The following is a 56,567-nucleotide window of genomic DNA, read 5'->3' on the forward strand; positions in this document are numbered from 1 at the left end:
CCGCATCGTGGCCGTGGTCGGCGTCAAGGACCTGGTGGTGGTGGAGACCAACGACGCCGTGCTGGTGGCCCACAAGGACCAGGTGCAGCGCGTCAAGCAGATCGTCGAGCACCTGAAGACCAAGGACCGCACCGAGCACCTGCACCACACCAAGGTGTACCGTCCATGGGGCTGCTACGAGGGCATCGACGTCGGCGAGCGCTTCCAGGTCAAGCGCATCACCGTCAACCCGGGCGGCAAGCTGTCGCTGCAGATGCACCACCACCGCGCCGAGCACTGGATCGTGGTCAGCGGCACCGCGCGCGTGACCTGCGGCGAGAAGGTGACCTTGCTGACGGAGAACGAATCGACCTACATCCCCATCGGCATGACCCACCGCCTGGAGAACCCGGGCAAACTGCCGCTGCACCTGATCGAGGTCCAGTCCGGCGGCTACCTGGGCGAGGACGACATCGTCCGTTTCGAGGATGTCTATCAGCGCACTTGACGCGCGCCTGCGCGTTCCCTTGCGCGCGCTGACGTCCGCCTGCCGCTTCGCCGCGCTGCTGGCGGCGGCGCCGGCGCCGGCCCAGGGGCCGCCGGCGGCGGCGCTGGGGCCGGCCCAGCTGGCCGTGATCGTCAACGACGACGACCCCAACAGCGTGGCCGTCGCCGCGCACTACCGCGAGGCGCGCGGCATCCCGTCCGCCAACATGGTCCACGTGCGCATACCGGGCCGGCCGCGCAAGCTCAGCGCCGCCCAGTTCGCCACGCTGAAGGCCGACATCGACCGCCAGCTGGGCCCGGATATCCAGGCCGTCGCCATGTTGTGGACCGCGCCCTACGCGGTCGAATGCAACGCCATCACCGCCGCCTACACGCTGGGCTTCGACGCCTCCCTGTGCGCCAAGACCTGCGGCCCCGGCAAGATCAGTTCCTATTTCAACGCCGCCGGCGCCAAGCCCTACACCGAGCGCGGCATGCGCCTGGCCATGCTGTTGCCCACCGATTCGGTGGAACAGGCCCGCGACCTGATCGCGCGCGGCGTGGCCAGCGGTTTCCGCGCGCCGGCCGCCGGCGCCTATTACCTCGCCACCGGCGAAACCGCCCGCAACAGCCGGGCCCCGTATTTCCCCCGCGCCGGCGCCGTGCCGCAACGCCGCCTGACCATCCACGTGCGCCGCGCCGAGACCCTGGAGGACGCGCGCGACATCATGGTCTACCAGACCGGCAAGGCGTCCGTCGACAAGCTGGAGACGCTGGGCTTCCTGCCCGGCGCGCTGGCCGACCACCTGACCTCCTTTGGCGGCGACCTGTACGGCACCGCGCAGATGAGCAGCCTGCGCTGGCTGGAGGCGGGCGCCACCGCCAGCTACGGCACCGTCAGCGAGCCGTGCAACTACTGGCAGAAATTCCCCCATCCCACCGTCCTGCTGAGCCAGTACCTGCGCGGCGCGACCGCCATCGAGGCCTACTGGAAAAGCGTCGCCTGGCCCGGCCAGGGCCTGTTCATCGGCGAGCCGCTGGCCGCGCCCTACCGCGCCGCGCCCTACCGCGCCGCGCGCTGAGAAAACCGAGGAGGGCCTCTAAAGCGGGGCGGCCTTGTGGCGTGTCAAGCGCGCTTAGTCCGTTCGGATCAATGCCGTGTCATTAATTCGTCATGTCCTTCTATTAATATGCAATGAACAATAAAGAGTTCATTTTGTTAACGCCGGCCACCCCGGCAAGACAAGTCCCAGACCCTCCACATCAGGAACGCACATGAAGAACACCCGCTCCCCAAGCAGCTCCGACCGCGCCGCGGCCTCGCCCGGACGCCTGACCGTCCTGGCCGCCTTGCTGGCCAGCCTGTCCGCGCCGGCGCTGGCCGCCTCCGACATCGTCATCAGCCAGGTCTACGGCGCGGGCGGCAACGGCAGCGGCGCCACCGCCGCCACGCTCAAGCACGACTTCATCGAGCTGTTCAACCGCGGCGCGGCGCCGGTCTCGCTGAACGGCTGGAGCGTGCAGTACGCGTCGTCCGCCGGCACCACCTGGCAGGTGACGCCGCTGACCAACGTCACCCTGCAGCCTGGCCAGTACTACCTGGTGCAGGAGGCCGCCGGCGCCGGCGGCACCGCCACCACCGTCACGGCGGACAAGGTCGGCACCATCCCGATGGCGGCCGGGGCGGCCAAGGTCGCGCTGAGCAACAGCACCACCGCGCTGACCGGCGGCACGCCCACCGGCGGCGCGGTGATGGATTTCGTCGGCTACGGCAACGCCAATTTCTACGAGGGCACGGGCGCCGCGCCCACGCTGGGCAACCTGCTGTCGGCCTACCGCAACAATGACGGCTGCGACGACAGCGACAACAACGCGAACGACTTCGGCGCCGCCGTGCCGGCGCCGCGCAACACCGCGACCGCCCTGCGCGTCTGCGGCCAGACGCAGAACAAGCCCATCGTGCCGACCTGTCCCGCCACGCTGGCGCTGGCGCAGGGCTACGCCGGCGCCGCGGCGCTGAGCGCCACCGACGCCGACGGCGGCGTCAACGCCGCCACCATCCTGGGCGGCGCCGTGGCCGGCATCGCCCTGGTGGACTTCACCGCCGCCACCGAGGCGGGCGGCGTGGCCACCGCCAGCCTGGCCGCCACGTCCAGCCTCGCCGTCGGCGACTATCCGCTGACCATCCAGTTCAGCAACGACCAGCAGCAAACCGCGACCTGCCCGCTGACCGTGAAGGTGTCCGGCCTGGCGGCGGTGACGCGCACCATCCCGCAAATCCAGGGCGCGGGCCCGGCCAGCCCGGACAACGGCACCGTGCAGACCGCCGAGGGCGTGGTCACGCTCAAGGTCGGCAACGGTTTCTTCATGCAGGACGCCGCCGGCGACGGCGACCCGGCCACCTCGGACGGCATCTTCGTCTTCACCTCCAGCGCGCCGGCCAACGTGCAGTTGGGCGACAAGGCCCGCGTGACCGGCACCGTGTTCGAATACACGCCCACCAACGCCACCCGTTCCTACACCGAGTTCAAGGATGTCACCGCCGTCGTGCCCATGAGCGCCGGCCACGCCGTGACGCCGGCCAATGTCGCGCCCGGCGCCGCCCTGGCGCCGCTGGAGGGCATGCTGGTGCGCTTCACCCAGCCGCTGACGGTGAACCAGGCCGAATACCTGGGCGACCGCGGCGAACTGACGCTGGCCAGTGGCCGCCTGGAAATCCCGACCAACCGCCATCCGGCCCGCACGCCCGAGGCCTACGCGCTGGCGGCCGCCAACGCGGCCGGCGTGATCGTGCTGGACGACGGCGTCTTCACCACGCCGGCCGTCGTGCCCTACATCGGCCAGGACGGCACCGTGCGCGTGGGCGACACCGTCACCGACCTGACCGGCGTGATCGACTACGGCGCCATCGGCGGCGGCGGCGCGGCCTTCAAGCTGCAGCCCGTGTCGGCGCCGGTGTTCTCGCGCAGCAATCCGCGCGAGGCCGCGCCCGTGCTGGCGGCCGGCAACGTCAAGGTGGCCAGCGCCAACGTGCTGAACTTCTTCACCACCTTCACCAACGGCAGGAACGTCGAGGGCCAGACGGGGCAGGGCTGCAAGATCGGCGCCACCACCTCGGCCTCCAACTGCCGCGGCGCGGACAACCTGGACGAGTTCGTGAAGCAGCGCGACAAGATCGTCGCCGGCCTGAAGGCGCTGGACGCCGACGTGGTCGGCCTGATGGAGATCCAGAACAACGGCGACTACGCGCTGAGCTACCTGACCAACGCGCTCAACGCGGCCATCGGCGCCAACGTCTACGCCATCGTGCCGGCCCCGGCCGCCACCGGCACCGACGCCATCCGCGTCGCCATGATGTACAAGCCGGCCAGGGTGACCCTGGTGGGCGGCGCGCTGTCGGACGGCGACGGCGTCAACAACCGGCCGCCGATGGCGCAGACCTTCCAGGCCGCCAACGGCGAGAAGTTCTCGCTGATCGTCAACCACCTGAAGTCCAAGGGCAGCTGCCCGTCCGGCACCGGCGCGGACGCCGACCAGGGCGACAGCCAGGGTTGCTGGAACGCCACCCGCATTCAGCAGGCCAACCGCCTGGTCAACAGCTTCGTGCCGCAGGTCGTGGCCGCCGCCGGCGACCCGGACGTGCTGCTGATCGGCGACATGAACTCCTACGGCATGGAAGACCCGATCGCCGCCATCACCGGCGCCGGCTACGTCAACCAGCTGGAGCGCCACATCCGCCCGCAGGGCACGCCGTATTCCTATGTGTTCGGCGGCACCAGCGGCTACCTGGACCACGCGCTGGCCAGCGCCTCGCTGAGCCCGCAGGTGGCGGGCGCGGCCGAATGGCACGTCAACGCCGACGAGCCCACCGTGCTGGACTACAACACCGACGGCAAGAACGACAACGCCAAGAGCCTGTACAACGCCTCGGCCTATCGCAACTCGGACCACGACCCGGTCGTCGTCAGCCTGAACCTGCAGCCCAAGTACGTCGAGCTGACCGCCAGCGTCAAGCTGGCCGCGCAGGGCCTGGCCTTCAACCGCGCCACCCAGAAGTTCACCGGCAATCTGTACGTGACCAACACCAGCGGCGCGGCGCTGAGCGGGCCGTTCCAGCTCAAGCTCGACGGCCTGACTTCCGGCGTGACGCTGGACAACGCCAGCGGCAGCTTCGGCGGCGCGCCCTACATCACCGCGGCCGGCGCGACGCTGGCGCCGGGCGCCACGCTGACCGTGCCGCTGGTCTTCACCAACCCGTCCAAGGGCGCCATCAACTACACCGCCAGGTTCTACCGTGGCGCTTTCTAAGGAAACCAATATGTTCAACTCCGCACTGACCGCCACCACCCGCCGCCTCGTCCGCGGCGCGTTCCTGGCGCTGGCGCTGGCCGCCTCGTCCGGCCTGGCCGCCGCCGCGAACATCGTCCACTTCGACATCGACACCGCCGGCTTCGGCGCCTCGGGCTACATCGACATGCAATTCGGCGCCGGCAGCGGCGGCGCGCTGCCCGCCACCGCCACGGTCTTCAACTTGTCGGGCTTCGACCCGGCGGTGACGCCCGACCTGTTCGGCGACGTCTCGGCCGTGGCCGGCGGCTACCGCTTCGGCAACACGGCCGGATGGAACGACCTGTTCCACGCGGTGACGTTCGGCGGCGTGCTGAGCTTCGACGTCAGCTTCGACGGCGGCTACGACCCGGCCGCCTTCGGCAACTACTCGCGTTTCGGCGTGGGCGCCTACGCCGCCGACGGCATGACCGTGCTGGGCAACGCCGATCCGCTGAGCGGCTTCCTGGCGTCGGTGGACTTCCAGCCCGCCGCCACGCCGGGCGGCTCGCCCGTGGTGGGTGTGGACATCGCCGATCCGGACGCCGTGACGGCCGTGCCGGAACCGGCCGGCTGGCTGCTGTCGGGCACGGGCCTGGCAGCGATGGCGCTACTGGCGCGCCGCCGCCGCGCGACCGCGCCGGCCGCTTGATCCCGGGACAACGTGCGCGCTGATGCGCGCGCGCCACAGCACGCACCGCCTCCCCGGGACGCGGTGCGTCTTTTTTTGCGCGGGCGGCCGCGCCGCCGTGGGCGAAAGTGAAATTTAGACGAAAAAACTATGAATCGCGCAGCTAAATTGTATTAGTGCTGGATGGACGGGGTGATGCATAGTTGTTTCTGCCTCTTCCGAAACCCGGTGCATCCATGCCTGTCCAGATACTTGTCATCGACAGCGACCCGGCTGTGCAACAGCTGCTCGCGCTCAATTGCCGCCAGGCCGGCCACCAGCCCGCCTGCGTCGCCGACGCCGAGAGCGCGCTGCTGATGCTGGACGAGGCCGCGCCCGAGGCGTTGCCGGACGTGCTGCTGCTCGAATGGGACTTGCCCGGCCAGTCCGGCCTGTCGCTGATACGGCGCCTGCGGGCGCGGGCGGGCACGCGCGAGCTGCCCATCATCATGCTCAGCGAGCGCGCCGCCGAGGCCGACAAGGTGCTGGCGCTGGAAAGCGGCGCCGACGACTACATGACCAAGCCGCTGGCCCCGCGCGAGATGCTGGCGCGCCTGCACGCCGTGCTGCGCCGCCGCCAGCCGCAAGCCGCGCCCGGCACGGTGCAGATGGCCGGCCTGCGCCTGGACCCCGGCACCCTGCGCGTGACGGCCGGCGCGCGCCAGCTGTCGCTGGGCCGGGTCGAGTTCCGCCTGCTGAACTTCCTGATGCACCATCCGGAGCGCGTGCACAGTCGCGCCCAACTGCTGGACCAGGTGTGGGGCCGCCACGTCTACCTGGACGAGCGCACGGTGGACGCCCACGTCGGCCGCCTGCGCAGCGCGCTGCAGCCCAGCGGCCACCACGACCACATCGAAACCGTGCGCGGCAGCGGCTACCGCTTCGTCGCCTGGGACGCCGGCCTCAAGGACGGCTGGGCCGCCTCGGCCGCCGCCGTGGCGGCCTGATCCCTCCCGCGCGCCTCATGGAGCAACTCGTCATCCTCAGCAAGCTGGAGCAGGAATACCTGCTGGGCGCCATCGAGGCCGCGCTGCAGGTGCGCGAGCCGCGCCGCTTCTTCCTGTGGACGCAGGGGCAGCTGCAGGCCCTGCTGCCGCACCGCATCCTGGTCTGCCTGCACTTCGGTCCCGCCGGCGAGGTGCTGCACGTCGAATGCGTGCACGGCACGGTGCTGGGGGAGGCGGCGCTGGCGCGCCTGGCCGATCCCGTCGACGGCCTGGCCGTGCGGCTGGCGCGTCACTGCCTGGGCGCGGCGCCCGGCTGCGCGCCCGCCGCGCTGGAGGCCGAACCGGCCGCGCCGCGCCATCCGCTGGCCGCGTTCCAGCCCGAACTGCGCGCGGCCCGGCTGGACAACGTGCTGCTGCACGGCACCGAGCGCCTGCCCGGCGGCGCCTCCTGCTTCGCGCTGTTCGGCATGCCGCACCGGCCCGGCCCGCGCCAGGGCTACTTCCTGGAATTGCTGCTGCCCCATCTGCACCTGGCGTTGATGCGCCTGCGGGCCGACGCGGAGGGCGAAGCGTACGCCGGCGTCGCCGCCGCCGGACAGCCGGCGCGGCCGCGGCGCCAGGTCAGCCAGCGCGAGCTGGAAATCCTGCACTGGGTGCGCGAGGGCAAGAGCAACGACGAGGTCGGCCAGATCCTCGGCATCAGCGGCTACACCGTGAAAAACCATTTGCAGCGCATCTACAAGACGCTGGGTGTCAGCAACCGCGCGCAGGCGGTGGCGCACGGCATCTCGCTGCGCCTGCTGGCCAGCGCCTCGGCCCCGCCCATGCGGCGTCAGTGAGCCGCGTCGCGCCGGCGTGCGCCGCTTGACGGTTGCGCGGGCCCGGACCATGATGGCCGCCATCCCCACCGTTCGCCCGCGCGGGCTCCCGCCATGAAAAAATCCGTTTTCAACGCCGCGTGCCTGATGCTGGCGCTCAGCGGCTGCGCGTCCGCGCAAGCCCCGTCGCCCGCGCCGGCGTCCGCGATCGGGTCCGCCGCCGGGGCCGCGCCCGGGGCTGCCGGCAGGGCTGCCAACGAGGCCGCCGACAAGGCCGCGTCCGCGCCGCTGGAGCGCTTGCGCGCCATGAGCGCGGCAGCCACCTGTTCCTCCGCCGAACAGTGCCGCACGGTGCCGGTCGGCGTCAAGGCCTGCGGCGGGCCGGAGGGCTACCTGCCCGTGTCGGCCAGCCAGGCCGGCGAGGCGTCCGCGCTGGCGCGGCGCCACCGCGAGCAGCGCATCGCCGCCGACGCCGCCAGGGCGGCCGCCGGCGTCGAAGTGCCGCGATCGAACTGCATGATGGTCATGGACCCGGGCGCCACCTGCCAGGCCGGCCTGTGCCGGCTGCAGCCGGGCGGGCAGGGCGGCCGCGCCGACTAGATCGGGCAACCGAAAAAGCGGAACCGGAAAAAAAAGGGGTCAGGTTCGGTATAAAAAAAATACCGGAAAAAAAGGGGTCAGGTTCGGTATTAAAAAAAAACCGAACCTGACCCCTTTTAAGCCCGGGCGCCACCTGCCAGGCCGGCCTGTGCCGGCTGCAGCCGGGCGGGCAGGGCGGCCGCGCCGACTAGAACGAGAAAACGCGGGACGAAAAAAAGCCGCGGCGAACGCCGCGGCTTTCCGCGGGGCCGGCCTTGTGGGCCCGCCCGTCTTCACGCGATCACAAGCCCGTGTCGCGCTTCTTCTCGCGGGCCACGGCCGCCGGTTCCGGGATCAGCACCGAGGTTTCCACATTGAACAGCGTGGTCGCGGACAGGGTGTTGTTCTGATCCAGGAACTGCACGCCGCCCAGGTAGCGCTTGCCCAGGGCCAGGCCGGACCAGCTGGCGCCCACCGTCGCCGAGCTGCCGGCGATGACCTTGCTGGGCAACATCACCTTGAAGTTGCCGCCCACGTCGGCCGTCGTCACGATGGCCGACGACAGCGTGTAGTCGGTCGACACGCCGTTGGCGGCCGCGTAGCCGATGACGCACACGCGGTAGCTGCCGGCCGGCGGGCTGGCCAGCGTGATCGCCTCGGTCGAACCGGCGCGGCCGGAATAGGCCAGGGCCGTGCCCGCGCCGCCGATCAGGACCATGTCCAGGTCGTTGGCCGCGCCGCCCACGGTGTCGCGGTTGAAGGTCTCGAAGCGCGCCGCCACGGTGCCGGCCGGGAAGGTGAAGTCGGTGCCGCGGGCGCCCTGCGCGCCGTCCTTGCACGCCTTGGCCGCCATCGCGGCGTCATCCACCGAGCCCTCGATGGCCTGCGCCACGTTCTGCACCGAGCGGGTCACTTCCTTCAGGCCGCCCTTCAGCGCGCCCAGCTTGCCGGTGAAACCGACGCTCAGGCCCAGCGCCCGGTTGCCGGTGGTGCGGTCGGAACTGACGATGGCCGGCGCCGTGACGGCCTTGCCGGACTGCGCCTGCACCGGGCTGCGCACGCTGTGCACGCCGTCGCTCCACACCAGTTCACCGAACTGCCAGGTGTTGTTGGGGGCGTTGGTGCGGGTCAGCTTGACGGAATAGGACTTGGTTTCGCCCGGGTTCAAGGTCAGCGTGCTCGGCGTCACCTCCATGGTGTAGCCGGTGATCGAAGGCGTCGCCGTGTAGGTCGACGCGGCGCCGCTCACGTTGGTCACGCGGCGCGTCACGGTCTGCGAGACCTGCACATTGGACAGCGTGATCGACGGCAGGTTCAGCTCGTAGCCGGGGATCGCGCCCTCGGCGCACTGGCTGGCCACGCCGCCGCCGCACATGTATTTCTTGTAGTCGGAGGCGCTCAGGTCGTACACCAGGCCGGGGTCCATGGCCTTGTTCGGATTGACGTGGCCGGCGCCCTGCGACCATGGCAGCCTGCCATTCTGGGCGCCGGTCAGGCCGTCGTCCTTGGTCATGGTGCCGGTGGTCATCAGGGCCGACTTGATCGCCGCCGGCGACCAGGTCGGGTGCAACTGGCGCAGCAGCGCGGCCAGGCCGGCCACGTGCGGGCTGGACATCGACGTGCCCTGCATGAAGGTGTAGGCCTGCGACGGCTGCAGCGTGCCGTTCGACACCGCGTCGCGCTCGGACTGGCTCAGCGCCGCCGAGCCGCCCGCCAGGATGGCCACGCCGGGCGCGGTGACGTCCGGCTTCAGCAGGTTGGGGTCGTAGCGGTTCGGGCCGCGCGAGGAGAAGTCCGCCATCATCGGCGCCGGCGCCGAGTTCAGGTCCGCGAAGAAGCGGCTCAGCGACGCGGTGGCGCCGGCGCCGCCCGCGTAGGCCAGGATGGGCGCGCCGGTGCCGGCCGTCACGTGCACGGCCGGCAGCACGTGGAAGTCGGAGTACAGGTCGCTGCCCGCGCCGCTGGCGGCCGCGTTCACCAGCACCATGCCGGCGCCGCCGGCGGCCAGCACGGCGCTGCCCTTGTCGACGCGGCCGGTGGTGCCGCGGGTGCAGACCACGATCTTGCCGGCGGTCTTGCTGGTGTCAAACACCGGGCCGACCGGGATGGTGGTATTCGGCTTGACGTCGTTGTCGCGGTAGCACAGCCTGGCGTAGTTCTTGTACTCGGCGCTGGCGCCCGGCAGCGCGGCGTCCTCGGCGCGGATGAGGCCGGCCGGCGGCAGCGCGTTGTTGCTGACGGACAGGCCGCTGTACTGGCCGCCGTTGCCCAGGGTCAGCGTGGCCTTCAGTTCGCGGCCGTGGGTCGACGCGCCCACCGTGGTCAGCCACGGGCTGACGTGGGCCACCATGTTGGCCGGGCCGGAGTTGCCGGCCGAGGCGGACACGAAGATGCCGGCGTTGGCGGCGTTCAGGAAGGCCTGCTCGACGGAGTCGGTGTAGCTTTCGCCGCCGCTGATCGAGTAGTTCAGCACGTGCACGCCGTCGGCGATGGCGCGCTCGATGGCGGCCACGCTGTCCGAGCCGAAGCAGCTGTTCTTGACGCCGTTCGGCTCCTCGGCGGTGACCGGCACGGTGTAGGACCAGCACACCTTGTACACGGCCACGCGGGCGCGCGGCGCCATGCCGGAGATGAGGCCGGGCATGGGGATGCCGTTGACGGAGGTGGCCACGCCGCCGTTGCCGGCCGCGGTGGACGAGGTGTGGGTGCCGTGGCTGCCTTCGCCGGCCGCGCCGGCGGCCGAGTCGCGCGGCGAGCGGAATTCGGTCCAGTGCGTGTTGCCGGGGTTCTGCGCCTCGAAGGTGGCGTTGAAGAAGCGCGCGCCGATCAGCTTGTTGTTGCAGTGGCTGGCGGTGAAGCCCTCGCCGCTTTCGCAGGCGCCGTTCCAGCCGGCCGGCGCGTTGTAGGCCAGGGTGCCGCCGACATCGAAGGTGGGCTTGCCGTCGCCGTCCACGCGGTCCGCGTAGGACAGGTTTTCCGGCCACACGCCGCTGTCGATGATGCCGACCACCACGTCCTCGCCCTTGGCGGTGCCGTTCAGCTGGCTCCACACGCCGCCCGGCTGGTCCAGGCCCAGGAAGGAGGTGGTGTAGCTCGTTTGCAGGGAGCGCGGCATGTCGGCCTCGATCTGGGCCACGTCCGGGTTGGCCTGCAGCTGGCGCACCTCGTCGTCGGTCAGCATGGCCGAGAAGCCGTTCAGCACCACCTTGTACTCGTGCTGGATGGGCGCGTTGGCCACCACCGCCTGCACGCTGCCGCGTTTCTGGTCCAGGTATTGGGTGTATTGCTGCACGGCCGGGCTCAACATCAGCAAGCGGCTGCCCGGCGAGGGCTGGGTGGCGGGCAGGCCGGCGACGCCGCCGTTGTACGAGGCGATGGGCTGGGCGGCCAGTTGCACGATGTAGGGGCGGCGGGTGTCGTCGGCCTGGGCGGTGTGCGCCATGGACGCGAGCAGGGCCAGGACGGCGATCGATACGGGACGGAGTTTCATGGTTGGATGTTCCTCGAATGGGTTTTCAGGCTTGAGCGGCGCGGCGACGGGTGGCGGCGAGGCCGGCGAGGCCCAGCAGCATCAACGCGGCGGTGGCCGGTTCGGGAACATCGGTGACGTCGACGTTGTCCAGCGCGAACTGGGCTTTCAGGGTGTTCGTGTCGTGGCAGTTCTGGGACGCGTCGCACATGTAGCCGTAGAAGTACACCTCGGTCAGCTCCAGCGCGGAGAAGGCGGCGCCGGTGTTGCGGTGGTTCATCAGGAAGCCGCCGGCGCCCGGGCCGCCGAGCGCGTACTCCAGCAGGTGCACGGTGTTCTGCGCGGTGATGCCGTACACCTGCAGCAGGCCGGCCATGGCCGGGTAGGCGCCGCCGCCGCCGATGAAGCTGGCGTCGAAGCCGGACAGCTTGAAGTGGCTGCTGGTGGCGCTCTTCATGATGGCCGAGCCGTCGTCCAGGCCGGCGAAGTAGCGGCTGGCGTTGTTGACCGGGCAGGCCAGCGGGGTGGTGCAGAAACCGGTGTCGGTGCCGTCGAAGATCGCACCGCTCAGCGCTCCGAGGTCGGCCGCGGAGTCGTTGGAGAAGCTGGTGAAGCTGAAGCCGCGCGACTGCACCGTGTCACCATTGCCGAGGAAGCCGGGGTCGGCGTCCTCGAAGTCGATGATGGTGGCGTGGGCGGTTGGCGCCCACAGGGCGACGCTCGCGAGGGCGGCGGCCACGGTTTTTTTCAGAGTTGAGGGGGTGCGATTCATGTGTCTTCCCTTGAGTGTTGTATAGGCAGGTGGTCCCGCCGATCGTATTTTTTCACAGTCCGGCTTCTGGCCGGGCTGTCGGGCAATATAGCAATCGAGATAACTTTTGTGAGAATTATTTCAACGTTAATAATTTGAAAGTTACATGTATTTAACAAATTAAGTTCGCTTTCTCCTATTGAAAAAGTAACCGGGTTTTACATTGGAGCGACGCATAAAATCCGCGCGACATGTTGCAAAAATTCACGACCACGCGGCATGTGTGACACACGACAATAAAATGTTGTCGATATCTAAGAGCGCGTGGTAGGCTAGAAAGTCACATTGACGTAGCCCGGTAGCGGAATGAAGGAGTGGTTCGGATGCATGCAGCACAGGTTCAAGGCAACAAGGCGCCAGGCCGCGAGGCGGCGCGCCGCGCGACGGGTTTCACGCTGCTCGAATTGCTGGTGGTGATCGTGATCATCGGCTTGCTGGCGGCTTACGTGGGACCCAAGTATTTCGCCCAGCTGGGCAAGTCCGAAGTCACCATCGCCAAGGCGCAGATCGAGGCGTTCGAGAAGTCGCTGGACACCTACCGGCTCGACGTGGGCCGCTATCCGAGCGCCGAGGAGGGCCTGGCCGCGCTGCTGGCCGCGCCGGCGTCGGCCGGTGCCAAGTGGAACGGCCCCTACCTGAAAAAAGGCGTGCCGCCCGATCCGTGGGGCCGCGCCTACCAGTACCGTTCGCCCGGCAGCAAGGGCGAGTTCGAGATCCTCTCGCTGGGCAAGGACGGCCAGCCCGGCGGCAGCGGCGAGGACGCCGACATCTCGTCCCAGTGACGTCCGAATAACCCCCCGACACAGCGCCGGTTCCCCAGCATGCAGTTCGATGTCCGTACCTTGTCGCCGGAGATGGTGATCGGCCAGGTGGTGGTCGACGGCCGCGACGAGGCCGACGCGCGCCGCCAGGTGGAGGCGCGCGGCCTGTTCGTCAGCGCCATCCATCCGGTGCGCGGCGCGCGCCGCGGCAAGGGCAAGACGCTGTCGCTGGTGCTGTTCTCCCAGGAGCTGCTGGCGCTGTTGACGGCCGGCCTGGGCGTGGTCGAGGCGCTCGAGGCGCTGCTGGAGAAGGAGGCCGCGCCGGCCACCCGCACCGTGCTGGGCCGCATGCTGGCCGGCCTGCGCGAGGGCCAGCGCTTCTCCACCGTGCTGGCCGACCAGCCCGACCTGTTCCCGCCGCTGTACGTGGGCATCGTCAAGGCCGCCGAGGGCACCAGCGACCTGCCGCGCTCCCTGTCCCGCTTCATCGACTACCAGCAGCGCATCGACACCGTGCGCGCCAAGATCGTCAGCGCCGCCATCTACCCGTCCATCCTGTTGCTGGTGGGCGGCGGCGTCAGCCTGTTCCTGATCGCCTACGTGGTGCCGCGCTTCGCCGAGGTCTACCAGGGCGCCGGGCGCGACCTGCCGTGGATGTCCAAGCTCATGCTGGGCTGGGGCCAGTTCGCCGCCGAGCACACGGCCGGCCTGCTGGGCGGCCTGGCCGTGGCGCTGGCCGCGCTGGTGCTGGGCATCCGGCGGCTGATGGGCAACGGCGGCCTGGCCCGGCTGATGGCGCGCCTGCCCGGCATCGGCGAGCGGGTGCGCATCTACGAGCTGTCGCGCCTGTACCTGACGCTGGGCATGCTCAGCGAGGGCGGCATCACCATCGTGCACGCGATCGAGACCGTGCAGGGCATGGTCTCGCCGACGGTGCGCGCCGGCCTGCAGGCGGCGCGGCTGGAGATCGAGGCCGGCCTGCCGCTGTCGACCGCCTTCGAGGCCAACGGCCTGACCACGCCGATCTCGCTGCGCATGCTGCGGGTGGGCGAGCGCACCGGCGACATGGGGCCGATGCTGACCCAGTCCGCCGCCTTCTACGACGGCGAAATCACGCGCTGGATAGACCGTTTCACGCGCACCTTCGAGCCGCTGCTGATGGCCTGTATCGGCCTGGTGGTGGGCGCCATCGTGGTGCTGCTGTACATGCCGATATTCGACCTCGCTGGAGACATGTCATGACCCCCCAACAGGCCGCCCCCGAGCAGCCGGCCGCCGCCGCGATCCCGGACATCGACCAGGCCATGCTGGCGCGCGCCCGCGCGCGCTGCGGCCAGACCCGGCGCAGCCTGGTCGAGGAACTGCAGGCGCTGACCGGCATCGAGCCGCGCCTCGCGGTGCAGGCGCTGGCCCGGCCCTTCGGCCTGGCCGTGCTGGAAACCGTGGACATGCTGGAATTCATTCCGGCCTTCGACCTGCTGCCGCTGTCGCAGGCCATGGCGCGCCACTGCGTGCTGCTGCGCGGGCGCGACGGCGTGCTGGTGGGCGTGATCGCCGACCCCTTCGACCTGGACCTGCAGACCTGGCTGGGCACGCAGGCGCGCGCCAGCGCGCGCGCGCCGCTGCAAACCCGCCTGGCGCTGCAGGCCGACATCCAGGCCTACCTGTCCAAGCAGGAGGAATCGGCGCGCGCGGTGGACAACCTGCTGCCCGGCGCAAGCGAGGGCCGGCGCGACGGCAAGACCGCCGCCGTGCTGTCCTTCGCCTCGGTCTCCGAGGCGGCCAGCCCCGCCGTACGCCTGGTGAACTCCACCCTGTACGACGCGCTCAAGGCCGGCGCCTCCGACATCCACCTGGAGAGCACCGCCGGCGGCCTGGCCGTCAAGTACCGGGTCGACGGCGTGCTCGACCACGCCACCGCCGTCAACGGCATCGAGGTGGCCGAGCAGATCATCTCGCGCCTGAAGGTGCTGGCCGAGCTGGACATCGCCGAGCGCCGCGTGCCGCAGGACGGCAGCTTCCGCGTCGAGTCGGGCGGGCGCGAGATCGACCTGCGCGTCTCCATCATGCCCAGCATCCACGGCGAGGACGCGGTGATCCGTATCCTCGACAAGCGCGCCATGATCGAGGCCTACGGCTCGCTGACGCTGGAGGCGCTGGGCTTCGACGCGCCCTCGCTGGCCACGCTGCGCGTGCTGGCGCAGGAGGCCTACGGCATGCTGCTGGTGACCGGGCCCACCGGCTCGGGCAAGACCACCACGCTGTACGCGGCGCTCACCGAGATCCACAACGGCCGCGAGAAGATCATCACCATCGAGGACCCGGTCGAGTACCAGCTGCCCGGCATCCTGCAGATCCCGGTCAACGAGAAGAAGGGCCTGAGCTTCGCCAAGGGCCTGCGCTCCATCCTGCGGCACGACCCGGACAAGATCATGGTGGGCGAGATCCGCGACCGCGAGACCGCCGAAATCGCCGTGCAGTCCGCGCTGACGGGCCACCTGGTGTTGACCACGGTGCACGCCAACAACGTGTTCGACGTGTTCGGCCGCTTCACCCACATGGGCATCGACCCCTACGCCTTCGTGTCGGCGCTGAACGGCATCTGGGCGCAGCGCCTGGTGCGCATCAACTGCCCGCACTGCGCGGCCGAATACACGCCCACCGAGCAGGAACTGGCCAGCGTCAACCTCACGCGCGCCGAGGCCTACGAATACCGCTTCATGGAAGGCAAGGGCTGCGGCGACTGCCGCGGCACCGGCTACAAGGGCCGCCGCTCGATCGCCGAGATCCTCACCTTGAACGACGAGATCCGCGAACTGATCGTCGACAAGCGGCCGATCCGCCAGATCAAGCAGGCCGCCCACGCCAACGGCACGCGCAGCCTGCGCCAGGCCGCGCTGGAACTGGTGAAACGGGGCGGCACCACGCTGTCCGAAATCAAGCGGGTGACTCTGCATGCCTAGATTATTCAAGCGCATTCCCGGGCAATCACTGCGCATCGGCGTGAGCGCGCACGCGGTCAGCCTGCTGCGCGTCAGCCGCTGGGGCGGCGACAAGGTGGCGGTGCTGGCCGAGCGGGCTTATTCGACCGAGGACGCGGCCGCCCACCAGGAGCACCACGCCATCGGCGTCGCGCTGCGCGAACTGCTGGCGGGACAGGACGTCGCCCACTGGCCGGTTTGCGTGGTGCTGGCCGACGAACTGGCGCGCGTCTGGCAGGTGGTCCCGCCGCAACAGGCCGCGCGCCTGGCCGACCTGGAGGCGGCGGCCGCGCTGCGTTTCTTCGGCCTGTACGGCGAGGCGCCGGCCGCGTGGACCATCTCGGCGGACTGGGACACCCGCGCGCCGTTCTTCGCCGCCGCCATCCCGCGCGCGCTGCTGGCGACGCTGGAAAAGGTGGCCGAGGAAAGCCATCTCGCGCTGGTCGAGGTGCGTCCGCATTTCGTCACCGCGTGGAACCGCTGGCGCGACGCCGTCAAGCCGGGCGCCTGGTTCGGCCAGCTGCACGACGGCATGCTGACCCTGGCCATCGTCGACGGCAAGCGCCTGCACTCGGTGCGCGCGCTGGCGGCGCCGGAAGGCGCGGGCCGCGCGGCGGACCACGCCTGGCTGGCGCAAACCTTGCGGCGCGAGGCGCTGCTGGCCGGCTTGCCCATGCCCGAACTGCTGCAGCTGTGCGGCCAGGTGCCGGCCACCCTCACCGCGGCCACGGCCGCCGCCGGCGCGGGCCGGGCCGCTCCCGAGGTGGCGGTGCAGGCGCTGGGCGCGCCGCCGCCCGGCGAGGAAAAATGGTCGCTGGCCAGCGTGCTGGCATGGGGGGGATGCGCGGCATGAGGAAGATGCGTATCGATTTCGCGCCGCGCGGCTGGCGCCGCACGCTGTACCGCGTGCATCCGGCCGCGCTGGCGGGATGCGCCCTGGGCCTGGCGCTGTGCGTGGGCGCCGCGCTGTCGGCCTACGGCATGCTGGAGCAGCGCCGCGCGCACGAGCTGCGCCTGCGCCAGTTGAACCGGCAGCAGGCCAGCCAGCAGGCGCAGGCGCCCGCGGCGGCCAAGGTGGCCATCCCCGAATCGCAGGCGCGGGCGGTGAACGCGGCCGTTTTGCAACTGAACCTGCCGTGGCGCGAATTGCAGGAAGCCGTGGGGGAGGGCACGCCCGCCAACATCGCCTTGCTGGCGCTGGAGCCGGACCCGCGCAAGCAGGTGCTCAAGATCAGCGCCGAGGCCAAGAACGCGGATGACATGATCGCCTACATAGAACAGCTCAAGGAGCAGGAATTCTTCAGCGGGGCCGCGCTGGTGCGGCACGAGATTTACGAGGCCGACGCGAACCGCCCGTTGCGCTTCCAGGTGGAGGCGCAATGGGTGGCGCGATGAAACAGATCCATCTCGCGCCGCTGCTGCTGCGCGCGCGGCTGGCCGCCGTGCGCGTCGGCCCGGCCGCCTGCCTGGCCGCCGTCCTGTGCCTGGTGGGCGCGGCCGGCCTGGCGTGGCTGGCGCCGCAACGGGCCAAGCTGCAGGCGGAGCGGCAGCGGCTGGAGCAGCAGCGCCAACGGCCGGCGGCGCCGGGCACGCTGGTGAGCGCGCCGCCGCCGTCCGCCAACGAGAACATGGCCGGCTTCTACGCCGCGCTGGGCGAGAGGCGCCACGCCGAGCAGCATGTGAAAGTGCTGTTCGGGCTGGCCGCGAAGGCGGGCCTCAGCCTGCGCCAGGGCGAGTACAAGTTCGGCTACGACAAGGCCAGCCGCGTGAGCACCTACCAGATCGTGCTGCCGGTGAAGGGTGGCTACAACGCGATCTGGCAATTCTCGCTGGAGGCGCTGCGCGCCTTGCCGTTCGCGTCGCTGGACGACATCGCCTTCCGCCGCGAGAACATCAACGACGCGCAAGTGGAGGCGCGGGTGCGCCTGACCTTGTACCTGCAAGACGCCGCGGCTGTGTCGTCTTCGTCGGCGGCGGTGCAGCCATGACGCCGCGCCACATGCTGATGGGCGCGGCGCTGGTCGGCGCCGCCGCGCTGGTTCTGTTCGGCGACAAGACGCCGCCGGGCGACGTGGCCGAGGCGGTGGACCGCCGCGCGCCGGCGCCAGCCGCTCCGGCACTTGCTGGCGCCGCGGGGGCGCCCGCCGCCGCGACCGGTGGCGCCACCGCCGCCGGCCCGTCCGCCGCCGCCCAGCCCGCGGCCGCCGCGCCCGCCGAACCGGCCCCCGCGCCGGCCCCGGTCCGCGCGGGCAAGGGCGCCGCCGCCGCCGATGTCGCCATCCTGCGCCTGATCCCGCGCGCCACGCTGGTGGGCGAGTCCGGCGAGGGCGCGTTCGCCGCGAACGAGGGCGTGTTCCGCAACCACAACTGGACGCCGCCCCCGCCGCCGCCCCCTCCGGCCCCGCCGCCGCCACCACCGCCGCCGCCGCAGGCGCCGCCGCTGCCGTTCACCTATCTCGGCAAGGCCGCCACGTCCGAGGGCTGGGAAGTGTTCCTGGCCCGCGGCGCCGACCGTACCTACGTGGTGCGCAACCAGATGGTGATCGAGGGCGTGTACCGCGTCGACGCCATCTCGCCGCCCACGCTGAAAATCACCTACCTGCCGCTGAGCCAGGTCCAGCAGCTAAATATTGGAGCTTCCGACTGATGTCCCGCACACCACACCGCATGTTGAAACTGGCCCGCTCGCTGGCTGTGCCGCTGGTGGCGCTGACCCTGTCCGGCTGCGCCGCCCAGCTGGCCTACCGCGAAGGCAATTCCCTGGTCGAGCAGGACAAGGTCGAGGCCGGCCTGCTCAAGTTCCAGGAAGCCATCGCCAACGATCCCGCCAACGCGCAGTACCGCGCGGCCTACCTGCGCGCGCGCGACCGCGCCACGGTGCGCTACCTGGCGCAGGCCGAACGCGACCTGGCCGAGGGCGGCCGCGACGCCGCGCTGCAGGGCTACCTGCGTGTGCTGGCGCTGGACCCGCTCAACGAGCGCGGCCGCGCCGGCCTGCGTTTGGTGGAGAGCGCCGAGCGCCTCGACAAGATGGTGGCCGCCGCCCAGGAGCTGGCGGCGAAGAAGGACTACGACGGCGCCAAGGCCAAGCTGGGCGCCGTGCTGGCCGAGCGGCCCGGCCACGAGCAGGCCCGCCTGGCGCTGCGCGACGTCACGGACAAGTCGGCGCAGCCGTCGGCCGAGTCGGGCCTGTCCAAGGCCTTCAAGCAGCCCATCACCATCGAGTTCCGCGACGCGCCGCTGAAGCAGGTGTTCGAGGTGATCGCGCGCCGCTCCGGCCTGAACTTCGTGTTCGACAAGGACGTCAAGACCGACACCAAGGCCTCGATCTACCTGAAGAACAGCACGGTGGAATCGGCCGTCTATTATCTGCTGATGACCAACCAGCTGGAGCAGCAGGTCCTGGACGGCAACACCATCCTGATCTACCCCAACGTGGCGGCCAAGCTGAAGGAATACCAGGAGATGGTGGTCAAGACCTTCTTCCTGGCCAACGCCGAGGCCAAGGCCGTGGCCAACACGCTCAAGACCATCCTCAAGTCGCGCGACGTGGTGGTCGACGAGAAGCTCAACCTGCTGATCGTGCGTGACAACCCGGAGGCGATCCGCCTGGCCGAGCGCCTGGTGAACCTGCAGGACGTGGCCGAGCCGGAAGTGATGCTGGACGTGGAGATCCTGGAGGTCAAGCGCACCCGCCTGATGGAGCTGGGCGTGGCCTGGCCGTCGCAGCTGACGCTCAGCCCGCTGATCTCCTCCGGCGGCAACGTCCTGACGATCAACGACCTGAACCACCTGAACCAGCGCACCATCGGCCTGTCCAGCCTGTCCGCCACCATCAACGCCAACAAGACCGACGGCGACACCAACCTTTTGGCCAACCCGCGCATCCGCGTGCGCAACAAGGAAAAGGCCAAGGTGCTGATCGGCGACAAGGTGCCCGTCATCACCACCACCATCTCGCCCGGCACTGGCGGTTTCGCCAGCGAATCGGTCAGCTACGTGGACGTGGGCCTGACCCTGAACGCCGAGCCCACCATTTACCTGAACAACGAGGTGGCGATCCGCATCTCGCTGGAGGTGAGCAACCTGGTCAGCCAGATCGAGACCAAGTCCGGCACCAAGGCCTACCAGATCGGCACGCGCCAGGCCTCCACCATGCTGCAGCTGAAGGACGGCGAGAACCAGGTGCTGGCCGGCCTGATCAACAACGAAGACCGCAGCACCGGCAGCAAAGTGCCGCTGGTGGGCGACCTGCCCATCCTGGGCCGCCTGTTCGGCAGCACCGTGGACGACAAGCAGAAGACCGAGATCGTGCTGTCGATCACGCCGCACCTGGTGCGCAACGTGCAGCGCCCCGAGGCGGCCAACGCAGAATTCTCGGCCGGCACCGAGGGCAATTTCCGCCGCCGGCCCGATCCCGCCGTGCGCGCCCCGGTGGCGTTGCCGGCCGCGCCCGGCGCGCCAGTGCGGCCGCTGTCGCCGAACGCGGACGGCGGCCAGGCCCCTGGCGCCGCCGCGCCGGGCACGGCGCCCGCCGCCATCCCCGGCGCCGTGCCGGTGTCGGTGCCGGCGCCGGTCACCGGCGTGCCGGTGGCGCCGCCCGCGCCGGAGGGCGTGCCGCTGTCGACCATGCAGCCCGGGCCGGCGTCCACCCCGGCGCAGCCCGAAGCCCAAGAACAACCCCCGCAGCCGCCGGCGAAATGAGGCAGCGCGGTTTCACGCTGATCGAGCTGCTGGTCACGCTGGCCATCCTGGGCATGCTCAGCACGCTCGTGATCCCGGTCGGCCAGGTGACGGTGCAGCGCCGCAACGAACAGGAGCTGCGCGTCGCGCTGCGTGAAATCCGCCAGGCCATCGACGCCTACAAGCTGGCCTACGACGAGGGCCGCATCGCCAAGTCGCCGGCCAGCACCGGCTATCCGAAGAACCTGGAAACGCTGGTGGAGGGCGTGATCGACCAGCGCAGCCCCAAGCGCGCCAAGATCTATTTCCTGCGCCGCGTGCCGCGCGACCCCTTCAATCCCGATCCCGATCCGGACGCGTCCGAGGCGCAGTCCTGGGGCAAGCGCAGCTACGCCAGCGAGGCCGACGAGCCGCGCGAAGGGGAGGACGTGTACGATGTCTATTCGCAATCCGACAAGACCGGCTTGAACGGCGTGCCGTACCGGAAGTGGTGACCATGAAGAACAAAGCGCTATCCCCCCGCGGATTCACCCTGATCGAGCTGCTGGTGGTGCTGGGCATCATCGCGCTGCTGCTGACGCTGGCCGTGCCGCGCTACTTCCCCAGCGTGGACAGCGCCCGGGAAACCATCCTGGCCGACAACCTGCGCAACGCGCGCGCCACCATCGACCAGTACTACGGCGACACCGGCCGCTACCCCGACACGCTGGAGCAGCTGGTGGAGAAAAAATACCTGCGCGGCGTGCCGGTGGACCCGGTGACCGAAAGCACCACCAGCTGGATCGTGGTGCCGCCCGAGGACGGCAGCAAGGGCGGCGTGGCGGACATCAAGAGCGGAGCGCCCGGCAATGACCGCCACGGCAAGCCCTATTCGGAGTGGTAGGCGCGGGCCGCCCGGCCCGCGCGCGGGCGGCTTCACCTATCTCAGCCTGATCATCCTGCTCGCCATCATGGCCCTGGCGGGCGCCGCCACGCTCAAGATGGGTTCGGTCATGCGGCGCGGCGCGGCCGAGCGCGAGCTTTTGTATATAGGCGCCGAGTTCAGCGACGCGCTGCAAAGCTACGCCAAGGCCACGCCGCAGGGCCAGCCGCCGTTCCCGCCGTCGCTGAAGGAACTGCTGCGCGACACGCGCTTCCCCAATCCCCGCCGCCACCTGCGCAAAATCTATGTGGACCCGATGACCGGCAAGGCCGAGTGGGGGATTCAATACGTGTCCGGCACCACCGGCGTGGTGGCGGTGTACAGCTTGTCGACCGCGAAGCCGGTCAAGATCGGCAACTTCCCCGCGCGCTTCCAGGGTTTCGAGGGCAAGCGCCGCCTGTCGGACTGGAGGTTCACACGTGGCGGCGATGTCGATCCCGCGACCGGGTTGGCGCCGCAGCAGGGGCAGCCCGGACAGCCGGGGCAGCCGGGACAGCCCCCGCGGCCGGGACAGACGCTCAACCCGGGCGCGCCGCAGCCGGGGCAGCCCGGCGCGCCGGACCAGGGCGGCGCATCGCCGGCGGGCGCGCCCGCCGGCCAGCCGCAGCCGGAGCCCCAGTCCCAGCCGGAGCCGGCCGCCGAGCCGCCGTCGGAGGAGGCGAAACCGGAGGAGCCGCCGGCCGACAGCGGCCGCGCCGACCCGCCTCAGGAGACGCCGTCCGAGGCGCCGCCGGAAGCGGCGCCCGAAGCCCCGAAACGGTAAACCACCCCCCGACTTTCCAGCCAACCCGGCCCCTCGAAAAGGCCGGGTTTTTTTACATCTCGGCAATGTGAAATATTGCTGTGCAACACGCGAAACATTGTTGTAATTAAAGCTTTATTGCAAGAAACTAAAACTATCCAAAAAGACAAGAGAATCCATCCTTTTATGCTATTCTGTTTTCGCAGTCCCCATCATAGTTTGGTTAGCCCATCAACCCGTATTTCACTTAATTAAGGATAACCTCATGAAATTGAAACTTTTCGTTGCGAGCCTGATGGCCGCAGCATCCTTCAGCGCCATGGCTGCCGATCAGCTTGTCATTCTGGACGACAACCCTCTGGCGAATAACTTCTTCGTCTCCAACCAGTCCCCACTGGATGGCGTGCTGTCGGGCGGTTCGGACGTGATCACCTTCGGCGGCCTGGCTCCCGGCCTGTACGAGATCGTGGTGACGATCAGCGGCCAGAACCTGTCCTTCGACGGCGTGACCTCCAACCTGAATGGCACCGCGGGCAGCACCTACGGCGCTGGCAAGTTCCACTTCTTCGGCGTTGAGCACAGCGGCACGTCGCCCTTCGTGCTGAACCTGTTCGGCACCGCCCTGGACGGCGCCAAGTATAGTGGTGAAGTCACCGTGACCGCGGTCCCGGAGCCAGCGACCTACGGCATGCTGCTGGGTGGTCTGGGCGTACTGGGCTTCCTGGCCCGCCGCAAGAAAAACAACCAAGCCTAAGCGCAGTACAGGCGAAAAAAAAACCCGCGCGAGCGGGTTTTTTGTTGCGTGGCAGCATTTCGTGGCAGCGCCGCGATGCGCTAGTTCGCCCGCCGCTTGAAATCGCGCGGACGGAAGCCCAGCGCCATCAGCACGCTGAAATAGACCACGACGCAAGCCCCGATCAATCCCAGCAGCAGGCCCACGCGCAACCAGGGATGGGCGCGCATGCCCAGCCAGTCGAATTGCTGCGCGCCAAACCAGGCCGCCGCGCCCATCACGGCCACGGCCACCAACAGTTTCAAATAGAACGCGCCCCAGCCCGGCAGCGGCTGGTACACGCCGCGTTTGCGCAAGCCCATATACAGGAAAGCGGCGTTGATGCAGGCCCCCAGTCCGATTGAAAGCGCGAGTCCGGCCACCTGGATGTAGGGTACGAACAACAGGTTCATGATTTGCGTGGCGATCAACACGCCGATCGCGATCCGCACCGGCGTGCGGATATCCTGCTTGGCGTAAAAGGCGGGCGCCAGCGTCTTGACCAGGATGATGCCGATCAGGCCGGCGCTGTAGGCGATCAGCGGGCGCGCCGAACCGGCCGCCGCCGCGTCGGTGAATTTACCGTAGTGGAATAGGGCGGTGATCAGCGGCTCGGCCAGGATGGCCATGCCCACCGCCGCCGGCAGCGCCAGCAGGAAGGTCAGGCGCAGGCCCCAGTCCAGCAGCGCCGAGTATTCGGCGTGGTCGGCGTCCGAGTTCGCCTTGGCCAGGCTGGGCAGCAGGATCGTGCCCAGCGCCACGCCCAGCATGGCGGTCGGGAATTCCATCAGCCGGTCCGCGTACGACAGCCAGGAGATGCTGCCCTCGGCCAGGCGCGAGGCGATGCTGGTGTTGATCATCAGGCTGATCTGCGCCGCCGACACGGCGAACACGGCCGGCCCCATCTTCCGCAGCACGCGCAGCACGCCCGGGTCGCGCAGGCCGGCGGCGGGGTTCAGGCGCAGGCGCGGCAGCATGCCGATCTTGATCAGCGCCGGGATCTGGATCCCCACCTGCAGCAGGCCGCCGACGAACACGGCGATGGCCATCGCGTAGATCGGCTGCGCCAGGCGCGGCGCCAGGAACAGCGAGGCGGCGATGAAGCTCAGGTTCAGCAGCACCGGCGTGAACGCGGGGATCTTGAACTGGCGCCAGGTGTTGAGGATGCCGCCGGCCAGCGCCACGAAGGACATGAACGCTATATAGGGGAACATCAGCCGCGTCATCCACACCGAGGCGTCGAACGCCTCCGGCGTGGCGCGCAGGCCGGTCGCGATCACATACACGAACAAGGGCGCGCCGACGATGCCGAGCGCGCTCACCAGCACGGTGGCCCACACCAGCGTGGTGGCCACGTGGTCGGCCAGCTCCTTGCTGGCCTCCTGGCCGTGCTGGTTCTTGTATTCGGCCAGGATGGGCACGAAGGCCTGCGAGAACGCGCCCTCGGCGAACAGGCGGCGCAGCAGGTTGGGGATGCGGAAGGCGACGATGAAGGCGTCCGTGTAGGCGCCGGCGCCGAAGGCGCGCGCGAACAGGCTTTCGCGCAGCAGGCCGGTTACGCGGGACAGCATGGTCATGCTGGAGATGGCGGCGAGGGTCTTGAGCAGGTTCATGGGCGCCGATTATAGCGGGCGTGGCGGTGTATTTGCTGCGACAATGGCAAGTTCCCGCCGGCCGGCAGTGATTGCCAATTGATCTGGCGCGAAAATCTCGCTATAATTTAAGGCTGTACAGAATTCAGTAACGCAGACACTAATGTTTTGCCAGCGTCCCTTGGCTTACATGGTTAGGCAGACAGACTGAACAAACACCTGTTTGGCAAACGCTATTGTTTGCAAACGAACTTTGACAACGATTAGGACATTCCATGGCAAATACCGCACAAGCACGTAAACGTGCTCGTCAAGCAGTCAAGCAAAACGCACACAACTCGGCCCAGCGTTCGACCCTGCGCACCGCGATCAAAGCGGCCCGCAAAGCGATCCAGGCTGGCGACAAAGCGGCCGCGACCGCAATCTTCCAGGCTTCCGTGTCGACCATCGACAGCATCGCCGACAAGAAAATCATCCACAAAAACAAGGCCGCTCGCCACAAGAGCCGTCTGGCAGCCGCTCTGAAGGCGCTGTCCGCTTAATTCCGCACGGCGGCTCCGCGCCGCCCGCAATGCAAGCGAAAACCCCGCATGGCGCAAGCCATCGCGGGGTTTTTTCGTCCTGGAAGCGGACCGAGCCCCATTTGGGGCCAGGCCCCAAATGGGGCTCGGTTCGCTTACTTCGCCGGGGCCGAGGCGGCCGACGCGGCGGAGGCAGCGGCCGATGCCGAGGCTTTCTCTTTCTTGGCCTTCTTCTCCTTCGGTGCGGAGGCGGCGGCCGAAGCGGACGCGGGCGCGGACGCCATGGCCGACGCGGAGGCGGATGCCGGGGCGGCCGGGGCGGCGGCGAAGGCGGAGGCGGCAAACAGGGAGGCGACCAGGGCGGCGACTATCTTGGACATGGCGATTTCCTTTAGCGTTATTGGAAAACTCGGCGATTCGGATGAATCTGCCTCAATAACGCGGGGATTTCATTGCCAGTTGACAGGATTTTCATCAATTCAGGAAACTATTTTTGATGCGCCGCGTCAACACGGCCTGACCGTCGCCTGGGCTTGGCCTAGCCGCGCCGGCTGCAGATGCATGACCAGCCCGTCGATGGGGATCTGCGGCAGGCCCGCCATTTCCGGCCCGCGGCGCTCGATTTCATGGGCCAGGTCCAGCAGCAGCCACTCCATCTCGTCGAGCAGCGCGCGCAGCTCGAGCAGCAGGCCGGGGTCTTCGCGGGCGATGCCGAGCATGCTGTCGGCGTGGTCGGGATCGAAGCCGCACTGCAGCACCAGGCCCCGTATCGAGGCCATGCGTTCGAACAGGAAGGCCAGGGGCGAGTCCCCCGCGTCGCGCGGCGCCACCGCCGCCTCGAAGCTGGCGCGCAGCGCGCTCCAGGCGCGCAGCACCTCGGCCAGGTGGGTCAGCTGCCGCATCGCGCCGTGCTCGTTCGGCGTGTAGGCGGCGTCCCGCGGGGTGGCGTGGATCAGGTCGCGCAGGGTGTCCACCGCCTTGTGGTCGAAGCGGGCCTGGTTCAGCCGTATCAGCACGTCCAGGCGGGGCAGGTCGAAGCGGCGTATCACCGTTTCGGCCACGTCGGCCACCGCCAGCAGCCTGGCCAGCGGCGGGATGCGCTCCCCGCGCAGGCCGTGCGGGTAGCCGCTGCCGTCCACCCGTTCGTGGTGGTGCAGCACCGCCGCCGCGGCCGCGGCCGGGTAGCCGGCAATCTCGTGCAGCAGCACATAGCCGGTGATGGGGTGGACGTGGATGAAGCAGCGCTCGTCCGGCGCGATGTCGTGGCCGGCGGCCAGCATGGCGGGATCGGTGTGCATCTCGCCGAAATCATGGCTGATGGCGGCCATCAGCAGGTTGCCGCGTTCGGCCGCGGGCAGGCCCATGCGCTGCGCCATGGCGTGGGCGATGATGCCGCAGCGGATCGAGTGCTCGAACATCTCGGTGCGGCGCTCGCGCATCACGGTCAGCCGCAGCTGGACCGGTTTGGGGAGTTTCAAGCCGGCCAGCGCGTGCTTGACGGCCAGCGGGTCGCCGCTGCGGGCGGCCAGCCGCGCGTACACGGGTTCATGGTCCAGCACGCGGGCCGCCATGGTGGCCAGGAAATCCGCGTCCACCGGGTGCTCGCTCGCCAGCATGTGGTCCAGCGGCGCCGTCAGCTTGTGCTGGGTCAGCCGCTCGAACTGCAGGGGCGTCAGGCGCACGCCCTTGGCGACCAGCTTGACGCCGCTGGCGGAATAGATGTCGTCGTTGGCGATGACGGCGCGTTCAGTGCCGAGTTCGGCGACGGCCTGTATATAGTGGGGATTCTCGCCCGCGGGGGCGTGCTCCTTGTTGCATGGTTCGGTGGCAAACATTGCGCTGGCCTTCCTTGCAAAGCGGGGACTCCATGCCTATAAATATACGGTAAAACGTTTTGCGTTGCATCAAGCGGATTTCATTTTTACAACTTGTTCGCAGGATTTTTTTCAAACCTGGCGCAGTTCCCGGGGCGACACCTCCATCCATTCGCCCGGCATCAGCGGATGGCTGGCCAGCGAGATCGCGCCGATCGCGCTGCGCACCAGGCGCAGCGTGGGGTGGCCGATGGCGGCGGTCATGCGCCGGACCTGGCGGTTCTTGCCTTCCCGCAGCGTGATCGCCAGCCAGGAGGTGGGGTGGCCGGCGCGCTGGCGGATCGGCGGATCGCGCGGCCACAGCCAGTCCGGTTCGGCGATGCGCACCGCCTCGCAGGGCCGGGTGGTGAAGTCGCCCAAATCGAGGGGCGCCCGCAGGCGGGCCAGCGCGGCCGCGTCGGGCACGCCCTCGACCTGCGCCAGGTAGATCTTCGCCTCCTTGCGGTCGGGATGGGCGATCTCGTGCTGCAGCTTGCCGTCGTCGGTCAGCAGCAGCAGGCCCTCGCTGTCGGCGTCGAGCCGGCCGGCGGGATACACGCCGGGCACCCGGACATAGTCGGCCAGCGTTTCACGTCCGTCCTGGGACGAGAACTGGCACAGCACCTCGAAGGGCTTGTTAAGGAGGATCAGCGGCATGGCGCGGGCAAAAGACCGATTGTACCGTCCCGGCGAAATCCGGTGTCGCAAAAGCATGGCGCCCAGTATCATACTGGTGCATAATGGGAAACAGGTGTCTTATGTCTTATAGAAGACTTAGGCCATGAGAACAGATACTGTCGTCAATTCGGTTTCAATTTGGCAATCAATTGGGCGATAGCGCGCCGGATTGCCCCACTTCGGAGATCACGATGTTTCAACATATCAAAGTACCAGCGGACGGCGCCAAAATCACCGTCAACCCCGATTTTTCCCTGACCGTTCCGGACAATCCGATCATTCCCTACATCGAGGGCGACGGCACCGGCGTGGACATCAGCCCGGTCATGATCAAGGTGGTCGACGCGGCCGTGGCCAAGGCCTACGGCGGCAAGCGCAAGATCAGCTGGATGGAAATCTACGCCGGCGAGAAGTCGACCACCGTGTACGGTCCCGACGTCTGGCTGCCGGAGGAGACGCTGCGGGTCCTGAAGGACTACGTGGTCTCCATCAAGGGCCCGCTGACCACGCCGGTCGGCGGCGGCATCCGCTCGCTGAACGTGGCGCTGCGCCAGGAGCTGGACCTGTACGTCTGCCTGCGCCCGGTGCGCTACTTCGCCGGCGTGCCCTCGCCGGTGCGCGAGCCGGAAAAGACCGACATGGTGATCTTCCGCGAGAACTCGGAGGACATCTACGCCGGCATCGAATACCAGCAGGGCAGCGAGGGCGTGAAGAAGCTGATCGACTTCCTGGTCAAGGAAATGGGCGTCAAGAAGATCCGCTTCCCGGACACCTCGGGCATCGGCATCAAGCCGGTGTCGATCGAGGGCACCGAGCGCCTGGTGCGCAAGGCGATCCAGTACGCCATCGACAACGACAAGCCTTCGGTGACGATTGTGCACAAAGGCAACATCATGAAGTACACCGAGGGCGGCTTCCGCGACTGGGCCTACGCGCTGGCGCAGAAGGAATTCGGCGCCGAACTGATCGACGGCGGCCCGTGGTGCAAGTTCAAGAATCCGAAAACCGGCCGCGAGATCACGGTCAAGGATTCGATCGCTGATGCATTCCTGCAACAAATCCTGCTGCGTCCGGCGGAATACAGCGTGATCGCCACGCTGAACCTGAACGGCGACTACATCTCCGACGCGCTGGCCGCGCAGGTCGGCGGCATCGGCATCGCGCCGGGCGCCAACCTGTCGGACTCGGTGGCCATGTTCGAGGCCACCCACGGCACCGCGCCGAAGTACGCCGGCAAGGATTATGTGAACCCGGGCTCGCTGATCCTGTCGGCCGAGATGATGTTGCGCCACATGGGCTGGACCGAGGCGGCCGACCTGATCATCAGCGCCACCGAGAAGGCCATCGCGTCCAAGCGCGTCACCTACGACTTCGCGCGCCTGATGGAGGGCGCGACCCAGGTGTCGTGCTCCGGTTTCGGCGACGTCATGATCGAGCAGATGTAATAATGCAAGTCAATCCGCCCGCGGTTTCGGCCGCGGGCGATGAGCCCCGGCGCGCGAGCCCGGGGCTTTTTTTATTTCCGCGCCGGTGTATGCTGGGGGCATATCTTATTAGCGAGGGAAATATGCAGTGTCCATTTTGCGGCGAGGGGAATATGGTGCGCCAGACCAAGGATATGCCTTATAGCTACGAGGGGCAGACCACGGTCATTCCGGCCGTCACCGGCGATTTCTGTCCCGAGTGCGGCGAGTGCATGTTCAGTCCCAAGGAGTCGGACCGCATCGGCGCGGCCATGCTGGAATTTAACAAGCAGGTGAAGGGCGCGCGGGGCGCGTAGGGGGCGGGCGAAAAAAAACCCCACGGCAGCGGGGTTTTTCACTTCCTTGCACCTGCTAGAGGATTACATCGACTGGATGTTGGAAGCTTGCTTGCCTTTAGGGCCTTGGGTGACTTCGAACTGAACTTTTTGACCTTCTTTCAGGGTCTTGAAACCGTTCATGTTGATTGCGGAGAAGTGTGCGAACAAATCCTCACCGCCGTCATCTGGAGTGATGAAGCCAAAACCTTTGGAGTCATTGAACCACTTAACAGTACCTGTTGCCATAATAAGAAGAACTTTCAATAAAAACGAATATCACACGAGCCATAAAAGCAAGAAGCTTCCTGCCCCCTCCTCGACGCCTCACTTCTTATCAACATGTCCATTTCTGCACAAGTCGATATCGCATTGTTGGCGCAACAATTTTTAATGTCAAGCGCTTTCATTGCGCGAATAGTACTTTTCTTGCAACAGTGCGGCGCGGGTGTTGTAAGCCCGTCCGGGGGCGGCTAAAAAGCAACTCTTGATTTCCACACGACGGCCGCCATCTGCGACAAGTCGAGAAAACGCGTAAGATGGAATAGAAATGGCTGTGCGTCCATAATTGGGCGTTGCAACAACCCCGAAAGCATTAGAATATAAGCGTATGGCAACCAAGCATGACACCGAACAGCTGCTGGAACGGCAGACGCTCAAACCGCCACCCCTGTATCAGGTGGCGTTGCTGAATGACGACTATACCCCGATGGAGTTTGTGGTCGCGATCATTCAGGAGTACTTCAACAAGGATCGTGAAACGGCGACCCAGATCATGCTGAGTGTGCATCGCCATGGCAAGGGCGTGTGCGGCGTGTTCTCGAAGGATGTAGCGAGTACCAAAGTGGAGTTTGTATTAACGCATGCACGCAAGGCGGGCCATCCCCTGCAATGTGTGATGGAGGAAGTATGATCGCGCAGGAACTGGAAGTAAGTTTGCACATGGCGTTTGTCGAGGCTCGGCAGGCACGGCATGAATTCATCACGGTGGAGCACCTGCTGCTGGCGCTGCTGGACAATCCGTCCGCAGCCGAAGTGCTGCGCGCCTGCGCCGTGAATATTGAGGACCTGCGGAAAACCCTCACCAATTTCATCGGCGACAACACGCCGACCGTGCCTGGCACGGGTGAGGTGGATACCCAGCCGACGCTGGGCTTCCAGCGCGTGATCCAGCGCGCCATCATGCACGTGCAGTCGGCGTCCAATGGCAAGAAGGAGGTCACCGGCGCCAACGTGCTGGTGGCGATCTTCGGCGAAAAGGACTCGCACGCGGTCTACTACCTGCACCAGCAGGGCGTGACCCGCCTGGACGTGGTCAACTTCATCTCGCACGGCGTCCGCAAGGACCAGCAGGCCGACGCGGCGAAAGCCTCGGACGGCGTGGAGGAGGGCGCGCCGGCCGACGGCCAGCAGAAGGAAAGCCCGCTGGACCAGTTCACGCAGAACCTGAACAAGTCCGCCGCCGAGGGCAAGATCGATCCGCTGATCGGCCGCGAGGAAGAGGTCGACCGGGTGATCCAGATCCTGTGCCGGCGCCGCAAGAACAACCCGCTGCTGGTGGGCGAGGCAGGCGTGGGCAAGACCGCCATCGCCGAGGGCCTGGCCTACCGCATCACGCAGAACGACGTGCCGGAAATCCTGCAGAACGCCGTGGTCTACTCGCTGGACATGGGCGCGCTGCTGGCCGGCACCAAGTACCGCGGCGACTTCGAACAGCGCCTCAAGGCCGTCCTCAAGCAGCTCAAGGACAACCCGAACGGCATCCTGTTCATCGACGAGATCCACACCATCATCGGCGCCGGCTCGGCCTCGGGCGGCACGCTGGACGCGTCCAACCTGCTGAAACCGGCCCTGGCCAACGGCCAGCTGAAATGCGTGGGCGCGACCACCTACACCGAATTCCGCGGCGTGTTCGAGAAGGACCACGCGCTCTCCCGCCGCTTCCAGAAGGTGGACGTGAACGAGCCGACCGTCGAGCAAACGGTGCAGATCCTGCGCGGCCTGAAGTCGCGCTTCGAGGAGCACCACGGCGTGAAATACTCGGCCTCGGCGCTGTCGACCGCCGCCGAACTGGCGGCCCGCTTCATCAACGACCGCCACCTGCCGGACAAGGCCATCGACGTCATCGACGAGGCGGGCGCGGCGCAGCGCATCCTGCCGAAGTCGAAGCAGAAGAAAACCATCGGCAAGACCGAGATCGAGGAGATCATCTCCAAGATCGCGCGCATCCCGCCGCAGACCGTCAACCAGGACGACCGCAGCAAGCTGCAGACCATCGACCGCGACCTGCGCAACGTGGTGTTCGGCCAGGATCCCGCGATCGACGCGCTGGCCTCGGCCATCAAGATGTCGCGCGCCGGCCTGGGCAAGCAGGACAAGCCGATCGGCTCCTTCCTGTTCTCCGGTCCCACCGGCGTCGGCAAGACCGAGGTGGCCAAGCAACTGGCCTTCATCCTGGGCATCGAGCTGATCCGCTTCGACATGTCCGAGTACATGGAACGCCACGCGGTGAGCCGCCTGATCGGCGCGCCGCCGGGCTACGTCGGCTTCGACCAGGGCGGCCTGCTGACCGAGGCCATCACCAAGAAGCCGCACGCGGTGCTGCTGCTGGACGAGATCGAGAAGGCGCACCCGGACATCTTCAACATCCTGCTGCAGGTGATGGACCACGGCACGCTGACCGACAACAACGGCCGCAAGGCGGACTTCCGCAACGTGATCATCGTGATGACCACCAACGCCGGCGCGGAAAGCCTGCAGAAGGCGTCGATCGGCTTCACGACGTCCAAGCAGGCCGGCGACGAGATGGGCGACATCAAGCGCATGTTCACGCCGGAGTTCCGCAACCGGATCGACTCCATCATCAGCTTCCGCGCGCTGGACGAGGAAATCATCCTGCGCGTGGTGGACAAGTTCCTGATGCAGCTGGAAGAGCAGCTGCACGAGAAGAAGGTGGAGGCCATCTTCAGCGAGAAACTGCGCAAGTTCCTGGCGAAGAAGGGCTTCGATCCGCTGATGGGCGCGCGCCCGATGGCGCGCCTGATCCAGGACATGATCCGCAAGGCGCTGGCCGACGAGCTGCTGTTCGGCCGCCTGGTCACCGGCGGCAAGGTCACCGTGGACCTGGACGACAAGGACCAGGTGATCCTGGAGTTCCCGGAATCGGACTCCGCGCCCAGCACGCCGCCGGAAACGGTGGAAGTGGAATAAGCCTATCCAGCCTGCTATCCGGTTGGCGCAAAAAACCCGCTCGCGAGCGGGTTTTTTTTCGCCCCGCCTTGCCGCACAATGGTGCTTCCGCAACAGGGGGAGCCCATCCATGGAATCTAGCGCAACCGTACTGGAAAAATGCGACGTCGTGATGGAGGGCGGCGTCACGTCCGGCGTCGTCTATCCGGCCTTCATATGCGGCCTGGCCCGGCGTTTCAGGCTGCGCAGCATCGGCGGCACCAGCGTCGGCGCGGTCGCCGCCGTGGCCGCCGCCGCCGCGCAGTTCAAGCGCAACCGGGCCAGGGAAGGGGCGCCGTCGGCCGACGACGGTTTCGAGCGCCTCGCCGGACTGCCGGCCTGGCTGCAGGCGCCCGGCCACGAAGGCAAGTCCAACCTGTTTTCCCTGTTCCAGCCCTGCGCCGCGCTGCGCCAGCACTACCAGGTGCTGCAGGCGGCCCTGAACCGCGGCGGCGCGGCGGCGCGCGCGCTGGCGATCTGCGGCGCGCTGCTGCTGCATTTCCCGGCCGGCGCGCTGGTCGCCGCCGCCGTCCTGCTGCTGGCGCGCTACGCCACGCTGACCATGCCCGGCGCCGGCCTGCTGCTGGGCGGGACCATCGAATGGCTGCGCTTCGGCGCCGGCCTGGCGGCGGGGCTGCTGGTGGCCATGCCGCTGGGCGCCCTCGTCGAGTTCCTGCTGACCGCGTGGAGCGGCCTGCGCCACAACCGCTGCGGCATCTGTCCCGGCATGCGCCAGGAGCCGGGCGATCCGCCCGCGCTGACCGAATGGCTGCACGGCCTGGTGCAGGACATCGCCGGGCTGCCGCGCGACACGCCGCTGACCTTCGGCATGCTGGCCCAGTCCCAGCCGCCCATCGAGCTGGCCTTCATCACCACCGGCCTGTCCGAATCGAGCAGCCACCGGCTGCCGCACGCGGGCAGGGACCTGCTGTTCCGCGCCTCCGAGATGCGCGCGCTGTTCCCGCCGGCCATCGTCGAGACGCTGCTGGCCGCGTCGCTGGCCATGCAGCCCTCGCGCGGCGCGACCACCGCCATGCTGCTGGCCGCCGATCCCGGCCTGGGGAGCGCGGCGCGCGACCTGTACTTCCTGCCGCCGGCCGACGAGCTGCCGGTGCTGGTGGCGGCGCGCCTGAGCCTGAGCTTCCCGGTGCTGCTGCAGGCCGTGCCGCTGTACCGCCTGCGCCACACGGAGGGCGACGGGGTGCGCGGCGGCCGCACCGGCGTGACCAAGATCTGGCTCAGCGACGGCGGCCTGACCAGCAACTTCCCCATCCACTTCTTCGACTCCCTGCTGCCGACCCGGCCCACCTTCGGCATCACGCTGCAGGCCACGCTGGCCGAGCGGGCGCCGCCCGAGGCGCGCGTGTTCCTCCCGGCCAGCAACAACGCAGGCTGGACGCCCGCCTACACCGACGTCGGCGACGCGCAGGGGTTGCCGTCGCCGTTCGCCTTCGCCGGCGCGCTGCTGCGCACCATCCGCACCTGGCGCCACGAGGCGCTGAAACGGGCGCCGGGCTTCCGCGACCGCATCGTGCAGATCCGGCACACGCGGCAGGAAGGGGGCCTGAACCTGAACATGCCGCCCGAGGCCATCCAGGCCATGAGCGAGAGCGGCGCGGCGGCCGCGCGGGCGGTCATCGCGCGCTTCTTGGACACGCCCGGCGAGGCCAACGGCTGGCGCAACCACCGCTGGCTGCGCATGCGCATCGCCGGCGCCGTGCTGCAGCCCAAGCTGGAGCAGTTGTCGAAAAGCTGGCACGCGCCCGCCCGGCAACCCACTTATGCCGCGATGTGGGCCGCCTCGGGCGCGGGTTCGGCGGCGGGACGCGCGGCGCCGGGCGGCGCCGGCCGCAACACCGCCTACGTGTTGACGCGCAGGCAGCGCGTGCGCGGCCAGGAGTGGTGGGACGCGCTGGTGGCGCTGCCGCCGCCGCGCAAGGGCGCCGACCTGTTCAAGGGCAGTCCCAAGCCGCGTCCGACGCTGGAGATCTCACCCCGGCAGACCTGACAGCCAGGAGGCGAGGGCGGCGGCCAGCGCCGCCGGCCGCTCCAGCGGGATCATGTGGCCGGCGCCGTCGATGATTCGCAAGCTGGCGCGCGGGATGTGCGCGGCCAGCTCGCGCGCCTCGTCCAGCGCCCGCATCTGGTCCTGCGCGCCCGCCACCACCAGCGTGGGACAGGCGATGGCGCCCAGCTGCGCCAGGTCGCCATGGCGCTCGAGCAGAGACTGCCGCACGAACACGTCGCGGCCGAGCCGCACCCCCATGCCGCGCACGCGCGCGATCAGCGCCTCGTCGCCGGCGTGCTCGGGATGCAGCGAGGAGACGATGGCGCCGCGGCTCAAGCCGCGGAACGGCCCGACGGGCGTGTTGCGCGCCGCCATGGCGCGCTGTTCGCGCCGCAGCGGGGAGTCCGGCCGGCTGGACGCGGCGATCAGCGCCAGCGCCCGCACGCGGCCCGGCGCCATGCGCGCGACTTCGCGCGCGATGTAGCCGCCCATGGAAAAACCGGCCAGCGCGAATTCGGCCGGCGCGCCGTCCAGGATGCGCCCGGCCATGGCCTCCACCGTGTCGCCCTCGGCCAGGTCGCCAAAGGCCACCGGACCCAGCGCGCGCAGCGCGGGCAGCATGTCGTCCCACAGCGTTTCGTCCAGCATGTAGCCGGGGACCAGGAGCAGGGGCGGGGCCGGGGTTGTCATGGCGCGGAATGGGACCTTCGGCAGTTGGACCCCATCAGCATACTCCAATCCGGCGGCGGCTAGTCACTTGCAAGCGGTACCGGCCCGCTAGGCCTCCCCGGCCTCCGCGCGCAGGCGGCGCCAGAGCGTGGTGCGGCTGATGCCGAGGAAGTTCGCGGCGGCGTCGCGCTGGCCGCCGAAGCGGGCCAGCGCCTCGGTGGCGCTGGCGCCGTCCCGCCTGCCGGCGGGCGGCTCGGCGTCCGCCGTGGAGGCCAGCGCGGCGCCGGGGACCGCCAGTTCCGGCGCCACGCCCAGCACGAAGCCGGGCGTCAGCGCCTGCAGCGGCTCGGCCGCCAGGAACAGCGCCAGCCGCTCCGTCAGGTTGCGCAGCTCGCGCACATTGCCCGGCCAGCCGTAGCGCAGCAGCAGCGGGGCGCACGCCATGACCTCCGCGTGCAGGTTGGGATGCGGCCGCGCCCCCAGCGCCGCCAGCGCGTTTTTCAGCGACCATTCCGCCAGCCCGGCGATATCGTCGCGCCGCTCGCGCAGCGGCGGCAGGTTCAGGCGCAGCACGGCCAGCCGGTAGTACAGGTCCGCCCGGAAGCGGCCCTCGCGCACGCGCTGTTCCAGGTCGCAGTGGGTGGCGCTGACGATGCGCACGCTGACCGGTATCGGCCGCGTGCCGCCCACCCGCACCACTTCCCGCTCCTCCAGCACGCGCAAGAGACGCGTCTGCAAGGTCAGCGGCATCTCGCCGATCTCGTCCAGGAACAGCGTGCCACGGTTGGCCGCCTCGAACAGGCCCGAATGCCCGCCGCGCCGCGCGCCCGTGAACGCGCCCTCCTCGTGTCCGAACAGCTCGGACTCCAGCAGCGACTCCGCGATCGCCCCGCAATTGACGGCCACGAACGGCCGGTTCGGGCCCAGCGCGCGCGGGCTTTCGCGGTGGATGGCCTGCGCCACCAGCTCCTTGCCGCAACCGGTCTCGCCGTTGATCAGCACCGTGGCGGGCGACTTCGCGTACAGCACCACGGCCTGCCGCACCCGCTCCATCGCGTCCGATTCGCCGCGCAGGTCGTTCAAGCCGTGCTTGGCGCGCAGCGTGTCGGGGGCGGCGCCGCCGCGGCCGCGGCCGCGGTTCGACTCCAGCTGCGTCAGGCGCGCCATCTCCAGCGCGTCGTCGAAGGCCTGCCGTATCGACGCGGCCGAATACACGAACACCCCGGTCAGTCCGGCCTCCTCGGCCAGGTCGGTGATCAGCCCCGCGCCGACGATGGCCCGCACGCCCGAGGCCTTCAGGTCGTTGATCTGCGCGCGCGCGTCCTCCTCGGTGGCGTAGGTGCGCTGCGCGATGCTGAAGCCGAAGGTGGCGCTGAACTCGGCCAGCTCCGGCAGCTTGTCCTGGTAGGTGACGACGCCGATGCGGTCGGACACGCGGCGCGCCCGGGCCAGCGCCTGCAGCACGTCGAAGCCGCTGAATTTGGCGATCACCACCGGCACCGACAGCCGGCCCTTCAGGTAGGCCGCGTTCGAGCCGGCCGCGATCACCGCGTCGCAGCGCTCCGTCGCCATCCGTTCGCGGATGTGGCGCGCCGCCTCGTCGAAGCCCAGGTTGATCGGTTCGATGGTCGCCAGGTTGTCGTATTCCAGCGTGATGTCGCGGAACAGCTCGGACAGGCGCGACACGGCCACGGTCCAGATCACGGGTTTGTCGGCGGCGTCGAAGGGCGGGGGCGTGGAATGGCGCATGTTTCAATTGTAGTTCAATTTCGTTTCGACGTTTCAAGTTGAAACGCCGGTGCAACCGTTTTGCCTCGTTCATATAGTGGGCGCGGCGTTCTAAGTCCCTGATTCGACGGTGTTTCATTCCCCATGCGCCACGCTGGCACACCAATTGCAATAGGAAGGCCAACCCCACTCCCGCATCAACCGAAAGGGCAACACATGACACAATACTCGCCAGGCGCGGCGTTCCGCAAAGCCGTCCAGGAAGAATCCCCGCTGCAGGTCATCGGCGCCATCAACGCCAACCACGCCCTGCTGGCCAAGCGCGCCGGTTTCAAGGCCATCTACCTGTCCGGCGGCGGCGTCGCGGCCGGCTCGCTGGGCCTGCCCGACCTGGGCATCTCCAGCCTGGACGACGTGCTGACCGACGTGCGCCGCATCACCGACGTGTGCGACCTGCCGCTGCTGGTGGACGTGGACACCGGCTTCGGCTCCTCCGCCTTCAACGTGGCCCGCACCGTGAAGTCCATGATCAAGTTCGGCGCCGCCGCCATCCACATCGAAGACCAGGTCGGCGCCAAGCGCTGCGGCCACCGTCCGGGCAAGGAGATCGTCACCAAGGGCGAGATGATCGACCGCGTCAAGGCCGCCGTGGACGCGCGCACCGACGAGGACTTCGTCATCATGGCCCGCACCGACGCGCTGGCCGTGGAGGGCCTGGACGCCGCCATCGACCGCGCGGTCGCCTGCGTGGAGGCCGGCGCCGACATGATCTTCCCGGAAGCCATCCTCACGCTGGACATGTACAAGCGGTTCGCCAAGGCCGTCAAGGTGCCCATCCTGGCCAACATCACCGAGTTCGGCGCGACCCCGCTGTTCACCGTGGATGAATTGCGCGGCGCCGATGTCGGCCTGGTGCTGTACCCGCTGTCCGCCTTCCGCGCCATGAACAAGGCCGCCGAAAACGTCTACAACGCCGTGCGCCGCGACGGCACGCAGAAGAACGTGGTCGACACCATGCAGACCCGCGCCGAGCTGTACGAGCGCATCAACTACCACAGCTTCGAAGAGAAGCTGGACGCGCTCTTCGCCGCGCAGAAAAAATAATCGACATACACTTCCGGAGACCGAAATGACCGAACAAACCGCCACCTTCAAGCCCAAGAAATCCGTCGCCCTGTCCGGCGTGACCGCCGGTAACACCGCGCTGTGCTCCGTCGGCAAAACCGGCAACGACCTGCACTACCGCGGCTACGACATCCTGGACGTGGCCACCACCAGCGAGTTCGAGGAAATCGCCTACCTGCTGGTGCACGGCAAGCTGCCGACCCAGGCCGAACTGAAAGCCTACAAGACCAAGCTGAAATCGCTTCGCGGCCTGCCGCAATCGGTCAAGGCCGCGCTGGAGGCGCTGCCCGCGTCCGCGCACCCGATGGACGTGATGCGCACCGGCGTCTCCGTGCTGGGCTGCGTGCTGCCCGAGAAGGAAGACCACAACGTGCCGGGCGCGCGCGACATCGCCGACCGCCTGATGGCCTCCACCGGCTCCATGCTGCTGTACTGGTACCACTACAGCCACAACGGCAAGCGCATCGAGGTCGAAACCGACGACGACTCGATCGGCGGCCACTTCCTGCACCTGCTGCACGGCGAGAAGCCGTCCGAATCGTGGATCAAGGCCATGCACGTGTCGCTGATCCTGTACGCGGAACACGAATTCAACGCCTCCACCTTCACCGGCCGCGTCATCGCCGGCACGGGCTCGGACATCTACTCGGCCATCACCGGCGCCATCGGCGCGCTGCGCGGCCCGAAACACGGCGGCGCCAACGAATTCGCCTTCGAGATCCAGAAGCGCTACGAGAACGCCGACGAGGCCGAGGCCGACATCCGCAAGCGCGTGGAGAACAAGGAAGTGGTGATCGGCTTCGGCCACCCCGTCTACACCATCTCCGACCCGCGCAACGTGGTCATCAAGGAAGTGGCGCGCAAGCTGTCCGGCGAGGCCGGTTCGACCAAGATGTTCGACATCGCCGAGCGCCTGGAATCGGTGATGTGGGAAATCAAGAAGATGTTCCCCAACCTGGACTGGTTCTCCGCCGTGTCCTACCACATGATGGGCGTGCCGACCGCCATGTTCACGCCGCTGTTCGTGATCTCGCGCACCTCCGGCTGGGCCGCGCACATCATCGAGCAGCGCATCGACAACAAGATCATCCGCCCGAGCGCCAACTACGTCGGCCCGGACGACCTGCAATTCGTGCCCATCTCCGACCGCAAGTAATGGAAAACCCGATGAACACCGCACACCGCAAACCCCTGCCGGGCACCAGGCTCGATTACTTCGACACGCGCGCCGCGGTCGACGCGATCCAGCCGGGCGCCTACGCCAAGCTGCCCTACACCTCGCGCGTGCTGGCCGAGAACCTGGTGCGCCGCTGCGACCCCGAGACGCTGAACGCCTCGCTGTCCCAGCTGATCGAGCGCAAGCGCGACCTGGACTTCCCGTGGTTCCCCGCGCGCGTGGTCTGCCACGACATCCTGGGCCAGACCGCGCTGGTCGACCTGGCCGGCCTGCGCGACGCCATCGCCCTGCAGGGCGGCGATCCCGCGCTGGTCAACCCCGTGGTGCCGACCCAGCTGGTGGTGGACCACTCGCTGGCGGTCGAATGCGGCGGCTTCGATCCGGACGCCTTCGACAAGAACCGCGCCATCGAGGACCGCCGCAACGAGGACCGCTTCGACTTCATCAACTGGACCAAGAAGGCGTTCAAGAACGTCGACGTGATCCCGCCGGGCAACGGCATCCTGCACCAGATCAACCTGGAGCGCATGTCGCCGGTGATCCAGTCGGTCGATGGCGTGGCCTTCCCGGACACCCTGGTCGGCACCGACTCGCACACGCCGATGGTCGACGCGCTGGGCGTGATCGCCATCGGCGTCGGCGGCCTGGAGGCCGAGAGCGTGATGCTGGGCCGCGCGTCGTGGATGCGCCTGCCCGACATCATCGGCGTCGAGCTGACCGGCAAGCCGGGCCCCGGCATCACCGCCACCGACACCGTGCTGGCGCTGACCGAATTCCTGCGCAAGGAAAAAGTGGTCTCGTCCTACCTGGAGTTCTTCGGCGAGGGCGCGTCCCACCTGACCCTGGGCGACCGCGCCACCATCGCCAACATGGCGCCGGAATTCGGCGCCACGGCGGCCATGTTCTACATCGACGAGCAGACCATCAAGTACCTGAAGCTGACCGGCCGCGACGACGAACTGGTCAAGCTGGTGGAAACCTACGCCAAGGAAACCGGCCTGTGGGGCGATAGCCTGAAGACCGCCGAATACGAGCGCGTGCTCAGGTTCGACCTGTCGACCGTGGTGCGCAACATCGCCGGCCCGTCCAACCCGCACAAGCGCGTGCCGACCTCCGAACTGGCCGCGCGCGGCATCTCGGGCGTGGTCGAGAACGAGCCTGGCCTGATGCCCGACGGCGCCGTCATCATCGCCGCCATCACCAGCTGCACCAACACCAACAACCCGCGCAACATGATCGCGGCGGGCCTGCTGGCGCGCAACGCCAACAGGCTGGGACTGACCCGCAAGCCATGGGTGAAAAGCTCGCTGGCGCCCGGCTCCAAGGCCGTGACCCTGTACCTCGAGGACGCGAACCTGATGCCGGAGCTGGAACAACTGGGCTTCGGCGTGGTGGCCTACGCCTGCACCACCTGCAACGGCATGTCCGGCGCGCTCGATCCGGTGATCCAGAAGGAAGTCATCGACCGCGACCTGTACGCCACCGCCGTCCTGTCGGGCAACCGCAACTTCGACGGCCGCATCCACCCCTACGCCAAGCAGGCCTTCCTGGCCTCGCCGCCGCTGGTGGTGGCCTACGCCATCGCCGGCACCATCCGCTTCGACATCGAGAAGGACGTGCTGGGCACGGACGCGCAGGGCAATCCCGTGCGCCTGGCCGACATCTGGCCGAGCGACGAGGAGATCGACGCGCTGGTCGAATCGAGCGTCAAACCCGCGCACTTCAACAAGGTCTACATCCCGATGTTCGCCAAGCAAGCCGACGACGGCATCAAAGTCAGCCCGCTGTACGACTGGCGTCCGCAGACCACCTACATCCGCCGTCCGCCCTACTGGGAAGGCGCGCTGGCCGGCGCGCGCACGCTGACGGCCATGCGTCCGCTGGCGCTGCTGGGCGATAACATCACCACCGACCACCTGTCGCCGTCGAACGCCATCATGCTCGACAGCGCCGCCGGCGAGTACCTGGCGAAAATGGGCCTGCCGGAGGAGGACTTCAATTCCTACGCGACCCACCGCGGCGACCACCTGACCGCGCAGCGCGCCACCTTCGCCAACCCCACGCTGAAGAACGAGATGGTGCTGGAGGGCGGCAAGGTGAAGGCCGGTTCGCTGGCCCGCATCGAACCCGAGGGCAAGGTCACCCGCATGTGGGAAGCCATCGAGACCTACATGGAGCGCAAGCAGCCGCTGATCGTGATCGCCGGGGCCGACTACGGCCAGGGCTCGTCGCGCGACTGGGCCGCCAAGGGCGTGCGCCTGGCCGGCGTGGAAGCCATCGTGGCCGAGGGCTTCGAGCGCATCCACCGCACCAACCTGGTGGGCATGGGTGTGCTGCCGCTGGAATTCCTGCCGGGCGTGAACCGCCTGACCCTGGCGCTGGACGGCACCGAGACCTACGACGTGGTGGGCGAGCGCACCCCGCGCGCCACGCTCACGCTGGTCATCCACCGCAAGAACGGCGAACGCCTGGACGTGCCGGTGACCTGCCGCCTGGACACCGCCGAGGAGGTGTCGATCTACGAGGCCGGCGGCGTGCTGCAGCGCTTCGCCCAGGACTTCCTGGAATCCGTCACCGCGAAGGCGGCATGACCATGGCGCACGCACCGCAAATCAAAATCCCCGCCACCTATATGCGTGGCGGCACCAGCAAGGGCGTGTTCTTCCGCCTGCGGGACTTGCCCGCCGCCGCGCAAGCGCCCGGCGCGGCGCGCGACGCCTTGCTGCTGCGCGTGATCGGCAGCCCGGACCCCTACGGCAAGCAGATCGACGGCATGGGCGCCGCCACGTCGAGCACCAGCAAGACGGTCATCGTGGCGAAGAGCGCGAAGCCCGATCACGATGTCGACTACCTGTTCGGCCAGGTCTCCATCGACACCGCCTTCGTCGACTGGAGCGGCAACTGCGGCAACCTGTCGGCCGCCGTGGGCTCCTTCGCCATCGGCGGCGGCCTGGTGGACGCGGACCGCGTGCCGCGCGACGGCGTGGCCGTGGTGCGCATCTGGCAGGCCAACATCGGCAAGACCATCATCGCCCACGTGCCGGTCGCGAACGGCGAGGTGCGGGAAACCGGTGACTTCGAACTGGACGGGGTGACCTTCCCGGCCGCCGAGGTGCGGCTGGAATTCATGGACCCGGCGGCCGAGGAGGAGGGCGCCGGTGGCTCGATGTTCCCGACCGGGAAGCTGGTCGACGACCTGGAGGTGCCCGGCGTGGGCACGTTCAAGGCCACCATGATCAACGCCGGCATACCGACCATCTTCCTGGACGCCGAGGCCCTGGGCTACAAGGGCACCGAGCTGCAGGACGCCGTCAACGGCGACCCCAAGGCGCTGGCCATGTTCGAAACCATCCGAGCCCACGGCGCGCTGCGCATGGGCCTGATCAAGCATGTCGACGAGGCGGCCAAGCGCCAGCACACACCCAAGGTGGCCTTCGTGGCCAAGCCGGCGGGCTACGTCTCCTCCAGCGGCAAGCCGGTCGCCGCGGGCGATGTGGACCTGCTGGTGCGCGCGCTCTCCATGGGCAAGCTGCACCACGCCATGATGGGCACGGCGGCGGTGGCCATCGGCACCGCCGCCGCCATCCCCGGCACGCTGGTGAACCTGGCCGCCGGCGGCCAGGCGCGCGGCGCGGTGCGCTTCGGCCATCCATCCGGCACCCTGCGGGTGGGCGCCGAGGCGACCCTGGTGGACGGCGAATGGCGCGTCACCAAGGCCATCATGAGCCGTAGCGCCCGCGTGCTGATGGAGGGTTGGGTGCGCGTGCCGGGAGACGCGTTCTAGCGCCTTCCAGCTGTTTGTGGTTTGTAAAGCCGCTGTTGTAATAATGCCCGGACCGCAGGCCAGAGTCCGGGCATTGCCGCTTTTAGTGGCAGGCCTCGGACGGGGCGATGGCTAAGATGGGGCATTGTGGTTTATGATCTGGCGACGACGCCGCCGCAGGAACAAGGCGGCGTTTTTATAAGGTGCCCGGGTGTCAATGAGCCAGATTCCAGTTCCCGCCGTCCCCACGCACGCTGCCTTGCAGCTGATCGGCGTGCCCGCGTGCGCCGTCGACGGCGAGGGCCGTGTGCTGGCCGCCAGTCCCGAACTGGAGGCGCTGCTGGGTTTCACCCCCGGCGGCGCGGAATTGTGGGCGCGCCACGCGCAGGCCGACAGTGCCGCGCAGCTGGAGGCCGCCATGGCCACCGGCGCGGCGCGCTCCTGGGACAGCTTCCTGGCGCGCGCGGACGGCCAGTACGTCGCCGTGCGCGTGGCGCTCAAGCCGCACGGCGCCGGCGCCACGCTGGTGTTCCAGGACGTCAGCCAGTTCCACCGCGAGCAGCGGCAGGCGCGCAAGGCGCTGCTGGAGCAGCAGGCCATCCTGGAGAACGCGGCGGTCGGCATCATTTTCGGCAAGGCCGGCTATGTCCAGGAATGCAACATCCGCGCCGCCGAGATGTTCGGCTACGACCGCCACGAGCTCGAGGGGCGGCCCGGCACGGTCCTGTATCCCACCGTGGACGACCATGTCGACCTGATCGCGGCGGCCCGGCCCAGCCTGGAGCAGGGACTGTCCTTCCGCACCGAGACCCGGCTGCGGCGCAAGGACGGCGCGCTGTTCTGGGCGCGCGTCTACGGCCGCGCGCTGGACCCGTCCGACGTCACCTCCGGCACGGTGTGGATCGTGGAGGACATCAGCGAGCAGAGGGCGGCCGACGAGTCGATGCGCCAGTTGCTGCTGGAGCAGGGCGCCATCCTCGACAACGCCTCCGACGCCATCCTGTTCACCAAGGCGAAGAGAATGTTGAGCTGCAATCCGCGCATGGCCGACATGTTCGGCTACGGGCGCGAGGAATTGTACGGCCGGCCGGCGGTGGACCTGTTCCCGTCGCCGCAGGCGTACGAGGCGTTCGGCAAGGAGGCCGGGCCGCTGCTGGGCAGCGGCCAGCCCTTCGAGATGCGGGAGTTCCAGCTCAAGCGCAAGGACGGCAGCCTGTTCTGGTGCCGGGTGCGCGCCAAGGCCATCAGCGAGGAGCGCGACGGCGGCACCATCTGGATCATGGAGGACATCACGCAGTCGCGCCAGACCCAGATGGAGGTGGAGGCGCTGATGACCAACGCCTCGATCAGCATCCTGTTCACCAAGAACCGCGTCATCACGCGCTACAACCGCGGCTTCGCCGACATGTTCGGCTACGAGGGGGACGAGGGCCTGGGCATGCCCGGCATGTCGCTGTACCCGTCGCGCGACGCCTACGAGCGCCTGGGCGCGTCCGCCGCGCCGCTGCTGATGGTCGGCAAGCCGTTCCAGACCGAGGTGGAGATGCGGCGCAAGGACGACACCACGTTCTGGGCCCAGCTGATCGCCTACGTGGTCAACCCGAACGACCCCGGCCAGGGCACCATCTGGATCGTCGAGGACCGCACCGAGCAGAAGCTGGCCGAGGAGTCGCTGCGCAACGCGCTGTTGGAGAACCAGGCCATCCTGGACAGCGCGGTGCTCGGCATCTCCGTGTGCGAGAACGGCCACAACCTGCGCTGCAACGCCAAGATGGAGGAGTTGTTCGGCTACGCGCCCGGCGAGATGGACAGTCTCAGCGTGCGCGCCTTCTACGCCGACCACGCGTCGTGGGACCTGGCGCGCCAGGAAACCGCGCGCGACTTCGCCGCCGGCCGGGTCAACATGTCCGAGCACGAACTGGTGCGCAAGGACGGCAGCCGCTTCTGGGCGCGCCTGTCCGGCCGCCCCTTCGACCTGGCGCAGCCCAAGGGCCGCTCGGTGTGGCTGGTGGACGATATCACCGCCCGGCGCGAGGACGCGGAGGCGGTGCGGCGGGCGCGCGACGAGCTGGAGGTGCGGGTGCTGGAGCGCACCGCCGAGCTGGCGGGCGCCAACGCGCTGCTGCAGGGCGAGATCGTCGAGCGCCGCCAGGCCGAGGCGCGCGTGCACCACATGGCCTACCACGACAGCCTGACCGGCCTGCCCAACCGCGCGCTGCTGGCCGACCGGCTGGACCGCGCGATGCTGGCCGCGCAGCGCTCGGAGCGCCGCCTGGCCGTCATGTTCATCGACCTGGACCGTTTCAAGACCATCAACGACTCGCTCGGCCACATGACCGGCGACCAGTTGCTCAAGGAGGTGGCCAGCCGGCTGTGCCGCGCGGTGCGCGCCAGCGACACCGTGGCGCGCCTGGGCGGCGACGAGTTCGTGGTGCTGGTGCCGGGCATCCGCTCGGTGGACGAGGCCAGCCGGGTGGCGGAAAAGATCATCGAGGCCTTGGCCGCGCCGTTCCCGCTGGAGGGGCGCATGCTGCACATCACGCCGTCGATCGGCATCTGCGTCTACCCGGACGACGGCGCCGACGTCGAGACGCTGATGCGCCACGCGGACGGCGCCATGTACCACGCCAAGGCGGCGGGCCGCAACAACTACCAGTTCTTCACGCAGAAGATGAACCTGGCGGCGGCCCAGCACTTCGAGCTCGAGAGCAGCCTGCGCGGCGCGCTGGCGCTGGGCCAGTTCGAGCCGCATTTCCAGCCCATCATCGACATCACCACGCGCCGCGTGCACACCATGGAGGTGCTGCTGCGCTGGCGCCGCCCGTCGCAGGGCCTGGTGATGCCGGACAGCTTCATCCCGCTGCTCGAGGAGAACGGCCTGATCGTGCCGATCGGCGAATGGGTGATGCGCCGCGCCTGCGAGCAGAGCATGGAGTGGCTGCGCATGGGGCTGGAGCCGGTGCCGCTGGCGGTGAACCTGTCGCCGCGCCAGTTCATGCACCGCGGGCTGGTGGAGTCCATCCAGCGCATACTCGACGAGACCGGCATCGACCCGTCCATGATCGAGTTCGAAATCACGGAAACGGCGCTGATGCAGCACGGCGAGCACACGATGGAGATCCTGGGGCGCATCAACGCCATGGGCATCCGCCTGTCGATCGACGACTTCGGCACCGGCTATTCCAGCCTGGCCTACCTGAAGCGTTTCCCGGTCAAGAAGATCAAGATCGACCGCGCCTTCATCAAGGAGCTGGAGGAGAGCGCGGAGGACCGCGCCATCGTGGCGGCCATCATCGCGCTGTCGGACAGCCTGCAGCTGTCCGTGGTGGCGGAAGGGGTGGAGACCGAGGGCCAGTACGCGCTGCTGCGCGCCCAGGGCTGCCAGTACGCGCAGGGCTATCTGTTCTCGCAGCCCGTCCCGCGCGTCAACGCCCAGAACCTGCTGGAGCGCAGGGCGGCCGCCTGAGCCGGACCCCGATCCCGCCTAGTCGCCGATGACGGCGACCACCGGCGCGTGGTCGGACGGCTGTTCCCACTTGCGCGGCGCGCGGTCCACCACGCACGAGCTGCAGCGGCTGGCCAGCGGCCCGGACAGCAGGATGTGGTCGATGCGCAAGCCCTTGTTCTTCTGGAATCCCAGCATGCGGTAATCCCACCAGCTGAAGGTCTTCTCGGCCTGCTCGAACAGGCGGAAGGAGTCGGTCAGCCCCAGGCCGAACAGCGCCCGCAGCGCGGCGCGCTCGGGCTCCGAGCACAGCACCTGGCCGGCCCACGCGGCCGGATCGTGCACGTCGCGGTCGTCCGGGGCGATGTTGTAGTCGCCCAGCACCGCCAGGTTGGGGTGGGCGGCCGCCTCCAGCTCCAGCCAATGGCGGAACGAGGCCAGCCAGCCCAGCTTGTATTCGTATTTGTCGGTGCCGACCGCCTGGCCGTTGGGCACGTAGGCGCACACCACGCGCACGCCGGCTATGGTGGCGGCCAGGATGCGCTGCTGCGCGTCCTCGTAATGGGGATTGTTGCGCACCACGTCGGTCATCGGCAGTTTCGACAGGATGGCCACGCCGTTGTACGTCTTCTGCCCGCTGAACACCACCTGGTAGCCGGCCGCCTCGATGGCGGCGGCGGGGAATTTGTCGTCGGTGAGCTTGGTTTCCTGGATGCAGAGCACGTCCACCGGGTTGGCCTCCAGCCATTTCAGCACGTGGGGAAGGCGCACGTTCAGGGAGTTCACGTTCCAGGTGGCGAGTATCATCGGCAAGTCCTATTGTGTTGGCGTAAAAATCGCGAAGTCTGCATTATACAAAACGCCTCTGAAAAGCAGGCTTTTGGCGCTTTAGAGACGAAAGCTGTTGCAAAATGTAACAAGAATGAAAAAAATTGCCGATAATGCTTCATTGTTATCAAATTGGTACTAATATTCCATAAACGGCGGCCGAAAATAAAATATACTTAAGTTGTCGTGGAGCGAACTGGATTTCCCCTAAAGTAACAACACTGTGCTTAAAAATTTGTTGTGCTGGGTAAATAAGTGGTACTATAGGGAAATAGTTGTTGTTTAAACAGTGAGATATGCGCGAAGCATTTGTAAAGGATTAAAATGCGATCTGCATTTGAAGCATGGGCGCAGCGCGACGGACACATCGTCCGCCGGCGTGAAGACAAGCCAGAGGAATACCTGGTATTCGAGACGCAACGCCGCTGGGTGATCTGGCAGGCGGCACTGGAGCATGGCAAATCGCCAGCGGGACGCAAATCGGCGGCGCAGAAGGACGCGGCTGTCGTCGAGAAGGCCGCCAGCGCGCGCGCCGGCTTGCAGCGCGCCCCGGCGGTGACCCAGGAGGACGCCCAGGTGCGCAACCAGGTGCTCAACGAGGTTCTGGACGCGTTTTCCCGCTTGGACGGCGAATCCGGCATGGACGACATTCTGAAGGTGATCCAAAGCCTGAAGAAAGGCCAAGTGCCGCAGCAAGCCGCCGCCGTGCGCACCATCGAAAACGCCAAGGCGACCGAGCGCTGATGCGCAGGCGGCCAGGCCAGTGGCAGGCAGCCGCCGCGGCGCTGCTGTGGAGCGCTGCCGCCGCCGTTCCGGCGGAGACCATCGGCTCGGTCGACACCGCCTTCAAACTGATCGGCCCCGACCACAAGGTCGTGGTCGAAGTCTTCGACGACCCCCGCGTTTCCGGCGTCAGCTGCTATCTTTCCCGCGCCAAGACCGGCGGCCTCAAGGGCGCGGTCGGCTTGGCCGAGGACAAGGCCGAATCCTCCGTGGCCTGCCGCCAGGTGGGCGACCTCAAGTTCAGCGGCGTTTTGCCGTTGCAGGAGGAAGTGTTCACCGAGCGGGCCTCGCTCTTCTTCAAGCATGTGCGCGTGGTGCGCATGGTGGACGTGAAGCGCAACGCGCTGGTCTATCTCGTGTATTCGGACCGCCTGATCGACGGCAGCCCGAAAAACAGCGTGACCGCCGTGCCCGTCCCGGCCAGCCAGCCGGTTCCCGTTCGCCGCTGAGGCTTCCATGTTCCGTTACGCCGCGAGCGCTGCGCTGGTCCTGCTGGCCGGCTGCGGCACCCTCACCGAATCGCGCGACCAGCAAATCCTGGTGCAGACCGTGCTAGACCATCGGCCGGTGGACGGCGTCGGCTGCGTGCTGGCCAACGACGCCGGGCGCTGGTTCGTCACCACGCCGGCGCGCGTGGTGGTGCGCAAGAGCGCCGGGCCACTGCGGGTCGATTGCCGCAAGGAGGGCGCGGGCGGTGCGGAGGAACGGGTCGATTCGCGCCAGAACCGCACGCTGTGGGGCAATTACGTGCTGACCGGGGGATTGGGCAACTACGTCGACCGCAACACGGGACGCGGCTTCGACTACCCGCCGGTGTTGACGGTGATCCTGCGGGGAGAGCACGGGGCCGAGCCGCGCGCCGCGCCGCCCGAGGGGCGGGCGGTTTATTGAACCCGGAGGCGTAACCCTGGGGTCGGACCCGCTGGGTCCGACCCCGGATTTCGCGGTGGGTTTAAGCGCGATTCAGCAGGTAGTTCGCCAGCAGCGGCACCGGGCGGCCGGTGGCGCCCTTGGCGCCGCCCGATTTCCAGGCGGTGCCGGCGATGTCCAGGTGGGCCCAGGTGTACTTGCGGGTGAAGTTTTCCAGGAAGGCCGCCGCCGTGCACGAGGCCCCGCCCGGCGTGCCGATGTTGCCCAGGTCGGCGAAGTTGGATTTCAGCTGCTCGTTGTACTGCTCGCCGATCGGCAGGCGCCACGCGGTGTCGCCGGTGGCCTTGCCGGCCGCCAGCAGCGCGTCGGCCAGCCGGTCGTGGGCCTCGTCGTCGCGCGTGAACAGGCCGCTGTTGTGGTGGCCCAGCGCCACGATGCAGGCGCCGGTCAGGGTCGCGATGTCGATCACCACGGCCGGGTTGAAGCGCTCGGCGTAGGTCAGCGCGTCGCACAGCACCAGGCGGCCCTCGGCGTCGGTGTTCAGCACCTCGATGGTCAGGCCGTTCATCGAGGTGACGATGTCGCCCGGCTTGGTGGCGCGGCCGGACGGCATGTTCTCGCAGGCGGCCACGATGCCGATCACGTTCTGGTCCAGGCCCATCTCGCCGATGGCGCGGAAGGTGCCCAGCACCGACGCGGCGCCGCACATGTCGTACTTCATCTCGTCCATGCCGGGACCGGCCTTGATCGAAATGCCGCCGGTGTCGAAGGTGATGCCTTTGCCCACCAGTACCACCGGCGCGTCCTTGGCCTTGCCGCCCTTGTGCTTCAGGACGATGAACTTCGGCGGCTGCTCGCTGCCGTTGGTGACGGACAGGAAGCTGCCCATCTGCAGCGCCTCGAGCTGCTTGCGGTCCAGCACCTCGACCTCGAACTTGTAGTCCTTGGCCAGCTTCTTGGCGGTGTTGGCCAGGTAGGTCGGGGTGCAGACGTTGGCCGACAGGTTGCCCAGGTCCTTGGTCAGTTCCATGCCGTTGGCGATCGCCACGGCCTGCGCCAGCGCCAGCTTGCTGGCGGCGGTGTTGGGCACGGCCAGCGCCAGTTTCTTCACGCCGGCGGGCGCCGGATCCTTCTTGCTCTTTTGCGTGTCGGTGCGGTAGACGCTTTCGCGCGCGGCCTGCACCACGGCGCGGATGGCCCACGACGCGTCGCGGTCTTTCACTTCGGTCAATGGTAGTGCGATAATGGCGTCCGCCGCGCCCAGGGTCGAGAAAGCCTTGATCGCGGCCTGCACGCCGGAGGCGAAGCTCTTCTCGCCGACCGCCTCGTCGGCGCCCAGGCCCACCAGCAGCACGCGGTCGGCGGCGGCGCCCTTCAGGCCGCGCAGCAGCAGCGTGGTGCCGGCCTTGCCCGTGATGTCGCCGGATTTCAACGCGGCCGTGATTTCGCCTGCGCCGTCCAGGGCCTTAGCTGCGGCCGAAAGCTTCTTGTTTTCGTAGACGCCCACTGCTATGCAGCCGCTTTTGGCGGCGGTTACGGTGGTTTTTGCGTCGAATGCTTTTATGCTAAAGTCCATTGATTTCTCCGTGATGTTACTTGTTACTTAAACTTACCTAGCGCTTATTTAAGCGAATTATATTCGAATGATTTTTCACCGCGCCCTACAACGCGAGCTAGCCAGTGCGGCCGGGGCCACCTTCACGGTGCTGTTCACAGTCATCGTCACCTGGACCCTGATCACCATCCTCGGCAAGGCCGCGGGCGGCAAAGTCGCGTCGAACGATGTGATCGCGCTGATCGCATTCGCAGCCCTGAATTATCTGCCAACTATCCTGATCCTCACCAGCTTTATTTCGGTGCTGATGGTGGTCACGCGCACCTACCGCGACTCGGAGATGGTGGTGTGGTTCGCCTCCGGCCTGAGCCTGGCGCGCTGGATACGGCCGGTGCTCACGTTCGGCCTGCCGATGGTGCTGCTGACCGGCATACTCAGTTTCTACGCCACGCCGTGGGCCAAGCAGAAAAGCTCGGAATACGCGGAGCGCTTCCAGAAGCGCGAGGACCTGCAGCAGGTCTCGCCCGGCCAGTTCCGCGAATCGGCGTCGTCCAACCGCATCTTCTTCGTCGAGGGCGTGTCCGGCCAGACCGCCGTGGTGCACAACGTGTTCGTCAACACGGTCGACGAGAAGGGCACCTCGGTGGTGGTGGCCAAGGAAGGCGTGATCAGCAACACGCCCGAGGGCGACCGCTTCCTGGTGCTGAAGAACGGCCGCCGCTACCAGGGCACGCCCGGCAGCGCGGACTTCCAGACCATGGAGTTCGAGCGCTACAGCATGCGCGTGGCCAGCAAGGCGCAGGACCTGGCCGCCAACCAGAACGCGGACGCGATACCGACCGATGAACTGCTGCGCTCCAGCGGCCCCGGGGTGCAGGGCGAGCTGCTGTGGCGCATCTCGCTGCCCATCACCTGCCTGCTGCTGATATTGCTGGCCATCCCCATGGGCTTCGTCAATCCGCGCGCCGGCAGTTCCTCCAACCTGATCGTGGCGCTGCTGATCTTCTTCGCCTACCAGAACCTGATCAAGGTGTTCGAGGCCAGCGTCAAGCAGGGCCGCTTCAGCTTCGGCACGGCCTGGTGGCCGCTGCACCTGGCGGTGGCGCTGGTGGTGGTGGGCATGTTCACCTGGCGCGCCAACGTCAACCACCGCTACCATCCGCGCGTGCTGTGGGCGGCGCTCAAGCGCGGCGGCAAAGCGAAGGCGGTGGCGCCATGAGCATCCTGCAACGCTACTTCGCGTCCTCGATCGCGCAGTCGGTGGCCTTCGTGCTGCTGGCCTTCCTGGCGCTGGCCGCCTTCATGGACCTCACGGCCGAACTGCCCTCGGTCGGCAAGAACGGCTACGGCCTGCAGCACGCGCTGCTGTATGTGCTGATATTGCTGCCGGAGCGGATCTACCGCGTGCTGCCGGTGGCGGCGCTGATCGGCACCATCTACACCATGGCGCAGTTCGCGTCCTCGTCCGAGTTCACCATCATGCGCGCGTCCAGCATGTCGACCCGCATGGCGGCCGGCATGCTGTTCCGCGTCGGCGCGGTGATCGTGGCGGTGGCCTTCCTGTTCGGCGAGGTGATCGTGCCGCGCACCTCGCCGGTGGCGGAGAAGGTGAAGCTGACGGCGCAGGGCGCGGCGGTCTCCGCCGAGTTCCGCTCCGGGCTGTGGACCAAGGACATCATCAAGAGCGAGGGCCTGACCGGCACCGTGCTCGGCTCGCGCTTCTTCAATGTGCGCGAGGCGCGTCCGGACGGCCAGCTGCTGGACGTGAAACTGTACGAGTTCGACACCGGCTTCCGTCTGAGCTCCCTGATCCAGGCCAAGCGCGCCACCTACCAGGGCAACAGCATGTGGCGGCTGTACGACGTGACCGAGAACCGCTTCAGCAATCCGGCGCTGGCGGCGGCCGGCGGCGTGGCCAACGCGGAAAACCATTTCGCGCAGGAGACCAGCAAGGTCGAGACGGTGAAGATGGCCACGCGCGACCTGGTGTCCGAGATCACGCCCAAGATCATGTCGGTGTCGCGCCGCGACCCGGAGCGCATGTCCGCCAACGAGCTGGCCGTGTACACGCGCCACCTGGCGGAAAACCGGCAGGAGACCCACCGCTTCAAGATCGCCTTCTGGAAGAAGCTGTTCGACCCGCTGGCCATCTTCGTGCTGATGGGACTGGCCCTGCCGTTCGCCTACCTGCACGCGCGCAGCGGCGGCGTGAGCCTGAAGATCTTCGTCGGCATCATGATAGGGATCAGCTTCATGCTGATCAACACGCTGTTCTCGCACATCGGCATGCTGTCGACCTGGCCGCCGGTGCTGACGGCGGCGGCGCCCAGTTTGCTGTTCCTGCTGCTGGCGATAGGCGCCCTGTGGTGGGTGGAAAGGCATTGACCATGAAACAACGCGCACTGATCCTGTTTGCCCACGGCGCCCGCGCCGCCAGCTGGGCCGAGCCCTTCGAAAGGCTGCGCGGCCTGACGCAGGCGCGCCTGCCGGACGTGGACGTTTCGCTGGCCTTCCTGGAGTTGATGTCGCCGCGGCTGCCCGAGCGGGTGGACGAGTTGGCGGCGGCCGGCGCCACCGAGATTGCGCTGGTGCCGGTGTTCCTGGGGCAGGGCGGCCATGTGCTGCGCGACCTGCCGCTGATGGTCGACGCGCTGAGGCTGAAGTACCCGCACGTGCGCTTCAGCGTCGCCACGGCGGTGGGGGAGGCGCCGGACGTGCTCAACGCCATGGCGGACTACTGCGTCGCGGCGGCTGCGGCTTCGGCGGAATAACCTTCGGTTACTCCGCCCTACGTTGCTGTGCTGGCGCGTTGATTTCGCAGGGCGGGGCTTTAGGCCCGCCGGCGGCACGGCGGCCTCGCTTACTGCCCGGCGGCCTCGGACTGCCGTGCCATCGCGGCCAGCGTCGATCCCGGCTGCTCCAGCTCGCGCTGCATGATGGCGCGCAGGCCGTCGGAGCGGATCTGGTCCAGCGCCGCCTTCATCATGTTGTCCGCCTCGTCATCCTCTTCCATGCCGCGCAGCACGGCCAGCACCAGCCGCACCTCCTTCGCGTAGTTCAGCACGTAGGCCAGCAGCGTGGGCGCCGCCGACGCGGGCTGGCTGGAGAGCGCCTCGGCGCCGTCGTTCAGCCGCTCCGCCAACGCCGCGATGCGCTCCGCCGGCGACGGCAGGAAGCGGCGCGCCAGCTGGAAGTCCTCGCACTTCACCAGCGCCGTCATGGCCAGTTCGGCGCACTGTTCGGCGATGGCCGAGTCGATGCCGTCCAGCGACAGGAACAGCTGGTGGGTGGCCTGCACTTCGCGCAGCGCCTCGTTGATGGCGGCGATCTCGCGGAAGCGCTCCACGGTGGCGGCGCCACCCAGCATGCGGGCCGATTCGCGCTCGCGGATGGCCTGCAGCGCGGCGCGCGCGGGCGGGAACAGCTCGGCCAGGTAGATCCAGTCGCGCAGGGCGAACGACAGGCGCACGCCGCGCCATTCCGGGGACACCTCCAGCGCGTGCTCGTGCAGCCAGAGGTGGTCCTTCAGCGCATCCTGGTAACGGCCCGCCAGCCTGGCCTCGCGGGCGCGTTCAAACACTTCATTCGGCTGCTGCATACCACCTCCTTGAAAATCGAAGGCGATATTCTAACGCAGCCGCGACCTTCCCATCCTTTAACGCCTCTTTACCACACGCGGCACACTTTTTCCCCGGGCTTGACCACGGGCTGGCCCGGCTTGCACGAGAAGGCCTGGGCGAACTCCGGCAGGTGCCGGCCATGGCGTGGAGAAGTGGGGGTTACGGACCGTCCGCCGCCTGGTGCGGACGGGCGGCCATGGCGTGGCCCAGCATGACCAGCACCGGGCCGTGCGCCGCGTCCAGGCCGTGCGCCAGTTGGGCCAGCGTGATGCGCACGACGCGCTGGTCGGGACGGCTGACGTTCTCGATGACGACCACCGGGGTCTCGGGCTCGCGCCCCTGCGCCAGCAGGCGTTCGGCGGTGATGATGGCTTCCCGGCCGCCCATGTACTGCACCAGCGTGTCGCTGTCGGGCATGTCGGTTTCCTCGGCGTGTTCGGGCGCCGTGCTGGAGGTGAAGAAGGCGACGCTGCGCGCCACGCCGCGCTTGGTCAGCGGCTGCTTGGTGGCCGCCGCCGCCGCGACGGCGGTCGTGATGCCGGGCACCACCTCCACCTCGATGCCGGCCTCCTCCAGCGCGCGCAATTCCTCGTCCGCGCGGCCGAACAGCATCGGGTCGCCGCCCTTCAGGCGCACCACCAGCTTGAAGCGGCCGGCGTTGTCCACCAACTGCTGGTTGATGACGGTTTGCGCGGTGGAGCGCTGGCCCGAGCGCTTGCCGACCGGGATCTTCAGCGCCTGCGGGCACAGCTCCAGCATTTCCTCGGTCACCAGCGCGTCGTGCAGCACGACTTCGGCTTGCGCCAGCAGGCGCGCGCCGCGCAGGGTGATCAGGTCCTGGGCGCCGGGACCTGCGCCGATGAGGTAGACCTTGCCGAGTTGGGACATGCTGGTGCTCCATTAAAGATATATACGTTGAAACTAAAGGGGCCAGGCCGCGCGTCGCGAACCTGGCCCCGGGTACTGGCGCGTGTCCGCTTAGTCGGCGAGGCGGATCATGCCGGCGGCGACCGTCTGGTGCGTGACCTCGTCGATCAGGATGAAGGCGCCGGTGGCGCGGCTGCCGGTGTAGTCGTCGGCCGCCAGCGGCTGCTGCACGGTCAGCGAGATGCGCGCCACGTCGTTCAGCTTGAGCGCGTCCGCGTCGCTGCGCTGCTGGGTGTTGATGTCCAGCAGGGACTCGATCTTGGTGATCTTGGCGGCGGTCTGCTTGGTGCCGTGCTTGATCCAGTACTTGCGGCGCACGTCCAGCGCGTCCTCCGACAGCCAGCACACGTCCGCGTTCAGGTTCTTCAGCAGGGTGGCCGGCTGCTCGCTGGAGGACAGCATGTCGCCGCGCGAGATGTCCAGGTACTCCTCCAGCAGCAGGGTCACGGACTGGCCGGCGCTGGCCGACTGGTGCGAGCCCTCGAAGGTCAGGATGTCCTTGACGGTGGCGCTCTTGCCCGAGGGCTGCACCACCAGCTTGTCGCCCACCTTCACGTTGCCGGCCTCGATGCGGCCCATGTAGCCGCGGAAGTCGTTGGCCTCGTGGCCGTTGTGGCGCGCCACCAGCTGCACCGGGAAGCGGAACGGCGCGTGGTGCGACTCGTCGTACACGGACAGCGACTCGAGCAGCTCGATCAGGGTCGGGCCCTGGTACCAGGGCATGTTCTCGCCCGCGTCCACCACGTTGTCGCCGGTCAGGGCCGACAGCGGGATCGGGGTGATGTCCTTCAGGCCCAGCGTCGCGGCGAACTCGCCGTAGGCCTTGACGATGCGGTCGTAGATGGCCTGGTCGTAGTCCACCAGGTCCATCTTGTTGACGGCCACGACCACGTGCTCGATCTGCAGCAGGTGGGCGATGGTGGAGTGGCGCTTGGTCTGGATCAGCAGGTCCACGCCGCCGTCCTCGCGCAGCTTCACTTTCGACACGTCGATCAGGATGATCACCGCGTCGGCGGTCGATGCGCCGGTCACCATGTTGCGGGTGTACTGCTCGTGGCCCGGGGTGTCGGCGATGATGAACTTGCGCTTGGGCGTGGCGAAGTAGCGGTAGGCCACGTCGATGGTGATGCCCTGTTCGCGTTCTGCCTCCAGGCCGTCGGTCAGCAGCGACAGGTCGATGGTGTCGCCCACGGTGCGCTTGTTCTTGGCGCGCGACACGGCGGCCAGCTGGTCGGCGAAGATGCCCTTGCTGTCGAACAGCAGGCGGCCGATCAGGGTGCTCTTGCCGTCATCCACGGAGCCGGCGGTGATGAAACGCAGCAGACCGCGTTCGGACAGGTTTTGACCGTTGTTTTCAATGCGTGCGTTCATCAGAAGTAACCTGCTTTCTTACGTTTTTCCATGGAGGCTTCGGAGGTCTGATCGTCCATCCGGGTGGCGCCGCGTTCAGTGA

The 56,567-nt window shown here is 68.1% G+C and carries 51 protein-coding genes (1 of these 51 running past the window's edge); 36 read left to right on the top strand and 15 right to left on the bottom strand.

The window, feature by feature from the left end; translation table 11 throughout:
* From BM436_RS30520 to BM436_RS30550, 7 genes are all read left to right on the top strand, one after another.
* Positions 1-487: cupin domain-containing protein (locus tag BM436_RS30520; protein WP_143133379.1), on the top strand; the 487-nt coding region annotated here is incomplete at its 5' end.
* Complete coding sequence (locus tag BM436_RS30525) at positions 468-1,547, top strand: TIGR03790 family protein (protein ID WP_093559913.1); 1,080 nt, start codon at positions 468-470, stop codon at positions 1,545-1,547. The genes BM436_RS30520 and BM436_RS30525, both read left to right, overlap by 20 nt.
* 193 nt (positions 1,548-1,740) lie before the next feature.
* On the top strand, positions 1,741-4,773 hold the full coding sequence (locus tag BM436_RS30530; RefSeq protein ID WP_093559915.1) for an ExeM/NucH family extracellular endonuclease: 3,033 nt from the start codon (positions 1,741-1,743) through the stop codon (positions 4,771-4,773).
* A 10-nt stretch (positions 4,774-4,783) separates the two neighbouring features.
* Positions 4,784-5,443: an NF038129 family PEP-CTERM protein gene (locus BM436_RS30535; protein ID WP_093559917.1), complete on the top strand. Its 660-nt coding sequence runs from the start codon at positions 4,784-4,786 to the stop codon at positions 5,441-5,443.
* Between the two features lie 215 nt (positions 5,444-5,658).
* Entirely contained in the window at positions 5,659-6,408 is a 750-nt protein-coding gene (locus BM436_RS30540) for a winged helix-turn-helix domain-containing protein (protein ID WP_093559919.1), read from the top strand.
* Between the two features lie 17 nt (positions 6,409-6,425).
* Positions 6,426-7,247 carry an XrtB/PEP-CTERM-associated transcriptional regulator EpsA gene (epsA, locus tag BM436_RS30545; RefSeq protein WP_093559921.1) on the top strand — a complete coding sequence of 274 codons (822 nt, stop codon included), beginning with the start codon at positions 6,426-6,428 and terminating at the stop codon, positions 7,245-7,247.
* 93 nt (positions 7,248-7,340) lie between these two features.
* Positions 7,341-7,826 (top strand): hypothetical protein, encoded by a 486-nt coding sequence (locus BM436_RS30550; RefSeq protein ID WP_093559923.1) that lies wholly within the window; start codon positions 7,341-7,343, stop codon positions 7,824-7,826.
* A gap of 280 nt (positions 7,827-8,106) precedes the next feature.
* Here the strand turns inward: BM436_RS30550 and BM436_RS38585 are convergent, their stop codons facing one another.
* Entirely contained in the window at positions 8,107-11,295 is a 3,189-nt protein-coding gene (locus tag BM436_RS38585; RefSeq protein WP_093559925.1) for a S8 family peptidase, read from the bottom strand.
* Between the two features lie 25 nt (positions 11,296-11,320).
* On the bottom strand, positions 11,321-12,046 hold the full coding sequence (locus BM436_RS30560) for an NF038120 family PEP-CTERM protein (RefSeq protein ID WP_093559927.1): 726 nt from the start codon (positions 12,044-12,046) through the stop codon (positions 11,321-11,323).
* A gap of 362 nt (positions 12,047-12,408) precedes the next feature.
* Here BM436_RS30560 and gspG point away from each other — a divergent pair, with 362 nt between their 5' ends.
* The 12 genes from gspG (at position 12,409) to BM436_RS30620 (ending at position 22,928) form a co-directional block, all read left to right on the top strand.
* Entirely contained in the window at positions 12,409-12,867 is a 459-nt protein-coding gene (gene gspG / locus BM436_RS30565) for a type II secretion system major pseudopilin GspG (RefSeq protein ID WP_093559929.1), read from the top strand.
* Between the two features lie 39 nt (positions 12,868-12,906).
* The gene (locus BM436_RS30570; protein ID WP_093559931.1) at positions 12,907-14,088 is read left to right on the top strand and encodes a type II secretion system F family protein; all 1,182 of its coding nucleotides are present in this window, start codon (positions 12,907-12,909) and stop codon (positions 14,086-14,088) included.
* Entirely contained in the window at positions 14,085-15,809 is a 1,725-nt protein-coding gene (locus BM436_RS30575; RefSeq protein WP_177307648.1) for a GspE/PulE family protein, read from the top strand. The genes BM436_RS30570 and BM436_RS30575 overlap by 4 nt, the downstream gene beginning before the upstream one ends.
* Positions 15,802-16,680, top strand: coding sequence for a hypothetical protein (locus BM436_RS30580; RefSeq protein WP_143133380.1), 879 nt, complete (start codon positions 15,802-15,804; stop codon positions 16,678-16,680). Before BM436_RS30575 ends, BM436_RS30580 begins: the two co-directional genes overlap by 8 nt.
* Positions 16,677-17,222: a hypothetical protein gene (locus BM436_RS30585; protein WP_093560015.1), complete on the top strand. Its 546-nt coding sequence runs from the start codon at positions 16,677-16,679 to the stop codon at positions 17,220-17,222. Before BM436_RS30580 ends, BM436_RS30585 begins: the two co-directional genes overlap by 4 nt.
* Positions 17,219-17,815: a hypothetical protein gene (locus BM436_RS30590; RefSeq protein ID WP_093560017.1), complete on the top strand. Its 597-nt coding sequence runs from the start codon at positions 17,219-17,221 to the stop codon at positions 17,813-17,815. Before BM436_RS30585 ends, BM436_RS30590 begins: the two co-directional genes overlap by 4 nt.
* Positions 17,812-18,474: a hypothetical protein gene (locus BM436_RS36545; RefSeq protein WP_143133381.1), complete on the top strand. Its 663-nt coding sequence runs from the start codon at positions 17,812-17,814 to the stop codon at positions 18,472-18,474. The genes BM436_RS30590 and BM436_RS36545 overlap by 4 nt, the downstream gene beginning before the upstream one ends.
* Positions 18,474-20,531 (top strand): secretin GspD/PilQ domain-containing protein, encoded by a 2,058-nt coding sequence (locus BM436_RS30600; RefSeq protein ID WP_229490884.1) that lies wholly within the window; start codon positions 18,474-18,476, stop codon positions 20,529-20,531. The genes BM436_RS36545 and BM436_RS30600 overlap by 1 nt, the downstream gene beginning before the upstream one ends.
* Entirely contained in the window at positions 20,528-21,004 is a 477-nt protein-coding gene (locus BM436_RS30605) for a type II secretion system protein (RefSeq protein ID WP_093559937.1), read from the top strand. Before BM436_RS30600 ends, BM436_RS30605 begins: the two co-directional genes overlap by 4 nt.
* A 2-nt stretch (positions 21,005-21,006) precedes the next feature.
* Positions 21,007-21,393 (top strand): type II secretion system protein, encoded by a 387-nt coding sequence (locus BM436_RS30610; protein WP_093559939.1) that lies wholly within the window; start codon positions 21,007-21,009, stop codon positions 21,391-21,393.
* Positions 21,359-22,195, top strand: coding sequence for a type II secretion system protein (locus BM436_RS38150; RefSeq protein ID WP_307666621.1), 837 nt, complete (start codon positions 21,359-21,361; stop codon positions 22,193-22,195). Before BM436_RS30610 ends, BM436_RS38150 begins: the two co-directional genes overlap by 35 nt.
* A gap of 244 nt (positions 22,196-22,439) precedes the next feature.
* Entirely contained in the window at positions 22,440-22,928 is a 489-nt protein-coding gene (locus BM436_RS30620) for an FxDxF family PEP-CTERM protein (protein WP_093559941.1), read from the top strand.
* An 80-nt stretch (positions 22,929-23,008) separates the two neighbouring features.
* On the opposite strand, the gene murJ is transcribed toward BM436_RS30620, so the two are convergent.
* Positions 23,009-24,559 carry a murein biosynthesis integral membrane protein MurJ gene (gene murJ / locus BM436_RS30625; protein WP_093559944.1) on the bottom strand — a complete coding sequence of 517 codons (1,551 nt, stop codon included), beginning with the start codon at positions 24,557-24,559 and terminating at the stop codon, positions 23,009-23,011.
* A 254-nt stretch (positions 24,560-24,813) separates the two neighbouring features.
* On the opposite strand from murJ, the gene rpsT reads away from it, so the two are divergent.
* On the top strand, positions 24,814-25,080 hold the full coding sequence (rpsT, locus tag BM436_RS30630; RefSeq protein ID WP_093559946.1) for a 30S ribosomal protein S20: 267 nt from the start codon (positions 24,814-24,816) through the stop codon (positions 25,078-25,080).
* Positions 25,081-25,214: 134 nt separating this feature from the next.
* Here the strand turns inward: rpsT and BM436_RS30635 are convergent, their stop codons facing one another.
* From BM436_RS30635 to BM436_RS30645, 3 genes are all read right to left on the bottom strand, one after another.
* On the bottom strand, positions 25,215-25,439 hold the full coding sequence (locus BM436_RS30635) for a hypothetical protein (RefSeq protein ID WP_093559948.1): 225 nt from the start codon (positions 25,437-25,439) through the stop codon (positions 25,215-25,217).
* Between the two features lie 126 nt (positions 25,440-25,565).
* Positions 25,566-26,894 (bottom strand): HD-GYP domain-containing protein, encoded by a 1,329-nt coding sequence (locus BM436_RS30640; RefSeq protein ID WP_093559950.1) that lies wholly within the window; start codon positions 26,892-26,894, stop codon positions 25,566-25,568.
* A 111-nt stretch (positions 26,895-27,005) separates the two neighbouring features.
* Complete coding sequence (locus tag BM436_RS30645) at positions 27,006-27,569, bottom strand: pseudouridine synthase (RefSeq protein ID WP_093559952.1); 564 nt, start codon at positions 27,567-27,569, stop codon at positions 27,006-27,008.
* A 212-nt stretch (positions 27,570-27,781) separates the two neighbouring features.
* On the opposite strand from BM436_RS30645, the gene icd reads away from it, so the two are divergent.
* Both icd and BM436_RS37340 read left to right on the top strand, forming a co-directional pair.
* Positions 27,782-29,035, top strand: coding sequence for an NADP-dependent isocitrate dehydrogenase (icd, locus tag BM436_RS30650; protein ID WP_093559954.1), 1,254 nt, complete (start codon positions 27,782-27,784; stop codon positions 29,033-29,035).
* A 122-nt stretch (positions 29,036-29,157) separates the two neighbouring features.
* Positions 29,158-29,370 carry a type II TA system antitoxin MqsA family protein gene (locus tag BM436_RS37340; RefSeq protein WP_177307650.1) on the top strand — a complete coding sequence of 71 codons (213 nt, stop codon included), beginning with the start codon at positions 29,158-29,160 and terminating at the stop codon, positions 29,368-29,370.
* A gap of 63 nt (positions 29,371-29,433) precedes the next feature.
* On the opposite strand, the gene cspE is transcribed toward BM436_RS37340, so the two are convergent.
* On the bottom strand, positions 29,434-29,637 hold the full coding sequence (cspE, locus tag BM436_RS30660; RefSeq protein WP_056403455.1) for a transcription antiterminator/RNA stability regulator CspE: 204 nt from the start codon (positions 29,635-29,637) through the stop codon (positions 29,434-29,436).
* A gap of 361 nt (positions 29,638-29,998) precedes the next feature.
* Between cspE and clpS the strand changes: the two genes are divergently transcribed.
* From clpS to BM436_RS30675, 3 genes are all read left to right on the top strand, one after another.
* Positions 29,999-30,301 (top strand): ATP-dependent Clp protease adapter ClpS, encoded by a 303-nt coding sequence (gene clpS / locus BM436_RS30665; RefSeq protein WP_093559958.1) that lies wholly within the window; start codon positions 29,999-30,001, stop codon positions 30,299-30,301.
* A complete protein-coding gene (gene clpA / locus BM436_RS30670) occupies positions 30,298-32,598 on the top strand; it encodes an ATP-dependent Clp protease ATP-binding subunit ClpA (protein ID WP_093559960.1) in 2,301 nt (766 codons plus the stop codon). Before clpS ends, clpA begins: the two co-directional genes overlap by 4 nt.
* 109 nt (positions 32,599-32,707) lie before the next feature.
* Complete coding sequence (locus tag BM436_RS30675; RefSeq protein ID WP_093559962.1) at positions 32,708-34,624, top strand: patatin-like phospholipase domain-containing protein; 1,917 nt, start codon at positions 32,708-32,710, stop codon at positions 34,622-34,624.
* Here the strand turns inward: BM436_RS30675 and BM436_RS30680 are convergent.
* Both BM436_RS30680 and prpR read right to left on the bottom strand, forming a co-directional pair.
* Positions 34,607-35,314, bottom strand: a complete 708-nt coding sequence (locus BM436_RS30680) for an alpha/beta fold hydrolase (protein ID WP_229490886.1) — start codon at positions 35,312-35,314, stop codon at positions 34,607-34,609. The genes BM436_RS30675 and BM436_RS30680 overlap by 18 nt on opposite strands.
* 87 nt (positions 35,315-35,401) lie before the next feature.
* Positions 35,402-37,042, bottom strand: a complete 1,641-nt coding sequence (gene prpR / locus BM436_RS30685) for a propionate catabolism operon regulatory protein PrpR (protein WP_093559964.1) — start codon at positions 37,040-37,042, stop codon at positions 35,402-35,404.
* A gap of 195 nt (positions 37,043-37,237) precedes the next feature.
* Between prpR and prpB the strand changes: the two genes are divergently transcribed.
* The 5 genes from prpB (at position 37,238) to BM436_RS30710 (ending at position 46,552) form a co-directional block, all read left to right on the top strand.
* Entirely contained in the window at positions 37,238-38,125 is an 888-nt protein-coding gene (prpB, locus tag BM436_RS30690; protein ID WP_093559966.1) for a methylisocitrate lyase, read from the top strand.
* A 25-nt stretch (positions 38,126-38,150) separates the two neighbouring features.
* The gene (prpC, locus tag BM436_RS30695) at positions 38,151-39,302 is read left to right on the top strand and encodes a bifunctional 2-methylcitrate synthase/citrate synthase (RefSeq protein ID WP_093559968.1); all 1,152 of its coding nucleotides are present in this window, start codon (positions 38,151-38,153) and stop codon (positions 39,300-39,302) included.
* Positions 39,303-39,313: 11 nt separating this feature from the next.
* The gene (acnD, locus tag BM436_RS30700) at positions 39,314-41,914 is read left to right on the top strand and encodes a Fe/S-dependent 2-methylisocitrate dehydratase AcnD (RefSeq protein WP_093559970.1); all 2,601 of its coding nucleotides are present in this window, start codon (positions 39,314-39,316) and stop codon (positions 41,912-41,914) included.
* 2 nt (positions 41,915-41,916) lie between these two features.
* Positions 41,917-43,107 carry a 2-methylaconitate cis-trans isomerase PrpF gene (gene prpF / locus BM436_RS30705; protein WP_093560020.1) on the top strand — a complete coding sequence of 397 codons (1,191 nt, stop codon included), beginning with the start codon at positions 41,917-41,919 and terminating at the stop codon, positions 43,105-43,107.
* Between the two features lie 196 nt (positions 43,108-43,303).
* Positions 43,304-46,552, top strand: a complete 3,249-nt coding sequence (locus tag BM436_RS30710; protein ID WP_093559972.1) for a bifunctional diguanylate cyclase/phosphodiesterase — start codon at positions 43,304-43,306, stop codon at positions 46,550-46,552.
* Between the two features lie 18 nt (positions 46,553-46,570).
* On the opposite strand, the gene xth is transcribed toward BM436_RS30710, so the two are convergent.
* Entirely contained in the window at positions 46,571-47,338 is a 768-nt protein-coding gene (gene xth, locus BM436_RS30715; protein ID WP_093559974.1) for an exodeoxyribonuclease III, read from the bottom strand.
* A 345-nt stretch (positions 47,339-47,683) separates the two neighbouring features.
* Between xth and BM436_RS30720 the strand changes: the two genes are divergently transcribed.
* The 3 genes from BM436_RS30720 to BM436_RS30730 are packed head-to-tail and all read left to right on the top strand — an operon-like array spanning position 47,684 to position 49,033.
* A complete protein-coding gene (locus BM436_RS30720; protein WP_093559976.1) occupies positions 47,684-48,103 on the top strand; it encodes a phiTE_015 family protein in 420 nt (139 codons plus the stop codon).
* Positions 48,103-48,591: a CreA family protein gene (locus tag BM436_RS30725; RefSeq protein ID WP_093559978.1), complete on the top strand. Its 489-nt coding sequence runs from the start codon at positions 48,103-48,105 to the stop codon at positions 48,589-48,591. Before BM436_RS30720 ends, BM436_RS30725 begins: the two co-directional genes overlap by 1 nt.
* 7 nt (positions 48,592-48,598) lie before the next feature.
* Entirely contained in the window at positions 48,599-49,033 is a 435-nt protein-coding gene (locus tag BM436_RS30730) for a hypothetical protein (protein ID WP_093559980.1), read from the top strand.
* A 61-nt stretch (positions 49,034-49,094) separates the two neighbouring features.
* On the opposite strand, the gene BM436_RS30735 is transcribed toward BM436_RS30730, so the two are convergent.
* The gene (locus BM436_RS30735; protein ID WP_093559982.1) at positions 49,095-50,588 is read right to left on the bottom strand and encodes a leucyl aminopeptidase; all 1,494 of its coding nucleotides are present in this window, start codon (positions 50,586-50,588) and stop codon (positions 49,095-49,097) included.
* A gap of 67 nt (positions 50,589-50,655) precedes the next feature.
* Between BM436_RS30735 and lptF the strand changes: the two genes are divergently transcribed.
* From lptF to BM436_RS30750, 3 genes are read left to right on the top strand one after another with little or no spacing between them, the layout of a single operon-like run.
* On the top strand, positions 50,656-51,786 hold the full coding sequence (lptF, locus tag BM436_RS30740; RefSeq protein WP_093559984.1) for an LPS export ABC transporter permease LptF: 1,131 nt from the start codon (positions 50,656-50,658) through the stop codon (positions 51,784-51,786).
* Positions 51,783-52,952, top strand: a complete 1,170-nt coding sequence (gene lptG, locus BM436_RS30745; RefSeq protein ID WP_093559986.1) for an LPS export ABC transporter permease LptG — start codon at positions 51,783-51,785, stop codon at positions 52,950-52,952. Before lptF ends, lptG begins: the two co-directional genes overlap by 4 nt.
* A gap of 2 nt (positions 52,953-52,954) precedes the next feature.
* Complete coding sequence (locus tag BM436_RS30750) at positions 52,955-53,338, top strand: sirohydrochlorin chelatase (RefSeq protein WP_093559988.1); 384 nt, start codon at positions 52,955-52,957, stop codon at positions 53,336-53,338.
* Positions 53,339-53,427: 89 nt separating this feature from the next.
* On the opposite strand, the gene BM436_RS30755 is transcribed toward BM436_RS30750, so the two are convergent.
* The 4 genes from BM436_RS30755 to cysD form a co-directional block, all read right to left on the bottom strand.
* Entirely contained in the window at positions 53,428-54,165 is a 738-nt protein-coding gene (locus tag BM436_RS30755; protein ID WP_093559990.1) for a hypothetical protein, read from the bottom strand.
* A 181-nt stretch (positions 54,166-54,346) separates the two neighbouring features.
* Positions 54,347-55,075: a uroporphyrinogen-III C-methyltransferase gene (gene cobA, locus BM436_RS30760; protein ID WP_093559992.1), complete on the bottom strand. Its 729-nt coding sequence runs from the start codon at positions 55,073-55,075 to the stop codon at positions 54,347-54,349.
* Positions 55,076-55,165: 90 nt separating this feature from the next.
* Positions 55,166-56,485: a sulfate adenylyltransferase subunit 1 gene (locus tag BM436_RS30765; RefSeq protein ID WP_093559994.1), complete on the bottom strand. Its 1,320-nt coding sequence runs from the start codon at positions 56,483-56,485 to the stop codon at positions 55,166-55,168.
* Positions 56,485-56,567: the 3' end of a sulfate adenylyltransferase subunit CysD gene (gene cysD, locus BM436_RS30770; protein ID WP_093559996.1), read on the bottom strand. The gene runs 865 nt beyond the window's last position; 83 of the gene's 948 nt are visible here — the last part of the coding sequence; the start codon falls outside the window, past its right edge — the gene reads right to left on this strand; it ends in the stop codon at positions 56,485-56,487. Before cysD ends, BM436_RS30765 begins: the two co-directional genes overlap by 1 nt.

Origin of the sequence: Pseudoduganella namucuonensis, from assembly GCF_900116645.1 — a bacterium.
Classification (GTDB): Bacteria; Pseudomonadota; Gammaproteobacteria; order Burkholderiales; family Burkholderiaceae_D; genus Rugamonas; species Rugamonas namucuonensis.

Bases quoted from the DNA above. Each gene is read 5' to 3' on its own strand.
- BM436_RS30640 (WP_093559950.1), bottom strand. From the start codon at position 26,894: ATGTTTGCCACCGAACCATGCAACAAGGAGCACGCCCCCGCGGGCGAG.
- BM436_RS30710 (WP_093559972.1), top strand. From the start codon at position 43,304: ATGAGCCAGATTCCAGTTCCCGCCGTCCCCACGCACGCTGCCTTGCAG.
- clpS (WP_093559958.1), top strand. From the start codon at position 29,999: ATGGCAACCAAGCATGACACCGAACAGCTGCTGGAACGGCAGACGCTC.
- cobA (WP_093559992.1), bottom strand. From the start codon at position 55,075: ATGTCCCAACTCGGCAAGGTCTACCTCATCGGCGCAGGTCCCGGCGCC.
- BM436_RS30765 (WP_093559994.1), bottom strand. From the start codon at position 56,485: ATGAACGCACGCATTGAAAACAACGGTCAAAACCTGTCCGAACGCGGT.
- prpB (WP_093559966.1), top strand. From the start codon at position 37,238: ATGACACAATACTCGCCAGGCGCGGCGTTCCGCAAAGCCGTCCAGGAA.
- BM436_RS30750 (WP_093559988.1), top strand. From the start codon at position 52,955: ATGAAACAACGCGCACTGATCCTGTTTGCCCACGGCGCCCGCGCCGCC.
- BM436_RS38585 (WP_093559925.1), bottom strand. From the start codon at position 11,295: ATGAAACTCCGTCCCGTATCGATCGCCGTCCTGGCCCTGCTCGCGTCC.
- BM436_RS38150 (WP_307666621.1), top strand. From the start codon at position 21,359: ATGACCGCCACGGCAAGCCCTATTCGGAGTGGTAGGCGCGGGCCGCCC.
- rpsT (WP_093559946.1), top strand. From the start codon at position 24,814: ATGGCAAATACCGCACAAGCACGTAAACGTGCTCGTCAAGCAGTCAAG.
- prpC (WP_093559968.1), top strand. From the start codon at position 38,151: ATGACCGAACAAACCGCCACCTTCAAGCCCAAGAAATCCGTCGCCCTG.
- icd (WP_093559954.1), top strand. From the start codon at position 27,782: ATGTTTCAACATATCAAAGTACCAGCGGACGGCGCCAAAATCACCGTC.
- BM436_RS30600 (WP_229490884.1), top strand. From the start codon at position 18,474: ATGTCCCGCACACCACACCGCATGTTGAAACTGGCCCGCTCGCTGGCT.
- xth (WP_093559974.1), bottom strand. From the start codon at position 47,338: ATGATACTCGCCACCTGGAACGTGAACTCCCTGAACGTGCGCCTTCCC.
- epsA (WP_093559921.1), top strand. From the start codon at position 6,426: ATGGAGCAACTCGTCATCCTCAGCAAGCTGGAGCAGGAATACCTGCTG.
- BM436_RS30675 (WP_093559962.1), top strand. From the start codon at position 32,708: ATGGAATCTAGCGCAACCGTACTGGAAAAATGCGACGTCGTGATGGAG.
- BM436_RS30635 (WP_093559948.1), bottom strand. From the start codon at position 25,439: ATGTCCAAGATAGTCGCCGCCCTGGTCGCCTCCCTGTTTGCCGCCTCC.
- BM436_RS30570 (WP_093559931.1), top strand. From the start codon at position 12,907: ATGCAGTTCGATGTCCGTACCTTGTCGCCGGAGATGGTGATCGGCCAG.
- acnD (WP_093559970.1), top strand. From the start codon at position 39,314: ATGAACACCGCACACCGCAAACCCCTGCCGGGCACCAGGCTCGATTAC.
- BM436_RS30610 (WP_093559939.1), top strand. From the start codon at position 21,007: ATGAAGAACAAAGCGCTATCCCCCCGCGGATTCACCCTGATCGAGCTG.
- BM436_RS36545 (WP_143133381.1), top strand. From the start codon at position 17,812: ATGACGCCGCGCCACATGCTGATGGGCGCGGCGCTGGTCGGCGCCGCC.
- BM436_RS30580 (WP_143133380.1), top strand. From the start codon at position 15,802: ATGCCTAGATTATTCAAGCGCATTCCCGGGCAATCACTGCGCATCGGC.
- prpR (WP_093559964.1), bottom strand. From the start codon at position 37,042: ATGCGCCATTCCACGCCCCCGCCCTTCGACGCCGCCGACAAACCCGTG.
- lptG (WP_093559986.1), top strand. From the start codon at position 51,783: ATGAGCATCCTGCAACGCTACTTCGCGTCCTCGATCGCGCAGTCGGTG.
- BM436_RS30585 (WP_093560015.1), top strand. From the start codon at position 16,677: ATGAGGAAGATGCGTATCGATTTCGCGCCGCGCGGCTGGCGCCGCACG.
- cspE (WP_056403455.1), bottom strand. From the start codon at position 29,637: ATGGCAACAGGTACTGTTAAGTGGTTCAATGACTCCAAAGGTTTTGGC.
- BM436_RS30730 (WP_093559980.1), top strand. From the start codon at position 48,599: ATGTTCCGTTACGCCGCGAGCGCTGCGCTGGTCCTGCTGGCCGGCTGC.
- BM436_RS30535 (WP_093559917.1), top strand. From the start codon at position 4,784: ATGTTCAACTCCGCACTGACCGCCACCACCCGCCGCCTCGTCCGCGGC.
- BM436_RS30560 (WP_093559927.1), bottom strand. From the start codon at position 12,046: ATGAATCGCACCCCCTCAACTCTGAAAAAAACCGTGGCCGCCGCCCTC.
- lptF (WP_093559984.1), top strand. From the start codon at position 50,656: ATGATTTTTCACCGCGCCCTACAACGCGAGCTAGCCAGTGCGGCCGGG.
- BM436_RS30720 (WP_093559976.1), top strand. From the start codon at position 47,684: ATGCGATCTGCATTTGAAGCATGGGCGCAGCGCGACGGACACATCGTC.
- BM436_RS30735 (WP_093559982.1), bottom strand. From the start codon at position 50,588: ATGGACTTTAGCATAAAAGCATTCGACGCAAAAACCACCGTAACCGCC.
- BM436_RS30645 (WP_093559952.1), bottom strand. From the start codon at position 27,569: ATGCCGCTGATCCTCCTTAACAAGCCCTTCGAGGTGCTGTGCCAGTTC.
- clpA (WP_093559960.1), top strand. From the start codon at position 30,298: ATGATCGCGCAGGAACTGGAAGTAAGTTTGCACATGGCGTTTGTCGAG.
- BM436_RS30550 (WP_093559923.1), top strand. From the start codon at position 7,341: ATGAAAAAATCCGTTTTCAACGCCGCGTGCCTGATGCTGGCGCTCAGC.
- BM436_RS30725 (WP_093559978.1), top strand. From the start codon at position 48,103: ATGCGCAGGCGGCCAGGCCAGTGGCAGGCAGCCGCCGCGGCGCTGCTG.
- gspG (WP_093559929.1), top strand. From the start codon at position 12,409: ATGCATGCAGCACAGGTTCAAGGCAACAAGGCGCCAGGCCGCGAGGCG.
- prpF (WP_093560020.1), top strand. From the start codon at position 41,917: ATGGCGCACGCACCGCAAATCAAAATCCCCGCCACCTATATGCGTGGC.
- BM436_RS30755 (WP_093559990.1), bottom strand. From the start codon at position 54,165: ATGCAGCAGCCGAATGAAGTGTTTGAACGCGCCCGCGAGGCCAGGCTG.
- BM436_RS30530 (WP_093559915.1), top strand. From the start codon at position 1,741: ATGAAGAACACCCGCTCCCCAAGCAGCTCCGACCGCGCCGCGGCCTCG.
- BM436_RS30590 (WP_093560017.1), top strand. From the start codon at position 17,219: ATGAAACAGATCCATCTCGCGCCGCTGCTGCTGCGCGCGCGGCTGGCC.
- BM436_RS30680 (WP_229490886.1), bottom strand. From the start codon at position 35,314: ATGACAACCCCGGCCCCGCCCCTGCTCCTGGTCCCCGGCTACATGCTG.
- murJ (WP_093559944.1), bottom strand. From the start codon at position 24,559: ATGAACCTGCTCAAGACCCTCGCCGCCATCTCCAGCATGACCATGCTG.
- BM436_RS30620 (WP_093559941.1), top strand. From the start codon at position 22,440: ATGAAATTGAAACTTTTCGTTGCGAGCCTGATGGCCGCAGCATCCTTC.
- BM436_RS30575 (WP_177307648.1), top strand. From the start codon at position 14,085: ATGACCCCCCAACAGGCCGCCCCCGAGCAGCCGGCCGCCGCCGCGATC.
- BM436_RS30605 (WP_093559937.1), top strand. From the start codon at position 20,528: ATGAGGCAGCGCGGTTTCACGCTGATCGAGCTGCTGGTCACGCTGGCC.
- BM436_RS30540 (WP_093559919.1), top strand. From the start codon at position 5,659: ATGCCTGTCCAGATACTTGTCATCGACAGCGACCCGGCTGTGCAACAG.
- BM436_RS30525 (WP_093559913.1), top strand. From the start codon at position 468: ATGTCTATCAGCGCACTTGACGCGCGCCTGCGCGTTCCCTTGCGCGCG.
- BM436_RS37340 (WP_177307650.1), top strand. From the start codon at position 29,158: ATGCAGTGTCCATTTTGCGGCGAGGGGAATATGGTGCGCCAGACCAAG.